The organism is Streptomyces rugosispiralis, assembly GCF_024505145.1.
GTDB classification, from domain to species: Bacteria; Actinomycetota; Actinomycetes; order Streptomycetales; family Streptomycetaceae; genus Streptomyces; species Streptomyces rugosispiralis.
The window spans coordinates 55772-110521 of the sequence record NZ_JANIAA010000035.1; the positions used below are offsets into that span (position 1 = coordinate 55772).

General features: G+C 72.5%; 52 protein-coding genes, 1 other RNA gene and 2 pseudogenes (1 of these 55 running past the window's edge). 21 read left to right on the plus strand and 34 right to left on the minus strand.

Annotation, left to right across the window (positions count from 1 at the left end; genetic code table 11):
- Positions 1-536: the start of a cytochrome P450 gene (locus tag NP777_RS35505; protein ID WP_256654303.1), read on the minus strand. The gene continues 982 nt to the left of window position 1, outside the view; 536 of the gene's 1518 nt are visible here — the first part of the coding sequence; its start codon is at positions 534-536; its stop codon lies beyond the left edge, outside the window.
- Positions 537-641: 105 nt separating this feature from the next.
- Positions 642-1694, minus strand: a complete 1053-nt coding sequence (locus NP777_RS35510; protein WP_256654304.1) for an MBL fold metallo-hydrolase — start codon at positions 1692-1694, stop codon at positions 642-644.
- A gap of 180 nt (positions 1695-1874) precedes the next feature.
- Here NP777_RS35510 and NP777_RS35515 point away from each other — a divergent pair, with 180 nt between their 5' ends.
- A complete protein-coding gene (locus NP777_RS35515; RefSeq protein ID WP_256654305.1) occupies positions 1875-3341 on the plus strand; it encodes an aldehyde dehydrogenase in 1467 nt (488 codons plus the stop codon).
- Complete coding sequence (locus tag NP777_RS35520) at positions 3338-3574, plus strand: ferredoxin (RefSeq protein ID WP_256654306.1); 237 nt, start codon at positions 3338-3340, stop codon at positions 3572-3574. The genes NP777_RS35515 and NP777_RS35520 overlap by 4 nt, the downstream gene beginning before the upstream one ends.
- Positions 3575-3659: 85 nt before the next feature.
- On the opposite strand, the gene NP777_RS35525 is transcribed toward NP777_RS35520, so the two are convergent.
- Together NP777_RS35525 and NP777_RS35530 are read right to left on the minus strand one after the other, a co-directional pair.
- Positions 3660-4280: a response regulator transcription factor gene (locus tag NP777_RS35525; protein WP_256654307.1), complete on the minus strand. Its 621-nt coding sequence runs from the start codon at positions 4278-4280 to the stop codon at positions 3660-3662.
- Between the two features lie 203 nt (positions 4281-4483).
- Positions 4484-5098: a TetR family transcriptional regulator gene (locus tag NP777_RS35530; RefSeq protein WP_256654308.1), complete on the minus strand. Its 615-nt coding sequence runs from the start codon at positions 5096-5098 to the stop codon at positions 4484-4486.
- 391 nt (positions 5099-5489) lie between these two features.
- Between NP777_RS35530 and NP777_RS35535 the strand changes: the two genes are divergently transcribed.
- The 3 genes from NP777_RS35535 to NP777_RS35545 all read left to right on the plus strand — a co-directional run bounded on the left by NP777_RS35535 (position 5490) and on the right by NP777_RS35545 (position 8736).
- Positions 5490-6830 carry a glycosyltransferase family 4 protein gene (locus NP777_RS35535; RefSeq protein ID WP_256654309.1) on the plus strand — a complete coding sequence of 447 codons (1341 nt, stop codon included), beginning with the start codon at positions 5490-5492 and terminating at the stop codon, positions 6828-6830.
- 74 nt (positions 6831-6904) lie between these two features.
- On the plus strand, positions 6905-7639 hold the full coding sequence (locus tag NP777_RS35540) for a class I SAM-dependent methyltransferase (protein ID WP_256654310.1): 735 nt from the start codon (positions 6905-6907) through the stop codon (positions 7637-7639).
- On the plus strand, positions 7636-8736 hold the full coding sequence (locus tag NP777_RS35545; RefSeq protein WP_256654311.1) for a prenyltransferase: 1101 nt from the start codon (positions 7636-7638) through the stop codon (positions 8734-8736). Before NP777_RS35540 ends, NP777_RS35545 begins: the two co-directional genes overlap by 4 nt.
- 234 nt (positions 8737-8970) lie before the next feature.
- Here NP777_RS35545 and NP777_RS35550 read toward each other — a convergent pair whose 3' ends face one another.
- The 5 genes from NP777_RS35550 to NP777_RS35570 all read right to left on the minus strand — a co-directional run bounded on the left by NP777_RS35550 (position 8971) and on the right by NP777_RS35570 (position 13210).
- The gene (locus NP777_RS35550) at positions 8971-9264 is read right to left on the minus strand and encodes a hypothetical protein (RefSeq protein ID WP_043237004.1); all 294 of its coding nucleotides are present in this window, start codon (positions 9262-9264) and stop codon (positions 8971-8973) included.
- Between the two features lie 111 nt (positions 9265-9375).
- Entirely contained in the window at positions 9376-10386 is a 1011-nt protein-coding gene (locus NP777_RS35555; protein WP_256654312.1) for an LLM class F420-dependent oxidoreductase, read from the minus strand.
- Positions 10387-10570: 184 nt separating this feature from the next.
- On the minus strand, positions 10571-11401 hold the full coding sequence (locus tag NP777_RS35560) for a DUF5336 domain-containing protein (RefSeq protein WP_256654313.1): 831 nt from the start codon (positions 11399-11401) through the stop codon (positions 10571-10573).
- Positions 11402-11563: 162 nt separating this feature from the next.
- Positions 11564-12490: an N-acetylmuramoyl-L-alanine amidase gene (locus NP777_RS35565; RefSeq protein WP_256654314.1), complete on the minus strand. Its 927-nt coding sequence runs from the start codon at positions 12488-12490 to the stop codon at positions 11564-11566.
- Positions 12491-12616: 126 nt separating this feature from the next.
- Positions 12617-13210, minus strand: coding sequence for a class I SAM-dependent methyltransferase (locus NP777_RS35570; protein WP_256654347.1), 594 nt, complete (start codon positions 13208-13210; stop codon positions 12617-12619).
- Positions 13211-13520: 310 nt separating this feature from the next.
- Here NP777_RS35570 and NP777_RS35575 point away from each other — a divergent pair, with 310 nt between their 5' ends.
- Positions 13521-14972, plus strand: a complete 1452-nt coding sequence (locus NP777_RS35575) for an MFS transporter (RefSeq protein WP_256654315.1) — start codon at positions 13521-13523, stop codon at positions 14970-14972.
- Between the two features lie 15 nt (positions 14973-14987).
- Here the strand turns inward: NP777_RS35575 and NP777_RS48245 are convergent.
- Positions 14988-15152, minus strand: a pseudogene (locus NP777_RS48245) (LuxR C-terminal-related transcriptional regulator); the annotation flags it as partial.
- A gap of 346 nt (positions 15153-15498) precedes the next feature.
- Between NP777_RS48245 and NP777_RS35580 the strand changes: the two are divergent.
- The 3 genes from NP777_RS35580 (at position 15499) to NP777_RS35590 (ending at position 18484) form a co-directional block, all read left to right on the plus strand.
- On the plus strand, positions 15499-16353 hold the full coding sequence (locus tag NP777_RS35580) for a MaoC/PaaZ C-terminal domain-containing protein (protein WP_256654316.1): 855 nt from the start codon (positions 15499-15501) through the stop codon (positions 16351-16353).
- A 107-nt stretch (positions 16354-16460) separates the two neighbouring features.
- Entirely contained in the window at positions 16461-17546 is a 1086-nt protein-coding gene (locus NP777_RS35585; protein ID WP_256654317.1) for a Zn-dependent alcohol dehydrogenase, read from the plus strand.
- Complete coding sequence (locus tag NP777_RS35590) at positions 17543-18484, plus strand: 3-oxoacyl-ACP reductase (RefSeq protein WP_256654348.1); 942 nt, start codon at positions 17543-17545, stop codon at positions 18482-18484. The genes NP777_RS35585 and NP777_RS35590 overlap by 4 nt, the downstream gene beginning before the upstream one ends.
- A gap of 148 nt (positions 18485-18632) precedes the next feature.
- Here the strand turns inward: NP777_RS35590 and NP777_RS35595 are convergent, their stop codons facing one another.
- Positions 18633-18794, minus strand: a complete 162-nt coding sequence (locus NP777_RS35595) for a hypothetical protein (RefSeq protein ID WP_210947434.1) — start codon at positions 18792-18794, stop codon at positions 18633-18635.
- Positions 18795-18927: 133 nt separating this feature from the next.
- Positions 18928-21012, minus strand: coding sequence for a hypothetical protein (locus NP777_RS48650; RefSeq protein ID WP_391858640.1), 2085 nt, complete (start codon positions 21010-21012; stop codon positions 18928-18930).
- 227 nt (positions 21013-21239) lie between these two features.
- On the opposite strand from NP777_RS48650, the gene NP777_RS35605 reads away from it, so the two are divergent.
- The 4 genes from NP777_RS35605 (at position 21240) to NP777_RS35620 (ending at position 25293) form a co-directional block, all read left to right on the plus strand.
- Positions 21240-22274, plus strand: a complete 1035-nt coding sequence (locus tag NP777_RS35605) for an ABC transporter substrate-binding protein (protein WP_256654318.1) — start codon at positions 21240-21242, stop codon at positions 22272-22274.
- A 174-nt stretch (positions 22275-22448) separates the two neighbouring features.
- Positions 22449-23297, plus strand: coding sequence for a Nif3-like dinuclear metal center hexameric protein (locus NP777_RS35610; RefSeq protein ID WP_256654319.1), 849 nt, complete (start codon positions 22449-22451; stop codon positions 23295-23297).
- A 42-nt stretch (positions 23298-23339) separates the two neighbouring features.
- Entirely contained in the window at positions 23340-24083 is a 744-nt protein-coding gene (locus NP777_RS48250; RefSeq protein WP_308405315.1) for a zinc ribbon domain-containing protein, read from the plus strand.
- Between the two features lie 4 nt (positions 24084-24087).
- Positions 24088-25293: a bifunctional RNase H/acid phosphatase gene (locus NP777_RS35620; protein ID WP_256654321.1), complete on the plus strand. Its 1206-nt coding sequence runs from the start codon at positions 24088-24090 to the stop codon at positions 25291-25293.
- A 54-nt stretch (positions 25294-25347) separates the two neighbouring features.
- Here the strand turns inward: NP777_RS35620 and eda are convergent, their stop codons facing one another.
- The 3 genes from eda to NP777_RS35635 all read right to left on the minus strand — a co-directional run bounded on the left by eda (position 25348) and on the right by NP777_RS35635 (position 28864).
- Positions 25348-26013, minus strand: a complete 666-nt coding sequence (gene eda, locus NP777_RS35625; protein ID WP_256654322.1) for a bifunctional 4-hydroxy-2-oxoglutarate aldolase/2-dehydro-3-deoxy-phosphogluconate aldolase — start codon at positions 26011-26013, stop codon at positions 25348-25350.
- Positions 26014-26184: 171 nt separating this feature from the next.
- A complete protein-coding gene (gene yaaA, locus NP777_RS35630; RefSeq protein ID WP_256654323.1) occupies positions 26185-26988 on the minus strand; it encodes a peroxide stress protein YaaA in 804 nt (267 codons plus the stop codon).
- Positions 26989-27208: 220 nt separating this feature from the next.
- A complete protein-coding gene (locus NP777_RS35635; RefSeq protein WP_256654324.1) occupies positions 27209-28864 on the minus strand; it encodes a glycoside hydrolase family 13 protein in 1656 nt (551 codons plus the stop codon).
- A gap of 537 nt (positions 28865-29401) precedes the next feature.
- Here NP777_RS35635 and NP777_RS35640 point away from each other — a divergent pair.
- The 4 genes from NP777_RS35640 to NP777_RS48655 all read left to right on the plus strand — a co-directional run bounded on the left by NP777_RS35640 (position 29402) and on the right by NP777_RS48655 (position 31034).
- Entirely contained in the window at positions 29402-29977 is a 576-nt protein-coding gene (locus tag NP777_RS35640) for a Uma2 family endonuclease (RefSeq protein WP_256654325.1), read from the plus strand.
- A gap of 39 nt (positions 29978-30016) precedes the next feature.
- An RNA gene (gene rnpB / locus NP777_RS35645) (RNase P RNA component class A) lies at positions 30017-30422 on the plus strand.
- 114 nt (positions 30423-30536) lie between these two features.
- On the plus strand, positions 30537-30761 hold the full coding sequence (locus tag NP777_RS35650) for a hypothetical protein (protein ID WP_256654326.1): 225 nt from the start codon (positions 30537-30539) through the stop codon (positions 30759-30761).
- Between the two features lie 195 nt (positions 30762-30956).
- Positions 30957-31034: a 50S ribosomal protein bL37 gene (locus NP777_RS48655; protein ID WP_372486533.1), complete on the plus strand. Its 78-nt coding sequence runs from the start codon at positions 30957-30959 to the stop codon at positions 31032-31034.
- Positions 31035-31121: 87 nt separating this feature from the next.
- On the opposite strand, the gene NP777_RS35655 is transcribed toward NP777_RS48655, so the two are convergent.
- From NP777_RS35655 to NP777_RS35665, 3 genes are all read right to left on the minus strand, one after another.
- Positions 31122-31523 (minus strand): VOC family protein, encoded by a 402-nt coding sequence (locus NP777_RS35655; RefSeq protein WP_256654327.1) that lies wholly within the window; start codon positions 31521-31523, stop codon positions 31122-31124.
- A 37-nt stretch (positions 31524-31560) separates the two neighbouring features.
- Positions 31561-32646, minus strand: coding sequence for a tartrate dehydrogenase (locus NP777_RS35660; protein WP_256654328.1), 1086 nt, complete (start codon positions 32644-32646; stop codon positions 31561-31563).
- 70 nt (positions 32647-32716) lie between these two features.
- On the minus strand, positions 32717-33628 hold the full coding sequence (locus tag NP777_RS35665; RefSeq protein WP_256654329.1) for a LysR family transcriptional regulator: 912 nt from the start codon (positions 33626-33628) through the stop codon (positions 32717-32719).
- 115 nt (positions 33629-33743) lie between these two features.
- Here NP777_RS35665 and NP777_RS35670 point away from each other — a divergent pair, with 115 nt between their 5' ends.
- The gene (locus NP777_RS35670) at positions 33744-34646 is read left to right on the plus strand and encodes an alpha/beta fold hydrolase (RefSeq protein WP_256654330.1); all 903 of its coding nucleotides are present in this window, start codon (positions 33744-33746) and stop codon (positions 34644-34646) included.
- Between the two features lie 30 nt (positions 34647-34676).
- Here the strand turns inward: NP777_RS35670 and NP777_RS35675 are convergent, their stop codons facing one another.
- Positions 34677-36068 carry an MFS transporter gene (locus tag NP777_RS35675; protein ID WP_256654331.1) on the minus strand — a complete coding sequence of 464 codons (1392 nt, stop codon included), beginning with the start codon at positions 36066-36068 and terminating at the stop codon, positions 34677-34679.
- A gap of 135 nt (positions 36069-36203) precedes the next feature.
- On the opposite strand from NP777_RS35675, the gene NP777_RS35680 reads away from it, so the two are divergent.
- Positions 36204-37430, plus strand: coding sequence for a CaiB/BaiF CoA transferase family protein (locus NP777_RS35680; RefSeq protein WP_256654332.1), 1227 nt, complete (start codon positions 36204-36206; stop codon positions 37428-37430).
- Complete coding sequence (locus NP777_RS35685; RefSeq protein WP_256654333.1) at positions 37427-38341, plus strand: citryl-CoA lyase; 915 nt, start codon at positions 37427-37429, stop codon at positions 38339-38341. Before NP777_RS35680 ends, NP777_RS35685 begins: the two co-directional genes overlap by 4 nt.
- A gap of 111 nt (positions 38342-38452) precedes the next feature.
- Here NP777_RS35685 and NP777_RS35690 read toward each other — a convergent pair whose 3' ends face one another.
- The 13 genes and pseudogenes from NP777_RS35690 to NP777_RS35750 form a co-directional block, all read right to left on the minus strand.
- On the minus strand, positions 38453-39223 hold the full coding sequence (locus NP777_RS35690) for an IclR family transcriptional regulator (RefSeq protein WP_256654334.1): 771 nt from the start codon (positions 39221-39223) through the stop codon (positions 38453-38455).
- A gap of 81 nt (positions 39224-39304) precedes the next feature.
- The gene (locus tag NP777_RS35695) at positions 39305-39736 is read right to left on the minus strand and encodes a DUF2267 domain-containing protein (protein ID WP_256654335.1); all 432 of its coding nucleotides are present in this window, start codon (positions 39734-39736) and stop codon (positions 39305-39307) included.
- A gap of 21 nt (positions 39737-39757) precedes the next feature.
- Positions 39758-40048: a hypothetical protein gene (locus NP777_RS35700; RefSeq protein ID WP_256654351.1), complete on the minus strand. Its 291-nt coding sequence runs from the start codon at positions 40046-40048 to the stop codon at positions 39758-39760.
- A 58-nt stretch (positions 40049-40106) separates the two neighbouring features.
- On the minus strand, positions 40107-40370 hold the full coding sequence (locus NP777_RS35705) for a UBP-type zinc finger domain-containing protein (RefSeq protein WP_164433908.1): 264 nt from the start codon (positions 40368-40370) through the stop codon (positions 40107-40109).
- A gap of 185 nt (positions 40371-40555) precedes the next feature.
- Positions 40556-43198, minus strand: a complete 2643-nt coding sequence (clpB, locus tag NP777_RS35710) for an ATP-dependent chaperone ClpB (protein WP_256654336.1) — start codon at positions 43196-43198, stop codon at positions 40556-40558.
- A complete protein-coding gene (locus tag NP777_RS35715; RefSeq protein WP_256654337.1) occupies positions 43189-43557 on the minus strand; it encodes a chaperone modulator CbpM in 369 nt (122 codons plus the stop codon). The genes clpB and NP777_RS35715 overlap by 10 nt, the downstream gene beginning before the upstream one ends.
- Positions 43554-44528, minus strand: a complete 975-nt coding sequence (locus NP777_RS35720; protein WP_256654349.1) for a DnaJ C-terminal domain-containing protein — start codon at positions 44526-44528, stop codon at positions 43554-43556. The genes NP777_RS35715 and NP777_RS35720 overlap by 4 nt, the downstream gene beginning before the upstream one ends.
- Positions 44529-44535: 7 nt before the next feature.
- On the minus strand, positions 44536-45189 hold the full coding sequence (locus NP777_RS35725; protein ID WP_256654338.1) for a nucleotide exchange factor GrpE: 654 nt from the start codon (positions 45187-45189) through the stop codon (positions 44536-44538).
- 32 nt (positions 45190-45221) lie between these two features.
- Complete coding sequence (gene dnaK, locus NP777_RS35730; RefSeq protein WP_256654339.1) at positions 45222-47150, minus strand: molecular chaperone DnaK; 1929 nt, start codon at positions 47148-47150, stop codon at positions 45222-45224.
- 224 nt (positions 47151-47374) lie between these two features.
- Positions 47375-47653: pseudogene (locus NP777_RS35735) on the minus strand (ATP-binding protein); the annotation flags it as partial.
- A complete protein-coding gene (locus NP777_RS47845; RefSeq protein ID WP_305890452.1) occupies positions 47629-47946 on the minus strand; it encodes a PAS domain S-box protein in 318 nt (105 codons plus the stop codon). The pseudogene NP777_RS35735 and the gene NP777_RS47845, both read right to left, overlap by 25 nt.
- Before the next feature lie 72 nt (positions 47947-48018).
- Positions 48019-49221 carry a PP2C family protein-serine/threonine phosphatase gene (locus NP777_RS35745; RefSeq protein WP_256654340.1) on the minus strand — a complete coding sequence of 401 codons (1203 nt, stop codon included), beginning with the start codon at positions 49219-49221 and terminating at the stop codon, positions 48019-48021.
- Positions 49222-49272: 51 nt separating this feature from the next.
- The gene (locus tag NP777_RS35750; protein ID WP_256654341.1) at positions 49273-50397 is read right to left on the minus strand and encodes a DMT family transporter; all 1125 of its coding nucleotides are present in this window, start codon (positions 50395-50397) and stop codon (positions 49273-49275) included.
- Between the two features lie 207 nt (positions 50398-50604).
- Between NP777_RS35750 and NP777_RS35755 the strand changes: the two genes are divergently transcribed.
- Positions 50605-51225 (plus strand): TetR/AcrR family transcriptional regulator, encoded by a 621-nt coding sequence (locus NP777_RS35755; RefSeq protein WP_037965831.1) that lies wholly within the window; start codon positions 50605-50607, stop codon positions 51223-51225.
- 25 nt (positions 51226-51250) lie between these two features.
- Here NP777_RS35755 and NP777_RS35760 read toward each other — a convergent pair whose 3' ends face one another.
- Both NP777_RS35760 and NP777_RS35770 read right to left on the minus strand, forming a co-directional pair.
- Positions 51251-52090 (minus strand): glycosyltransferase family 2 protein, encoded by an 840-nt coding sequence (locus NP777_RS35760; protein WP_256654350.1) that lies wholly within the window; start codon positions 52088-52090, stop codon positions 51251-51253.
- Between the two features lie 1284 nt (positions 52091-53374).
- Positions 53375-54616 carry a helix-turn-helix domain-containing protein gene (locus NP777_RS35770; protein ID WP_256654343.1) on the minus strand — a complete coding sequence of 414 codons (1242 nt, stop codon included), beginning with the start codon at positions 54614-54616 and terminating at the stop codon, positions 53375-53377.
- Between the last annotated feature and the right edge of the window lie 134 nt (positions 54617-54750).

The following is a 54750-nucleotide window of genomic DNA, read 5'->3' on the forward strand; positions in this document are numbered from 1 at the left end:
GCGGAGTACTCCTTGAGCAGATCGGCCTCGCCCCTGGGGCCGAAGAGGTCGATCAGGAAGTCGGCGCTCCGCTCCACGTAGCGGCGCAGCGCGTGGATGTCCAGGCGGTCGAGGGTGTCGGAGATCGCCGAGCGCAGCCGGTGGTGCTCCTCGCCGTCACTGCACAGCGCGTTCGGCCGGTACATCATCATCGGCACCACGGGGTTGTCCATGGGGATGGTGCCGTCGGCGAGCGCCTGCCAGTGGCGCGCGTCCTTGGAGAACGTCTCGGGGGCGCGCAGGATGTCCAGGGCGGTCTGATAGCTGGTGACGAGCGAGACGGGGACGCCGGGCGCCAGTTCGACGGGCGCGATCCGCCCGTGTTCCCGCAGGCGGGCGTAGGTGGCGGCCGGGTCGGCGGCGAACTCGGGGCCGTGCAGCGACTCGAGCCCCGGCCCGGCCGGGGCCTGGCCGGAGTGCGCGGGGCAGCCCGGGGGTGGCGTCGGATCGGCAGTCGGACCGGGGGTCGGCGCGGAATCGCGGATGGGGCTCGTCACGCATGCTCCTGCTGGTACGGCTGTTACGGGGTGTGTGCGGGCGTGTGCGCCAGGCGCCGGGTAAGGCTAGCTTCCGGTCCGTCGGACCGGCACCCCATACGTCAATCAAATCGCTTGGTACGTCACAGGATCGCTGCCCGGCACCGCTTCCGCCCTGCCCAGCTTCACCAGGCGGCGCAGATGCGCCTCCGCCTCCGAGACCGCGATATTGCGGGAGCCGAAGGGGATCTGCTCCCACGGGCGGTTCCACTCCATCGCCTCGGCCAGCCGCCACGGGGTGAGCGGGGTGGTGAGCAGCGCCAGCAGCCCGGCCAGCCGCTCCTCGTGGTGGTCCAGCAGCGCCCGCACCCGCGCCGGGGCGTCGGTGAAGGCGTACTGATGGGCGGGGAGCACCTCGGCGGGGGCGAGGGCGGCGACGCGTTCGAGGGAGTCGAGGTAGTCGCCGAGCGGGTCGGTGACGGTCAGGTCGTCGGGGTCCTCGTAGAGCCCGATATGCGGGGTGATCTCGGGCAGCAGATGGTCGCCGGAGAACAGGCGGCCATGGCCGGTCAGACCCTCCCCGGCCGCCGGATGGGCCTCTTCGAGGTGGAGACAGACATGGCCGGGGGTGTGGCCGGGGGTCCAGATGGCGCGCAGCCGGCGGCCCGCCAGATCGAGGAGTTCACCGGGGACGATCTCGCGGTCGGGGAGGGCGGCCCGCTGCCCCGGGAGACGTGTGCGGCCGGACGCGCGGGTGGCGCGCAGCGGCGCCAGATGTTCCTCGGGCGCCCCGGCCGCGGCGAGCTTCTCCTCCAGATAGTCCAGCCAGCGGGAGGGCTCGGCCTCCCTGGTGCGCCGGACGACCTGGGTGTCGGCGGCGTGCATGGCGATCCACGCCCCGGACGCATCCCGCACCTGGCCGGACAGCCCGTGGTGGTCGGGGTGGTGATGGGTGACGAGGACGCCGTGGACATCGGAGACGGAGACGCCGCAGGCGGCGAGCCCGGCGGTGAGGGTGTCCCAGGCCGTGGGGTCGTCCCAGCCGGTGTCGATCAGGACCGGGCCGCGGTCGGTGTCGAGGAGGTGGACCAGGGTGTGCCCGAGCGGGTTGTCGGGGATCGGCACCGGAATGCTCCACACTCCGCCGCCATGGTCGGTCACGCGCGTCACCTGCGCCATCGGCTCCCCCTCTCCTCGACACAAGCATTGCCCACTATAGCTAGAACTGGTATCAGTTCTGATGCCGCGTCAGATATTCGGTGCGGCAGGCGGCCCACGGCCCCCGGGCGGGCCGACCGTACCCACCCGTACCCCCTCAGTCGGATGTATCCCTCAGTCATCGGCCGGAAGGCATCAGCGATGGACGACCTCATCGAGCACGGGCAGCTCTTCATCGGCGGCGCGCTGGCCGATCCGGCGGGCGGGGACACCATCGAGGTCGTCTCGCCGCACACCGAGCAGGTCATCGGCCGGGTGCCGCATGCCGCCCGCGCCGATGTGGACCGGGCGGTCGCGGCGGCGCGGACGGCGTTCGACGAGGGCCCCTGGGCCCGGACCGGCCTGGACGAGCGGATCGCGGTGGTCACCCGGATCAAGGACGCCATCGCCGTACGCCATGAGGAGATCGCCCGGGTCATCAGCGCGCAGAACGGCTCCCCGTACTCCTGGAGCGTGCTCGCCCAGGCGCTCGGCGCGATGATGGTGTGGGACTCGGCCATCACCGTGGCCCGCGACTTCGTCTACGAGGAGCGGCGGGCCGGGGCGCTCGGCCCGCTGCTGGTGCGGCGGGAGCCGGTCGGGGTGGTCGCGGCCGTGGTGCCGTGGAACGTACCGCAGTTCGTGGCGGCCGCGAAGCTGGCGCCCGCGCTGCTCGCGGGGTGCTCGGTGATCCTCAAACCGTCGCCCGAGACGCCGCTGGACTCCTACATCCTGGCGGAGATCGCGACCGAGGCGGGGCTGCCCGAGGGGGTGCTGTCGATCCTCCCGGCCGACCGTGAGGTCAGCGAGTACCTGGTCGGCCACCCGGGCGTGGACAAGGTGTCGTTCACCGGCTCGGTCGCGGCCGGCAAGCGGGTGATGGAGGTGGCCTCGCGCCGGCTGACCCGGGTCACGCTGGAGCTGGGCGGCAAGTCGGCCGCGGTGATCCTGCCGGACGCGGACCTGGCGGCGGCCGTCGCCGGGATCGTGCCCAACGCCTGGATGAACAACGGACAGGCGTGTGTGGCCCAGACCCGGATCCTCGCGCCGCGCGCCCTCTACGACGAGATCGCCGAGCGATTCGCGGCCGCCGCCTCCGCCCTGGTCGTCGGCGACCCGCTGGACCCGGCCACTCAGGTCGGGCCGCTGGTGGCGCGGCGGCAGCAGCGGCGGTCGCTGGACTACATCGCGCTGGGGCAGCGGGAGGGCGCCAAGGTGCTGACCGGCGGCGGCCGTCCGGAGGCCCAGCAGACCGGCTGGTACGTGGAGCCCACGCTCTTCGGAGACGTCGGCAACGATATGCGGATCGCCCGTGAGGAGATCTTCGGCCCGGTGATCTGTCTGCTGCCGTACGGGGACGAGGAGGAGGCGGCCCGGATCGCCAATGACTCCGACTACGGGCTGTCCGGCTCCGTCTGGACGGCGGACGTCGGGCACGGCATCGACTTCGCGCGGCGCGTCCGCACCGGCACCTACTCGGTCAACACCTTCAGCCTCGACATGCTCGGGCCGTTCGGCGGCTACAAGAACTCCGGTCTGGGCAGGGAGTTCGGCCCGGAGGGGTTCTCCGCGTACCTGGAGCACAAGATGATCCACCTGCCCCAGGGCTGGGACGGGGAGCCGAGTTGACGGGCGACCGCTGGCGGATCGAGGTGGACCGCGGCGTCTGCATCGGCTCGGGCATGTGCGTGAGCACCGCCCCCGGCGGCTTCCGGCTCGACGGGGCGCGGCAGTCGCATCCGGTCGAGACGGAGGCCGATGCTTCCGAGGCGGTGCTCGCGGCGGCCGAGGGCTGTCCGGTCGAGGCGATCGCCATCCGGCTGTCGGAAACCGGTGAGCAGGTCTTTCCTCCCGACGATTAGCTCTCCTGGCCGCCGCCCCCGGCCCGTCGCCCGCCTCCCGTCGCCCGCGGCCCGCCGCCGGGTCAGCGGCCCTCGTACCGCGATCTCAGACCCAGCCCTCGCACTGCGATATCCGTATGGCGTCCACGCGGTTGCGCGCCCCGGTCTTCCGGGTGATCGCGGCCAGGTAGTTGCGGATCGTCCCGGTGGACAGATGCAGCGTGCGGGCGATCTCCGGTATGGAGGCGCCGTCGGCGGCCAGCGACAGCACGCCCAACTCGCGTTCGGTCAGCGGGATCTTGGCGGCCTGGAGGAAGCCGTAGCCGAGCGCGTCGTCCACGTACCGCTCCTTCTTCGCCACCCGCCGTATGGCCTCGATCAGCCGTTGCGGCGGGGCGTCCTTGTCGACGTAGCCGAGCGCGCGGGCCTCGTGCGCTCGGCGCAGTGGGCCCGGCCGCTCAGAGTTGACCAGCACCAGGAGTCCACAGTCCCCGCCCTCCCCAGACGCGGATGCCACGAACTTCCCCCACTCGCCCTTCCGTGCCGCCTTGTCGGCCACCGGGCTGTCCGTGTCCACCACGCACACCTGCGGCTGTAGGGAACGGGCTCTGCTACGCGCGTCGCGCCAGGAGCACGCGGCAGCCTCGATGTCTGGTTCGGCCCCTATCACGGATGCCAGGGCCGATCGCAGCAATCCTGACTCGTGTACCAGAAGTAACCGGATCACGAACTTCTCCACCCCCCACGATGCGGTTTTCTCGTCGCGCGCCGTTGTCGCTCTGTCGCGCGCCGTTCATGAATACCGGGATTGGGCAGGGCGTGAACGCGGAATTTGAGCCAATGGGGGGCGTGAGGGCGCATAAACCACGTCCAGGAGCTTGAAGGGGCGCAGGAATTGGCGTGCGCGCCCCTGTTGTGCCGTCCCTCCGGCTATCGGGCCGGGGTGGCGGCGGTGAGGTCGATCAGACGGCAGACGGTCTCGATGTCGATCTTCACCTGGGCGATCGAGGCACGCCCCGAGAGCCAGGTGATCAGCGCCGAATGCCAGGTGTGCTCGATGACGCGGACCGCCGAGAGCTGCTCGGCGGTCGGGGCCTCGTCCAGGCCCATCGCGTCGAGGATGATCGCGGTGGTGAGCCGGGAGACCGTGTCCACCTCCGGGCTGACCGAGCGGTCGGCGAAGGTGAGGGCGCGCACCATCGCGTCGGCCAGATGGGGTTCGCGCTGGAGCGCACGGAAGGCGCGCATCAGCGTCTGCGCGACCCGGGCGGCCGGTTCCTCCTCGGTCGGCGGCCGCTTGCGCAGCGTCTCGTGCATGTGCTGGAGCTGATCCTGCATCGTGGCGACCAGCAGATGGACCTTGGAGGGGAAGTAGCGGTAGAGGGTGCCGAGCGCCACTCCGGAGTTCTCCGCGACCTCGCGCATCTGGACCGCGTCGAAGCCGCCCCGGCTGGCCAGCCGGGCGCTGGCGTGCAGGATGCGCCGGCGGCGTGCCTCCTGCCGCTCGGTCAGCTGCAGGGCGGCCGGCTTGACTTCTGCGGTCATTTGTCCCACTTCGAATGTGTTGCGTCTGCGGGTCGGCGACAAGCGGACATCGTGCATGATGGCAGGACCGTCCCGGGCCTGCGAGTCACTGGAACTCGTTCTAGGCTAGCGCGGGTCCTCCCCGATCCACCCGTGTCCGCGCAGTCGGGGCAGGTTGCTGCCGAGCGGCGCCCGCCCGCGCGTCGGCGAGGCCGCACCCGGTGCACACCCCGGTCGTCAACTTCTCCTGACATCCCGGCTACCGAGTGGTAGGGATCACCCGCCCCGGCCCTGGAGAGGTCACCCGGGGCAGGTATCTTCGTGACTTCTCAGGGGATGCGTTAGTGAAACTTGTTCTAGATAAACGGAAGCGGATACGCTCCCGCTGAACTGCACCAAGGAGGGGGCGCGAGTGACCGCAGAGGCCGCGCAGGAGGCCGGGGTCGACCCGGATCGAGCAGCACCCCCCACCGCCACCGAGGAACGGCCGCTGCGCATCGCGCTGCTCAGCTACAAGGGGAATCCATTCTGCGGGGGCCAGGGCGTCTACGTACGCCATCTCTCCCGCGAACTCGCCCGGCTCGGCCACACCGTCGAGGTCATCGGCGCCCAGCCGTATCCGGTGCTCGACGCCGAGGCGGGCGTCGCCCTCACCGAGCTGCCCAGCCTGGACCTCTACCGCCAGCCCGACCCGTTCCGCACCCCCCGGCGGGAGGAGTACCGGGACTGGATCGACGCCCTGGAGGTCTCCACCATGTGGACCGGCGGCTTCCCCGAGCCGCTCACCTTCAGCCTGCGCGCCCGCCGCCATCTCGCCGCGCGCCCCGGCCAGTTCGACGTCGTCCACGACAACCAGACCCTGGGGTACGGGCTGCTGGGTCTGGAGAAGCTCGGCTTCCCGCTGGTGACCACCATCCACCACCCGATCACCGTCGACCGCCGGCTGGAGCTGGACGCCGCCGACGGCTGGAAGCGCCGGCTCTCCGTGCGCCGCTGGTACGGCTTCACCCGGATGCAGAAGCGGGTGGCCCGGCGGCTGCCCTCGGTGCTCACCGTCTCCGGCTCCTCCCGCCGGGAGATCGGCGAGGACCTCGGGGTGCGGCCGGACCGGATCCACGTGGTGCACATCGGCGCGGACACCGGCCTGTTCTCGCCCGACCCCGCCGTCCCGGAGACCCCCGGCCGCATCGTCACCACCTCCAGCGCGGATGTGCCGCTCAAGGGCCTGGTGTATCTGATCGAGGCGCTCGCCAAGGTCCGCACCGAGAACCCCGAGGCGCATCTGGTCGTCGTCGGCAAGCGGCCGCAGGAGGGGCCGGTGGCGACCACCATGGCGCGCCACGGGCTCGAGGACGCCGTCGAGTTCGTCAAGGGCATCAGCGACGCCGAACTGGTGGACCTGGTGCGCGGCGCCCAGATCGCCTGTGTGCCCTCGCTGTACGAGGGGTTCTCGCTGCCCGCCGCCGAGGCCATGGCCACCGGCACCCCGCTGGTCGCCACGACCGGCGGTGCGATACCCGAGGTCGCCGGGGCCGACGGCGAGACCTGTCTGGCCGTACCGCCCGGCGACGCCGACGCGCTCGCCGCGGCCCTCACCCGGCTGCTGGGCGACGCCGACCTCAGACGGCGGCTGGGCGCGGCCGGCCGCGAACGGGTGCTGCGGCGCTTCACCTGGGAGCAGGCCGCCCGCGGCACCGTCGAGCAGTACCGCCAGGCCATCGGCGCCTCCGCGCGGGCCGCCGCCCGCCGTTGAGTCCCCGCCTCTCCCACCCCCAACGCCCCCGACCTCTCCCGCCTCACGAATCCGCCGGACGAAAGCAGACCCCCGTGCTGACCGTCGATTTCTCCCGCTTCCCGCTCGCCCCCGGCGATCGCGTCCTCGACCTCGGCTGTGGCGCCGGACGGCACGCCTTCGAGTGCTACCGGCGCGGCGCCCAGGTCGTGGCGCTCGACCGCAACGGCGAGGAGATACGCGAGGTGGCCAACTGGTTCGCCGCCATGAAGGAGGCCGGTGAGGCCCCGGCGGGCGCCACGGCCACCGCCATGGAGGGCGACGCCCTCGCCCTGCCCTTCCCCGACGACAGCTTCGACGTGGTCATCATCTCCGAGGTGATGGAGCACATACCCGACGACAAGGGTGTGCTCGCCGAGATGGTGCGGGTGCTCAAGGCCGGCGGCCGGATCGCCGTCACCGTGCCCCGCTACGGTCCGGAGAAGGTCTGCTGGGCGCTGTCGGACGCCTACCACGAGGTCGAGGGCGGCCACATCCGCATCTACCGCGCCGACGAGCTGCTGGAGAAGATGCGCGAGGCCGGACTGCGGCCGTACGGAACCCACCACGCCCACGCCCTGCACAGCCCCTACTGGTGGCTCAAGTGCGCCTTCGGGGTGGACAACGACAAGGCGCTGCCGGTGCGCGCGTACCACCAGCTGCTGGTGTGGGACATCATGAAGAAGCCGCTGGCCACGCGGGTCGCCGAGCGCGCCCTGAACCCCGTCATCGGCAAGAGCTTCGTGGCGTACGCGACCAAGCCCCACGCCCCGCGTGAGGAGCGGGCGTGACGGCGCTCGGACCGCGCCCCGGCCCCCGCACCGAACGGCTCGCGCTGCCCGGGGTGCTCAGCCCCGAGCAGGTGCTGCGCACGGTCGAGGGCATCGCCGCCGTCCAGCGCGCGGACGGCGCCATACCGTGGTTCCGCGGCCACCACCTCGACCCCTGGGACCACATCGAGTCCGCGATGGCGCTGGACGTGGCGGGCGAGCACGAGCGCGCCACGGCCGCCTACCGCTGGCTGGCCCGGCACCAGAACCCCGATGGCTCCTGGTACGCGGCCTACCCCGACACCCCGGACGGCGTCGCCGCCACCGACCCCGCCGACTGCGGCCGGGAGTCCAACTTCTGCGCCTACGTGGCGGTCGGCGCCTGGCACCACTACCTCTCCACGGGCGACGACGCCTTCCTCGACCAGATCTGGCCCACGGTCTTCGCCGCCGTCGAGTTCGTGCTCGGGCTGCAGCAGAGCGGCGGCCAGATCGGCTGGCGGCACCGCGCCGACGGCACCGTGGACCCCGACGCCCTGCTGACCGGCTCCTCCTCCGTCTACCAGGCGCTGCGCTGCGCGCTGGCCATCGCGGAGCACCGGGAGGAACCCCAGCCCGACTGGGAGCTGTCGGCCGGGCTGCTCGGCCATGCCATACGCCACCACCCCGAGCGGTTCCTGGACAAGCACCGCTACTCGATGGACTGGTACTACCCGGTGCTCGGCGGCGCGGTCACCGGCGCCGCCGCCAAGGAGCGCATCGAGGAGGGCTGGGACCGCTTCGTGGTCCCCGGGCTCGGGGTGCGCTGTATCTCGCCCAACCCCTGGGTCACCGGCGGCGAGAGCTGCGAACTGGCGCTCGCGCTCTGGGTGATGGGGGAGTCCGACCGCGCGGTGGACATCCTGCGGTGGATCCAGCCGACGCTGCGCGCCGAGGACGGCATGTACTGGACCGGCTACGTCTTCGAGGACGACGCGGTCTGGCCGGAGGAGCGCACGACCTGGACGGCCGGGTCGCTGCTGCTCGCCGTGGCGGCGCTGGGTGGCGACGAGGCGACCACGGCCGTCTTCGGCGGCGAGCGGCTGCCGCGTGGGTTGGACTCGAACTGCTGCGGCTAGGGTGAGTCCGACGTGACGCCTGCGGCGGGCTGTTCCCCTCCGTGCCCCGAAGGGGCGCGGGGCTGTGTCGATGTGCGGCTCCGCCGCGTGGGCACGACCGGCCACGACGGCGTCGCGGACGATCGGCGGCAGTGGCAGGGGCTCGGTCCCGGGGTCTGGGGCGGAGCCCCAGTTTCGGGGAGGGGCGGGTAGGGGAAAGACGCGCCGCAGGCGTCACGAACCGTCGGACGCCCGCTAGCCGCGGCGGAGCCGGCCGGCGATGGCGTGGCCGATGAAGAGGTACACCACGGCCGGGAGGCCGTAGTTGAGGACGGTCCGGAGCCAGTCCGTGTCCATCGTGAAGAGATCATGGGACCAGCTCGCGAGCCAGCTCGCCGCGTCGTGGACCACGGTTACGAGGTCGTTGGCGCGGTTCGCGTCGAGAAGGGCGAACAGGATCCAGAGGCCGAGGATGACGGCCATGACGTCCGCGACGACCGCCACGACGGTCGCCGCCTGGTTGCTTCCGTGGCGATAACTTCGTGACATGCCTCACGTGTTGCCCCGCGAAGCGAAGCCAAACTCGGCGCGGCCGCACACCCGTACGAGGCCGACGGTAAGCCCGTACGACACGGTCAGCCGGCCCGCGTACGACGCGCTTCAGCCCGCCAGCTCCGCCAGCACCCGCAGCGTCTCGAGGTCCGGCGCCAGCGCCAGCAGATCCGTGATCGGGCCCTTGCGCCACAACTCCAGCCGCTCCGCGATCCGTTCCCGCGGCCCGACCAGCGAGATCTCATCGGCGAAGGCGTCCGGCACCGCCTCGATCGCCTCCGCGCGCCGTCCCCCCAGGAACAGCTCCCGCACCCGGCGCGCCTCGGCCTCGTAGCCGAAGCGGGCCATCAGATCGGCGTGGAAGTTCCGGGCCGCGTGGCCCATTCCGCCGATGTAGAAGCCGAGCATCGCCTTGACCGGCTTCAGCCCCTCCGCCACATCGGCGCACACCCGCACCTGTGTCATCGGCGCCACCATGAAGCCGTCCCGGGCGTCGGACAGCGTCGCCTGGTACAGCTCCGTCCGCGACGGCGACCAGTACAGCGGCAGCCAGCCGTCGGCGATGCGCACGGTCTGCGCGATGTTCTTGGGCCCCTCAGCGCCGAGCAGCACCGGGAGGCCGGCGCGCAGCGGATGGACGATGGGCTTGAGGGGTTTGCCGAGGCCGGTGGCGTCCGGCCCGGCGTAGGGGTGCGGGTGGTAGCGCCCGTCCAGCCGCACCGGCGCCTCGCGGTTCAGCACCTGCCGGATGACCTCGACATACTCCCGGGTCGCCGTCAGCGGGCTCTTGGGGAACGGGCGTCCGTACCAGCCCTCGACCACCTGCGGCCCGGACAGCCCCAGCCCCAGCATCATCCGGCCGCCGGAGAGATGGTCCAGGGTGAGCGCCTGCATCGCGGTGGCGGTGGGGGTGCGGGCGGCCATCTGCGCCACCGCCGTGCCGAGCGCGATCCGGGTGGTGTGCGCGGCGAGCCAGGTGAGCGGGGTGAAGGCGTCCGAGCCCCAGGACTCGGCGGTCCACACCGAGTGGTAGCCCAGCCGCTCCGCCTCCTGGGCGAGTTCCAGATGGCGGGGGTCGGGGCCGCGGCCCCAGTAGCCGAGCGCCAGACCGAGCCGCATGGAAGCCCCCTCGTTCCGCCGGACAGAGTGGAGAACGGCGGCTGACGGCACGTCAGCCGCACACCGGCCGGACTGTACGGGCCGGGGCCGCACATGGCAACGGCCCCCCGCCCGAGCGTTACGGGCGAGGGGCCGTGGACGCGTCATACGACACGCGGGCACGGGTCAGTCGCGCATGCGCGGGTCAGCCGCGCTGGATCCCCGTGGTGTCCTGCAGCACACCGCGGCGGCCGTCCTGCGTCTGGGCGACCAGCGCCTGACCGCGCTGCTCCACCGCGAGGTACCAGGTGCCGGGGGCCAGTTCGGCGATGGTGCTGGACGAGCCGTCCTCCGCGTACAGCGGACGGGCCACCGGCACCGCGAACCAGAACGGGGCGAAGTCCCCGCCACCCGCGGCCGACGGGGCGGGGGCCGGAGCCTGCTGGCCGCCGAAGGGCTGGCCGGGCTGCGGCTGGCCGGGCTGCGGGGCGCCGTACGGCGCGGGGGCGCCGGGCTGGGCACCGCCCGGACCCGGGTAGCCGTACCCCGGCTGCGGGCCCTGGGCACCGTACGGGGACGGGGCCGGGCCGGAGGCGTTCATCAGCGGGGCCTTCAGGGCCGGAACGCGCTGGGTGAGCAGCGCGACGGCCGCCATCGCCAGGGTGGCGACCAGGCCGAGGATCTGCCCGACGCCCTTGTCGACTCCATCCGGGCCACCGATGATCGTCCACAGCGAGCTCCAGGCCGCGAAGACCGCGAGCGCCGAACCCCACTGGTCGAGCGAGAGCCCGAAGAGGTTGCGGGGCGCGGGCTGGAAACGCGCGGAGACGATGAGCGCCGCCGCGATCAGGCCGGCCAGGAAGATCGACGGCAGTACGGGGAAGAAGTCGGACTTCCATCCGTTCTCACCGGCGTCCTTGCAGAAGCTGCTACCGCCGCAGTCGACGGTGTAGAAGTCGAGGAAGGAGGCGATGAACAGCAACACCGCTGCTCCGATCACCACGCCGTCGCCTCGAGTGAGCGAGCGGATGTTCAACGTGAGGTCCTTTGTCGGTTTCGTCTGTACGAGCGCTGCCGCCAGGCGCGATAGCGCGAAGGCGTCGGGGGTGGGCCCCATCGTACGGGTGAATCCGCCTGCGGAGACCGGGGGTGTCCCATCGGTATCCCGGTCGTGACCTCCCGTTCGGTTGTGGAAGCCCTACTCGTTCAAGAAGTCCGTAATGCCCTGCGCGATGCCGCGCGCCGCGCGCTCGCGCCACGCCGTGTCGGTCAGTTCGGCGGCGTCCTGGGAGTCGCGCATATTGCCGCACTCGATGAACACCTTGGGAACGGTGGAGAGGTTGAGCCCGCCCAGGTCGCCCCGGACGTCCAGCCCGCTGCCGTCGCCGATGTACCGCGCGGGCGCGCTGCCGGTGGCCTTGGCGAACTCGCCGCGCAGCCGCTCGCCGAGTTGGCGGGAGGGCGCGGTGATGCCGGAGGTGTCCGCGCCGCCGCCGCGTACGGACTTGGGCAGGATCACATGGAAGCCGCGCTCCCCGGCGGCCGCGCCGTCCGCGTGCACGGAGACCACGGCGTCGGCGTGGGCCCTGTTGCCGATCTCCGCGCGCTCGTCGACGCACGGCCCGTACGTCCGGTCGCCGTCCTGGGTGAACCGCACGGTGGCGCCGCGCGCTTCGAGCAGGGTGCGGGCGCGGCGCGCCACATCGAGGGTGAAGGACGCCTCGGGGTAGCCGGAGTTGGTGGCCGTGCCCGTGGTGTCGCACTCCTTCTTCTCGGTGCCGATGTCCACGAGCCGGGCGATCCGCGAGGGGTGGTCGCGGTTGTGCGGATTGTGGCCGGGGTCGATCACCACGACCTTGCCCTTCAGGGACTCCCCGGCCGCTCCGGGCTTTCCGGCCTCCCCGGATGGCGCGGGTGGTGCGGACGCGCCGGACGACGGGGGCGGCGGGGAGGAGGTCGAGGAGGTCGTGGGCCCGCTCGCCCCGCCCGCGCCGTCGTCCTTCGAATCGCCCTGGGAACTCCACAGCAGCCAGCCGACGAAACAGGCCGGTATCAGCACCACCAGGGCGATGGCGAGGGTGCCGCCGCGGCGACCGGGCTCTGGGAAAAAGCTGCCGTTGGACACGCGGGCGATGGTAGCGGCCCGCCCGATGCGCCACGGGCGCCGGGCGGGTGGCGGCCCCGCCGGGCCTGGCCGCCCGGCCCCGGGCGGCGACGGGACAAGTCGGGCGTCCCGGCCATGTGCTCGCGGTCAGGCGGGCGGGGCGCCCGCCGTGCGGCGCAGGACGCGGAGTGAGCGGGTGGCGGAGATCTCGGTGAACGCGCCGGAGGCGAGCGCGCGGCGGTAGATCCGGTACGGCGCCTGGCCGCCGTCGGCCGGATCGGGGAAGACGTCGTGGATCACCAGCAGCCCGCCCGGCGCGATATGCGGCGCCCAGCCCTCGTAGTCGGCGCTCGCGTGCTCGTCGGTGTGGCCGCCGTCGATGAACACCAGACCGACCGGCTTCCCCCACACCGCCGCGACCCGAGGGGACCGCCCGACCACGGCGATGACATGGTCCTCGAGGCCCGCCCGGTGGAGGGTGCGGCGGAAGGTGGGCAGCGTGTCCATCCGCCCCACCTCCGGGTCGACCACCTCCGGGTCGTGGTACTCCCAGCCCGGCTGCTGCTCCTCGGAGCCCCGGTGGTGATCCACGGTCACGGCCACCGTCCCGGCCGCGCGGGCGGCGTCGGCCAGCAGGATCGTGGAGCGCCCGCAGTACGTGCCGACCTCCACCAGCGGCAGCCCCGGCGCCGCAGCCCGCACGGCCGCGGCGTACAGGGCGAGCCCCTCGTCCAGCGGCATGAAGCCCTTCGCCGCCTCGAAGGCGTCGAGCACGGTGCGGTCGGGGACCACGGAGGCGGCGGCAGCAGACTGAGTCACCCGCTCATCCTGCCGCACCGCCACCGGCCCGCCGTGCCCGGGGCCACGGCCCCTCGACGGGCGCCCACCGGGGCGGTACCAGGGCCTGCCCGGCCCTGATCCATCGGACCGGCCCTAGGGTCCTTCTGGCGGAGAGCGGAGATCCGTCAGAAGGACCCTAGGTCCGACGCCCTCCCCAAATGCGCGGAAACGCTGATGCGCAGGGCGGCTTCCGGATGCGAGCATCGCCGTCATGTCCACCCCAGCGCCCCTCCCCCCGGAAACCGCGGCCACCGTCCGGGGCCCGCGCGCCTCGCCCCCGGTCTGGGCGGTCCTGCTGGCCGCCTGCTCCGGGCAGTTCCTGGTGGTGCTCGACGTCTCGGTGGTGAACGTCGCGCTGCCGTCGATGCGTACGGACCTGGGGCTCGGCGGGACCGCGCTGCAGTGGGTGGTGAACGCCTACGCGCTCACCTTCGCCGGATTCCTGCTGCTCGGCGGGCGCGCGGCCGACCTCTTCGGGCGGAAACGGGTCTTCCTCGCCGGGCTCGGGCTGTTCACCGCGGCCAGCCTCGCCGGTGGCGTCGCCCAGGAGCCCTGGCAGCTGATCGCCTCCCGCGCGCTGCAGGGCATCGGCGCGGCCGTGCTCTCCCCGGCCACCCTCACCATCCTCACCACCACCTTCCCGACCGGCGCGGCCCGCACCCGGGCCATCGGCACCTGGACGGCGGTCGGCGCCGGCGGGGGCGCGGCGGGCGGGCTGGTCGGCGGTGTGCTCACCGAGTACCTGTCCTGGCGCTGGGTGCTGCTGGTCAATGTGCCGGTCGGGGCCGTGGTGCTGGCGGCAGCGGCGGTGTTTCTGACCGAGGGCCGCTCCGGAGTGGTACGGCGGCTCGACATACCGGGCGCGGTGCTGGTCACGGCGGGCGTCGCGGCGCTCGCGTACGGCATCGTGCAGACCGAACCGCACGGCTGGACCGCCGCCGCCTCGCTGCTGCCGCTGCTCGCGGGCGTCGCCCTGCTCGCGGTGTTCGTGGCCGTCGAGGCGCGTACGCGGGAGCCGCTGATGCCGCTGCGGCTGTTCCGCATCCGGGCGGTGTCGGCGGCGAACGCGGTGATGGTGGTGTGCGGCGGCGGCATGTTCGCCATGTGGTACCTCATGTCGCTCTATCTGCAGAACGTGTTGCACTTCAGCCCGGTGAAGGCCGGGCTCGCCTTCCTCCCGCACAGCCTGTCGATCGTCCTCGGCTCGAAGCTCGCGCCCCGGCTGATGGCCCGGGTGGACGGCAAGCTGCTGGCGATCGCGGGCGGTTCGCTGGCCGTCGTCGGCTACGCGTGGCAGAGCCGGATGGGTGCCGACGGCACCTATGTGGGGACGGTCCTGGGCCCCGCGATCATCATGTCGCTCGGGAGCGGGCTGATGATGACCCCGCTCGCCGCCTCCGCCACCTCGGGAGCCACCCCCTCCGAGGCGGGGCTGGTGTCGGGGCTGGTCAACACCTCGCGGCAGATCGGCGGCGCGCTCGGGCTGACCGTGCTGGCCACGGTCGCGGCCGAGCGGATCGCGGCGCACGGCGGGGCCGGCCCGGAGGCGCTCGCGGCCGGGTACGGCCGTGCCTTCGTCGTGGCCACCGGGATCATCGCGACGGCGGTGGTGCTGATGGCCTTGCTGCTGCCGCGTACGCCCGCGGTCACCCGCGGCTCCTAGCGGCCGACTTGCCCGGCCGTTCCGGCGGGTGGCGCGGACGGCCTCCATGCGGTTGCGAGTCGGGGTCTCGCCGATGGCCGAGGAGGGATAGTCGCGCACGGTGGCGGGGGAGAGGCGCGCCTAGGCCGCGATGTCCGCGACCGTCGCCCCGTCCGCCGCCGCCGAGAGCACCTCGCGCTTCGCCCGATGCGCTCGGCGGTGGCATACATCCGGCTGACCTTACGGATCCCCGTATGAGCTGGGCAGACGCGGATGTCGGGGGATGGCCATGACATGTGTCCCAGGGCCTTCGGCGCCCCGGCCGCCGCCACCTGACGGACCGTCAGTACGGGCTGTCCGCACCCTTCCCCCTTCGGGGCGATTGGGCTATACAGGGTGCCATCGGCTAGAACGCGTTCTACATGTCCACGCGGACGACGCGACCCTGCCGACCAGCGACGACCCCGGCGCGGCCGACGGTGCGGACGGGCGGGCCGGGGTCTTCGGACCGTGGCCCAGCGAGCGGACCAAGGAGTGGTGTCGCCCCATGCCCATCGATGTCGCGAAGGCCGTCTCGGCCGAACCCCGGAGCACGGCTCTCATCTGGGGGCAGAAGGACATCCAGCTCTATCACCTGGGCATCGGCGCCGGAATCCCCGCCACCGACCCCCAGGAGCTCCGCTACACCCTGGAGAGCAAGCTCCATGTGCTCCCCAGCTTCGCGACCGTCGCGGGCGGCGGGATGGCGGTCGCCGGGGGCATGGCCGCACCCGGTATCGACGTCGACCTCGCCGCCGTCCTGCACGGCGGCCAGACCGTCGAACTGCACCGGCCCATCCCGCTCGGCGGGGACGCCACCCAGACCTCGAAGGTCGCCGCCGTCTACGACAAGGGCAAGGCGGCGGTCATCGTGCTGCGCTCCGACGTGGCCGACGCGGACGGCCCGCTGTGGACCTGCGACACCCGGATCTTCGTCCGGGGCGAGGGCGGCTTCGGCGGTGAGCGCGGCCCCTCCGACCGCCTGGAGCCCCCGGCCCGTGAGCCGGACCGCACCGTGGAGCGGGCCATCCGCGAGGACCAGGCGCTGCTCTACCGGCTCTCCGGGGACTGGAACCCGCTCCACGCCGACCCCGAGTTCGCCAAGGTGGCGGGGTTCGAGAAGCCCATCCTGCACGGGCTGTGCTCGTACGGGATGGTGCTCAAGGCGGTCGTGGACACGGCGCTGGACGGGGAGGTGGCCCGGGTGCGCTCGTACACCACCCGCTTCGCCGGGGTGGCCTACCCGGGCGAGACCCTGCGCGTCCGGATGTGGCGGGACGAGGGGCGCGTCCAGGTGACGGCGACCGCCGTCGAGCGGGACGACGCACCGGTCCTCACCGACACCGTCGTCGAACACACCTGAGACCACCTGGGCACGCAGACCTGCGACCACGCGGGCCACGCACGCCCGAGACCACGCGGGCCACGCACGCCTGAGATCACGCACGCTCGACATCATGAGGAGCCGCTGTGCGCGCAGCCGTACTTCACGAGACGGGACAGGACAAGCTCGAGGTCCTCGACGACATCGAGGCGGTGGGCTTCGGCCCCGGCAAGGTCCGGCTGCGGCTGAGGGCCACCGGGCTGTGCCACTCCGACCTCTCCGCGATGGCCGGGGTGCTGCCGCAGCCCGCGCCGTTCGTCCCCGGCCACGAGGGCGCGGGCGAGATCCTCGACGTGGGCGACGGGGTGACCGGGCTGAGCGCCGGTGACCGGGTGCTGGTGTGCTGGCTGCCCGCGTGCGGCGGCTGTCCCTCCTGTCAGCGCGGTCAGACCGAGCTGTGCCTGACCGGGTTCATGAACGCCGGAACCCCCAACTTCCGCCGCCCCGGCGGCAGTCCGGAGGACGTCTTCGGGATGTCCGGGACCGGGACCTTCGCCGAGGAGATCGTGCTGGCCGCGCCCTGTGCCGTGCCGATCCCCGACGACGTCCCGTACGACATCGCGGCGCTCATCGGCTGCGGGGTGACCACCGGGCTCGGCGCCGTCTTCAACACCGCCCGGGTGGAGGCCGGTTCGTCGGTCGCGGTCATCGGCTGCGGCGGGGTGGGGATCAGCGTCATCCAGGGGGCGAGGGCGTCGGGCGCGGCGCGGATCGTCGCCGTCGACCCCGTGGAGTCGCGGTGCGAGGCCGCGCTGCGCTTCGGCGCCACCGAGGCGGTGGCCCCGGACTGCCTCGACGCCGCCAAGAACAGCGTCACGGCGGGCGAGGGCTTCGACTACGTCTTCGAGGTCGTGGGCCGCTCCGCCACCGCACGCCGGGCGTACGAGATCACCCGGCGCGGGGGCACGCTGTGCGTCGTCGGCGCCGGGGCGCTGGACGACTTCCTGCAGCTCAACATGTTCGAGCTGTTCTTCGACGAGAAGCGGATCCTGCCCTCGCTGTACGGCGGCGGCGATGTGCTCCGCTCCTACCGGCGCACCATCGACCTGTGGCGGGCGGGCCGGATCGACCTCGAAGGGCTGATCACCCACCGGGTGCGGCTCGGCGAGATCAACGACGCGATCGGCCAGATGCGGACCGGGGAGGCGCTGCGCACATGCATCGAGATGTGACCGGCCCGCTGATCGGGAAGACCGCGATCGTGACGGGCGCCGGGCGCGGCCTCGGCCGCGCCGAGGCCCTGGAGCTGGCGCGGCTGGGCGCCAGTGTCGTCGTCAACGACTACGGACAGGGCGGACGCGACGGCAGCGGCGAGGCGTCGGCGGGCCCCGCCGAGCAGGTCGCCGAGGAGATCCGCGCGGCCGGCGGCCGGGCCACGGCCCACGCGGGCGATGTGGCCGACTTCGCGCGGGCGGGCGAGCTGGTCCGGCTCGCGATCGACACCTACGGCGCGCTGGACATCCTGGTCAACAACGCGGGCATCCTGCGCGACCGGATGGTCTTCTCGATGGGCGAGGACGAGTGGGACTCGGTGATCCGGGTCCATCTCAAGGGCCACTTCAACACCATCCGCTTCGCCGCCGCGCACTGGCGCGAGCGGTCCAAGGCGGCGGACGGCGGCCCGGTGCACGGCCGGATCGTCAACACCTCCTCCGAGGCGTTCCTCGCCGGTTCGCCGGGCCAGCCGAACTACGCGGCGGCGAAGGGCGGCATCGTCGGGCTGACCACCTCCACGGCGGCGGCCCTCGCCAAGTACGGGGTGACGGCCAACGCCATCTGCCCGCGCGCCCGCACCCGGATGACCGAGGACGTCTTCGCCGACTTCGCGCTCCCGGAGGACGGCCGCCTCGACGCCCTCGCCCCGGAACACGTGGCCCCGCTGGTCGGCTATCTCGCCTCACCGGCCGCGGCGAAGGTGAACGGCCAGGTGTTCGTGGTGCACGGCGGCATGCTGGCGATCCTGGAGCGGCCCAAGGTCGCGGCGAAGGTGGACGCGAAGGGGGATGCCTTCGGCTTCGAGGAGCTGGACGCGGCGCTGACGCCGTACTTCGCGGAGCGGGGCGGGGAGGGCTTCGCGGCGGTGGAGGTGCTGGGGCTCAAGCGGGGGTGAGGCGCCGCCGGCCGGGGCCCGGCGCCCGGGGCACCCCGCGATCGCCGGACGGGCCGGACTTCCGGCGGAAATCCAGCCCGTCCCGCGATCGGGGACGACCCTCGAGGTGCCTACGGGCCTGATGAGGTTCTTGGGCTCCCTTCGGGGCTCAGGAACCGTTCTCGTTCGGGCGACGGTGACGGCCGTGGGCCGGTGCCTGGGTCTCCTCGGACGCGGCCTGCCCCCGGTGCTTGCCCTGAGCGCCATCGGCCTGTGCCGCGGCGGCGTCCCGCGGGCGCGCCTGGGTCGTGTCGATGTGGGTTTCGGACATGGTGGGTACGTCACCCCGTCAGATCGCTTTGTACTGTGCGAAAGGGGCTGACCACGATGTCGCACGACGTTCCATGCGCATCACCCGAGGCGTCCCGCGTGTGAACGCAGGGATGCGCAGCCCCTGCCCGAGTCTAACCAAGTGGGTGATCCCGGACCCAGCGGGGTGGCCGGGGCCCCGGTGGCCGGGCGAGCGGCGCCTGCTGCAGCGGTACGGGCCGCAGGGCGGGGGTCAGACCGGTCCCGGGAGCGGGCTCCGGCTCGGGCCCCATCTCCTGCTCGACCCCGGCCCACGACCCGGTCCCACCCCACGGCTCCACCCCGGACCCGCACTCGGGCTCCGGCACCCGCTCGTGCACGGGCAGCGGGGTCGGCTCGTGTACCGGCAGCGGCGTCGGCTGGTGTACGGACATCGGCGTCGGCTCGTGTACGGGCAGCGGCGTCGGCTGGTGTACGGCCATCGGGGTCGGCTCGTGTACGGGCAGCGGCGTCCGCTCCCGCAGCGGCATCGGCTCGGGTGCCCGGGACGGCGACGGCGTCGGCGCGGGCGCCGGTCCGGACGCTCGCACGGGGGCGGCCGTGCCGGGCCCGCCGACCCGGGTCCACGGTGTGATCCTGGTCGCGGCCCCGGCCCCGGCCCCGGCCGCGGGCGTCGCCGCCCGCGGCGCCTGAACGCCCCGCGCCTCGGCCGGGGCCGCCTCGGCCGGGGCCGAGCCGGACGCCCGCGCCACCGGCGCGCTCCGCCGGGCCCCGGTCGTGTCGTCCCGTCGCCACAGCGCCTCCGGCGTCAGGGCCGTGGCCGGGCCGGACACCTCCGCCACCTGGCCGGATGGCTCGGACACCGGCGCCACCGGCGCGCTCCGCCGCGCTCCGGTCGCCTCGTCCGACCCCCACGCCGCCGCTGCGTCACCCGACCCCCACGCCGCCGCCGCGTCACCCGGTCTCCACGACCCCGTCGTGTCGTCCCGCCGCCACGACCCCGTCGTGTCGTCGGGTCTCCAGCGAGCCTCCGCCGACCCGAACGACCCCACCCCCGGCGGCTCCGCCGCGCTCGCGGTGCTGTGCGCGGTGCTGTGCGCGGCGTTGCTCGTGGCGCCGCTCGCCCATGAGCCGCCCGAAAGCCTCGACGCCGACCCGGCGGCCCCTGCGGTCCCCGCCGCCCCCGCCGCCCCGGTCGGGCGCACCCTCGCCAGCCCGCAGGGCACCTGCGGGGTGGCGTACGGCAGTCGCAGTTCGCCGTCCCTCGTCCACAGGCCCGCGCCCGGGAGCCAGCCCTCCGGGGCCGGGAACTCGCGCAGGCGCCGCTCCGCCGGGCGCCATACGCCCACCCACGGCCGCCCGGCCCCGGCCGCGATCCCGGACCCGGAACCGCCTCGTCCGTCGATGCGGAAGGCCACCGCGCACACCTCGGGCGTCAGCACCTGCCCCGGCTGCACCGCGAACGGCGTGGCCTCCGACCACCCCGCGGGCCGCAGGCAGTCCGGGAACCGCACCGGCCGGGTGCTGCCCAGCACGCCCCAGCCCAGCCGCTCCTCGCCGGGCGCGTCGGACCGTACGAGCAGCAGACCGCTGTCGGGGTCGGCGAGCAGCAGCCGGTCGTCGCTGCGCTCGGTGATCTGGAGCAGCGGGCTGGTCTCGCCGCCGCGCCGCAGATCGACCACGACGGTCTTGGTCCGGCCGTCGAGTTCGCGGTCGAGGGCCAGCAGCCGGGCCGTACGGTCCAGCCAACTGCCGCCCGTACAGCGGCCGGGCACCTCGGCCAGGTGCTGGGGGGCGAGGACGCCGCCGCCGAACAGCAGCCAGACGGAGGTGGACCGCGGCCCGCGCCCCAGCGCGAACGCGCACAGGCCGCCGGGCGCGGGCGGCAGCAGCGAGACCTCGGCGCGGTCGATCCCGCCGAGCGGGCGCTCGCCGGTGCCGGGGCCGGTCGGGTAGAGCAGCGAGAAGGCGTGGTGGCCGGCCACCCGGCGGTGGATGAGCACCTGCCCGTCGGCCAGCGGCAGCAACTCGCTGTCCGGCTCCTCGGGCTGGGCGGCGGGCAGCGGCACGGCGTAGGGCTCCGGGCCGTCCAGCGTCCAGCGCTCGGGGTACCAGCAGCCCGCCTCCCCGCCGAGCGCGAGCCGCGCGCCGTACGAGCGGTCCGAGGCGATGGTGAAACCCCCTCGTGGCCGGTCGCCGACGCCCCCGGTGAGAGCGGTGTCGAAGGCACAGGCAGTCATCGGTCGGTCACCTCCGGCCACTGAACGTAGTTTTCGCACTCGCTGCCGAAGGCCGTAATGGGTGCGCTCCACCCGTAAGTGTGGCCCTTGCCCGATTCGCCTGAGAGGTCGGGGGTGAATGTGCTGTAAGCGACGCGAGGATGGTTTGTGATTAAAGTAAGGCATACCTAAGTGCGATCGGCGCGCTCGTGCGAACGGGCGCGCCCGGCTATCCCTGGAGCTCCGTCATGTCCCTGCGCGCCCGCGGCAGCGCCGCCCTCGCCCTCGCCCTGGCCGGGGCGCTCTCCCTCACCGCCTGTGGATCGTCGGAGGACGGCGCGGGCGACGGCAAGCGCAACGGCGGGGGCGGGAAGTCCGTCGCCCAGGGCGGCAAGGACTTCGGCAAGGCGGCCGAGGAGACCGCGAAGCTGGGCACGAAGGCGGGGCCCGGCGTGTTCCCCCGCACCATCACCCACGCGATGGGGAAGACGGAGCTCAAGAGCAAGCCGAAGCGGGTCGTGGTGCTCGACGTCGGCGAACTCGACAACGTGGTCTCGCTGGGGCTGAAGCCGGTCGGCTACGCCCCCTCCGAGGGCGACCAGGCGATACCCGACTACCTCAAGAAGGACGCCGGGAACCCGAAGAACGTCGGCACCATCAACAACCTCAACCTCGAGGCCATCAACGCCCTCCACCCCGATCTGATCCTCGGCAGCAAGCTGCGCGCCGAGTCGCTCTACGACGAGCTGAAGCAGATCGCCCCGACCGTCTTCACCATCCGCCCCGGCTTCACCTGGAAGGAGAACTACCGCCTCAACGCCGCGGCCCTGGACCGCACCGCCGAGGCCGAGCGCGCCCTCGACGCGTACGAGAAGAAGGCCGAGAAGCTCGGTGCGGACATCGGCGCCGACAAGCCGACGATCACCATGCTCCGCTTCATGCCGCAGGCCACCCGGCTCTACGCCAAGGCGTCCTTCATCGGCACCATCCTCCAGGACGTCGGTCTGCCGCGCCCGAAGAACCAGCGGATCGACGACCTCGCCGCGGAGATCGGCCCGGAGCGGATCAACGAGGCCGACGCCGACTGGATCTTCACGGGTGTCTACGGCGACCCCAAGGCCACCAAGCGCGACCAGGCGCAGTCCAATCCGCTGTGGAAGAAGCTGAAGGCGGTCAAGGCGGGCCGGGCCCGATCCGTCGACGAGGAGACCTGGTACCTGGGCCTCGGCGTCACCGCCGCCGACCGGGTCCTGGACGACCTGCGCGGCTACCTCGTCCGCTGATGAGCGTCTCCGCTGAACCTCTCCGCTGAACGTCTCCGCTGAACGTCTCCGCCCGGGAACTTGGAGTGCCGCCCGGGAGCGAACTCCCTCCCGGGCGGAGCCCTGGCGACGGTCGTCGCGCTGAGTGAAGGCCGGGGCAGGGCTCAGCCGTGATCCGGGAGGTAGCCTTGCCCCGTGCCCGCACTCAACGACGTCCTCGCCGCGCTCGACGCCCTCTGGCCGCCCGAGCGGGCGGAGCAGTGGGACGCCGTCGGCACGGTGTGCGGTGACCCCGACGCCGAGGTCACCCGCGTGCTGTTCGCCGTCGACCCGGTCCAGGAAGTGGCCGACGAGGCGGTGGACCTCGGCGCCGATCTGCTGATCACCCACCATCCGCTCTATCTGCGGGGAACCACCACGGTCGCCGCCTCCACCTTCAAGGGCCGGGTGGTGCACACGTTGATCAAGCACGACATCGCCCTGCATGTCGCGCACACCAACGCCGACACCGCCGACCCCGGCGTCTCCGACGCCCTCGCCGGCGCGCTCGACCTGCGGATCGTCGCCCCGCTGGTGCCCGACGCCACCGACCCCGAGGGCCGCCGCGGGCTGGGCCGGATCTGCGAGCTCGACCGCCCCGAGACGCTGCGGCAGTTCGCCCAGCGCGCCGCCGCCCGGCTGCCCGCCACCGCGCAGGGGATCCGCGCCGCGGGCGACCCGGACCGTCACGTCCGCCGGGTGGCCGTCAGCGGCGGCTCCGGCGACAGCCTCTTCGACGCGGTGCGCGCGGCCGGGGTCGACGCGTTCCTCACCGCCGATCTCCGTCACCACCCGTCCTCGGAGGCGCGGGAGCGCAGCGATCTCGCCCTGCTGGACGCCGCGCACTGGGCCACCGAATGGCCCTGGACCGAACAGGCCGCGGCCCAGCTGGACGAGATTTCCGACCGGCACGGCTGGGGTCTGCGGACGCATGTCTCCCGTATCGTGACCGACCCCTGGACGGCCCACGCCGCGGCCCCGGCCGTCCCTCGCCCGACGCCCTGACCTCGTTTCCCGTCCCCAACTCGACTCCCCTGGAGCCCCACGCTGAATGCCGCGCCCGCCGATCAGATCCGCCTCCTCGACGTCCAGGCGCTCGACGTCCGGCTGTCGCAGCTCGCGCACAAGCGCAAGACGCTGCCCGAGCACGCCGAGATCGAGACGCTGAACGCCGATCACACCCAGCTGCGCGATCTGCTCATCGCCGCGCAGACCGAGGAGAGCGACACCGCCCGCGAGCAGACCAAGGCGGAGCAGGACGTGGACCAGGTGCGCCAGCGCGCCGCCCGCGACCAGAAGCGCCTGGACTCCGGTGCCGTCACCTCGCCGAAGGACCTGGAGAACCTCCAGCACGAGATCGCCTCCCTCGCCAAGCGCCAGGGCGACCTGGAGGACGTCGTCCTGGAGGTCATGGAGCGCCGGGAGTCCGTCCAGGAGCGGGCCGCCGAGCTGACCGAGCGGGTGGAGTCCCTCCAGGCCAAGATCGGTGACGCCACCTCGCGCCGGGACGCGGCGGCCGAGGGGATCGACGCCGAGATCGCGACCGTCACCAAGGAGCGCGAGGTGATCGCCGGGACCATCCCCGCCGATCTGCTGAAGCTCTACGACAAGCTGCGCGGGCAGCAGGGCGGCGTCGGCGCGGCCCGGCTCTACCAGCGGAGCTGCGACGGCTGCCGCCAGGAGCTCGCCATCACCGAGCTCAACGAGGTGCGCTCGGCGGCCCCCGACACGGTGCTGCGGTGCGAGAACTGCCGCCGGATCCTGGTCCGTACGCCCGAGTCGGGGCTGTAGGCCGATGGCGCGGCGCTTCATCGTCGAGGCGGACGGCGGGTCCCGGGGCAACCCCGGGCCGGCCGGTTACGGCGCCCTGGTGCGCGACGCCGAGACCGGTGAGACGCTCGCCGAGGTGGCCGAGTACCTCGGCACCGCGACCAACAACGTGGCCGAGTACAAGGGCCTGATCGCCGGGTTGCGGGCGGCGTACGCCCTGGACCCGGCGGCCGAGGTCCGGGTGCGGATGGACTCCAAGCTGGTCATCGAGCAGATGTCGGGCCGCTGGAAGATCAAGCACCCCGATATGCGGCCGCTCGCCGCCGAGGCCAAGGGGATCGTCCCGCCCGGCCAGGTGACGTACGAGTGGATCCCGCGCGAGCACAACAAGCACGCGGACCGGCTCGCCAACGAGGCGATGGACGCGGGCAAGCGGGGCGAGCGGTGGCAGCCGAAGGTGCCGCCCGGCGGCACGTTGGCGGCGGGGGCGCCGGAGGCCGCCGCACCCGCCGACGACACCGAGGCCGCCGCACCCGCCGACGACACCCTCGCCGAGCCCGCCGCCACGGGGGCGGCCCCGGCGGTGGGCTGGGGCCCGGCGGATCTGGGCACCCCCGCCACGTTCGTCCTGCTCCGGCACGGGGAGACCCCGCTCACCCCCGAGAAGCGCTTCTCCGGCAGCGGCGGCACCGACCCCGAACTCTCCGACGTGGGCCGCCACCAGGCCGAGCGGGTGGCGGCGGCGCTCGCCGCACGCGGCACCATCCAGGTCGTCGTCGCCTCACCGCTGCGGCGCTGCCGGGAGACCGCCGAGGTGGTGGCCCGGCGGCTGGGCCTGGACGTACGCGTCGAAGAGGGGCTGCGGGAGACGGACTTCGGCGCCTGGGAGGGCCTGACCTTCGCGGAGGTCAAGGAGCGCCACCCGGACGACCTGGACGCATGGCTGGCCTCCACGGAGGTGGCCCCCACCGGCGGCGGCGAGAGCTTCGCGGCGGTCACCCGCCGGGTCGCGCTCGCCCGCGACAAGCTGATCGCCCGTTACCCGGGCCGTACGGTGCTGCTGGTCACCCATGTGACCCCGATCAAAACCCTGGTCCGGCTGGCCCTGGGCGCCCCGCCGGAGTCCCTGTTCCGCATGGAACTCTCGGCGGCGTCGCTGACGGCGGTGGCGTACTACGGGGACGGGAACGCGTCGTTGAGGCTGCTGAACGAGACGGCGCATCTGCGGTAGCGGTCACGGTGCCGGTCGCGGCGGTTCTGTAGCGGTGCCGACCGGCGGCCGCCGTCACCGCCGCAGGGCCGCCGCCTCCCGGGCCAGGGACTCCACCCGGGCCCAGTCGCCCGCATCGAGCGCGTCCGGCGGCAGCATCCAAGTGCCGCCCACGCAGCCGACGTTGGGGAGGGACAGATACCCGAGGGCGTTCGAGGCGTTGACCCCGCCCGTCGGGCAGAAGCGGGCCCGGGGGAGCGGTGAGGCGAGCGCCTTCAGATACGCGGTGCCCCCGGCCGCCTCCGCCGGGAAGAACTTCATCTCCTCGACCCCGCGCTCCAGCAGTGCCACGACCTCCGAGGTGGTCGAGACGCCCGGCAGATACGGCAGCCCGGACGCGTCCAGCGCCCCCAGCAGCCGGTCCGTCCAGCCGGGCGTGACCAGGAAGCGCGACCCGGCGGCGACGGCCGTCTCCACCTGCTCCGGGGTCAGGACCGTACCGGCGCCGACGACCGCGTCCGGCACCTCGTCGGCGATCGCCCGGATCGCGTCCGCGGCGGCGGGCGTCCGGAAGGTCACCTCGATCGCGGGCAGCCCGCCCGCCACCAGCGCACGGGCCATCGGAACCGCGTCGGCCACGTCGTGGACGATGACCACGGGGATGACGGGGGCGAGGTCGAGCAGCGAGGAATCCGGGAAGTCCGGGGAACCGGAGGGCACGGTGCTAGTCACGGCGTCCATCCTGCCCGCGGCGCGGCGCACCGCGCAATGGTGGTTGCGCATGTCGCAATGAGCGGGGCGCGGGACGGGCGGGGCCGGGCCCGCGGCCCCGCCCAGCGGGCAGGGCGGGCAGCGGCCGGGCCCGCCACCAGCGGCCCGGAACGGGCGGGCGAGCGCGACGCACCGGGCCGCCTACACCTCCGTCACCACCACATCCAGCCCCCACGCCCGGCCCGCCCGCTCCGGCGGCGCGGCCTCTACCACGTACCCCAGCCCGCGCAGCGCCTCCACCAGTTCGCCGGGGCCGTCCGGTTCGGCGCCCGAGGTCAGCAGGTCCCGTACCATCCGGCCCTTCGTGGCCTTGTTGAAGTGGCTGACGACGGACCGCTTCTCGACCCCGTTCACGATCTTCGACTGCAGCACCCGCACCGTCGCCGTCCGCTCGGCGACCGCCCCCTTGGGCTTCCACGCCGCCGCGTACGCCGCCGAGCGCAGGTCCAGCACCAGCCCCTCCCCGGCGGCCTCCGGAAGCACCTCGGCCATCGGGGTCCGGGTCCGCCAGTACGTGCCGAGCGCGCCGAGTCCCGGGAGCTTCACCCCCATCGAGCAGCGGTAGGAGGGGATGCGGTCGTCGATCCGTACGGCGCCCCACAGACCGGAGAAGACCAGCAGCGACCGCTTGGCCCGGCGGCGGGCGGGGGCAGGCAGCGTGGCCAGGCCGAGCGCGTCGTACAGCACACCGGTGTAGATCTCTCCGGCGGGCCGCGCCGCGGCCTCCCGCAGCGCCGCGTTCTTGGCGATCTCGCCGCGCAGCCCCTCGCTGAGCCCCAGCGCCTCCGCGGCCTTCCCCTCGTCGCCCGAACAGAGCGACACCAACTCGTCCAGCACCTCCGCCCGCGCCTCCCCCAGGCCCGGCAGCGACAGCGATCCCAGGTCCAGCGGGGACCCGGAGCCTCCTGTGGCCTTTCCCTCGGACGGGGGCAGCAGCACGAGCACGGTCTCTCCTCGGAGGTCGAATGGCCGTCGGCGACGGGTCGCGGGGCGGGCCCGGAGAACCGGGCCCGCCCCGCCCCGCAGCCTACGGCCTCCGGCTGAGCGGCCTCGCTGGAGTCCGGTGCGGTTCGGGCGCGCCCCGAAAGGGCGCGGGGAACCGCGCGACCGGCCACGACGCGGCCGCAGGCGCACGACGGCACTTCGTGGCACTTCCCGTAAGGGGTCAGCGCAGCCAGACCGTCGTCCGCGCCGGCACCCGGCCCCCGTCGAGCGGCCCGCTGGCCAGCACCACCTCCAGCCCCTCCGGCAGCGGCACCGGAACCGCCGACAGATTGCTGAGGCTGTGCCAGCCGGTGGAGCGCCGGAAGTGCAGCACCCCCGCGCTCAGCTCCTCCACCGAGCCGACCCACTCCACGCCCTCGTCGCCGCCCAGCGCACGGCGCAGCCGCAGCGCCTCCCGGTACAGCTCCAGCGTGGAACCCGCCACCCCGTTCTGCGCCTCGGCCGACAGCTCGCCGAAGTACTCCGGCTGCGGCAGCCAGGAACCGCCCGCGCCGAAGCCGAACGACGGGCCGGACCGCGTCCACGGCAGCGGCACCCGGCAGCCGTCCCGGCCCTTGACCCGCCCGCCGCTGCGCTCCCACGTCGGGTCCTGGAGCGCCTCCCGGGGCAGATCGGCCACCTCCGGCAGGCCCAGCTCCTCGCCCTGGTAGAGATACGACGACCCCGGCAGCGCGAGCATCAGCAGCGTCGCGGCACGGGCCCGGCGCAGCCCCAGCTCCACGTCGGCCTCCGGCTCCCGGCCGTCGGCGAGCAGCCACGCCTCCCGCCCCGCCCGGCTCAGCTCGTCGGGCAGCGCCAGCCGGGTGGCGTGCCGGATCACATCGTGGTTGGAGAGCACCCAGGTGGCCGAGGCACCGGCCGTACGGGCGTCGTGCAGCGCGCCGTCGATGGCGGTGTGCAGCGCGGGCGCGGACAGCGGGGTGTAGAGGAAGTCGAAGTTGAACGCCTGGCCCAGCTCGTCGGGGCCGGCGTACGGCGTGCGGCGGGAGTTGCGGACCCATGCCTCGGCCACGGCGATCCGCGGCGGGTCGTACTCGTTCATCACCTTGCGCCAGTCGCGGAAGATGCCGTGCACCTCATCGCGGTCCCACAGCGGGTGGCTGCCGTCCTCGGGCAGTTCGTCCGGGTCGTAGCCCCGTACGTCGCCTATGTCGCGCAGCGGTTCGGCCAGGTCCTTGGCCAGGCCGTGGGCCACGTCGACACGGAAGCCCGCCACCCCCCGGTCGGACCAGAAGCGCAGCGTGGTGAGGAAGTCGGCGCGCACCTCGGGGTGGTCCCAGTTCAGATCCGGCTGCTCGGGCGCGAACAGGTGCAGATACCACTGCCCGTCGGGCAGCCGGGTCCACGCCGGGCCGCCGAAGCAGGAGATCCAGTCGGTGGGCGGGAGCGAGCCGTCCGGCCCGCGCCCGTCGCGGAACACGTACCGGTCGCGGGCGGCGGAGCCGGGCGCCGAGCGCAGCGCCTCCTGGAACCACGCGTGGTCGCTGGAGGTGTGGTTGGGCACGATGTCGACCATGACCTTCAGCCCGAGCCGGTCCGCCTCGGCGACCATCCGGTCGAAGTCGTCCAGGGTGCCGAGGCGCGGGTCGACATCGCGGTAGTCGGCCACGTCGTAGCCGCCGTCGGCGAGCGCGGACGGATAGAACGGGCTCAGCCAGACGCAGTCCACGCCGAGGTCGGCGAGGTACGGCAGCCGGGAGGTGACACCGGGCAGATCGCCGATGCCGTCCGCGTTGGAGTCGGCGAAGCTGCGGGGGTAGATCTGGTAGAAGACGGCCTGCCGCCACCAGTTGGGGTCCGAGGGCTGAAGGGTCACGGGGTCCTCGCGGTGATGGGTTGTGTCAGAACGGGACCGCCGTCGTGGACGGCGGGTCCGCGAGCCAGGATGGGCTTCGGTGTCAACGCCTCGGTGTCGATGCCGCGCGTATGGTCCGCCGAGCATGCCACGGCGGACTCGGGACGGGGTAGGGCGCCGTTGGGCCGAGTCGCCGTGCGTCGGCGGCTCCCCGGCGCGTCATTCCGCCGAGGAGCACCGCCCCGCCGGCGAGCAGCGCCCGGGGCTCGTCCGGGTGAAAACCTGACCGTCCGGATCCCGTCGTACTCGCCGGTGAGCGGGCCGCCGAGCACAGGGGGTCGTACGACGCGGGCGGCGTGCGGGCCGAGTATCCACAGCACCGTGTACGCGCCGAGCGCCGGCATCATGGCGTGCGCCACCGGCCCGGTCGACGCGCGCACTGCCCGGCGCGGGGGCTTCTGTGACACGATCGAGTGAGGAAGGCCCTTTCCGCCGGGTATCGACCCCCTCGATACCTAGGCCGGCGGCGAGACAGGGAAGAGGGTGGCATTGAGCGCCATGGCACACGAACCGCTCACGCAGGACCACGACCACGTCCTGTTGGAGGGTTTCTTGGCCCTGGATACGCCGGAAGGCTTCCGGGCCGAGCTGATCGAGGGGGAAATCGTTGTGACACCGCCGCCGGACGGGGACCACGAGGATCACATCAACGTGATCCTCAAGCAGGTGATCAGGAAGTCCGCCGCGGACATGGACTTCTCCGGGAACAAGGGCCTCACCGTCCCGCGCGGCGGTCTCTGCGTGCGGAACCATGTGATCCCCGACGGTACCTTCGCCCCAACCGAGTTGGAGCTCTTCCGCGGCGCCGAACCCTGGATGCCCTGCGAGGGCGTGTCCATGGTCGCCGAGGTCACCTCGACCAAGCCGGACCGGGACCGCAAGGCCAAGCGCCACTGCTATGCGCGCGGTGGTATCCCCCTCTACCTTCTCGTCGACCGGGACAACAGCGATGTGACGCTCTTCAGCGACCCGGAGAACGGCGACTACCGTCAGCACGTCACGGTCCCCTTCGGTAAGCAGCCCGACCTGCCCGCTCCCTTCTCCTTCGCACTGGAGACGACCCGCTTCGTCTGAGCCGCCCCGCCCGCCGGGTATCATGGTCAACACGGCGGACGAGCCGGCCGGGCGGTCGCGTCGGGGTCCTCAAGGGCCCCGCCGAGGAACGTCCGGGCTCCACACGGCAAGGTGGTGGGTAACGCCCACCCGGGGTGACCCGCGGGACAGTGCCACAGAAAACAGACCGCCGGACGCCGCGAGGCGACCGGTAAGGGTGAAACGGTGGTGTAAGAGACCACCAGCGTCCGAGGTGACTCGGACGGCTCGGTAAACCCCACCTGGAGCAAGGTCAAGAGGAGCCGCCGCACGGCGGCTCTGCGCGGACGACCGAGGGCTGCCCGCCCGAGTCCGCGGGTAGACCGCACGAGACCGGCGGCAACGCCGGTCCTAGATGGATGGCCGCCTCCCCGAGGGCCGCGAGGCCCCCGGGAGACAGAACCCGGCGTACAGGCCGACTCGTCCGCCGCCCGGTCTCTGCCGAACTCACGGCCGGGACGCCGAAGCCAAGATGGCCGCCCCGGGCGGGAGTCGGCGGCCGCGGGTTCGTCCTGGCCGCACGGTTTCCTAGACTCACGGCATGAACAACTACACGTGCGCCCAGTGCGGCACCGTCGGTCTGGCAGAAGGTTTCATCGAGGATGCGGGCGAGCATTCGCGCGGGTACGCGCGCTGGATCGAAGGCGCGATGGAGCGGGGAATTTTCGGGGGCGCCAAGCGGATTGGCCGGACCCGGCGGCAGATAGTGGCCTACCGCTGCCCCGAGTGCGGGCGCCTCGAGTTGTTCGCCCGCGACGAGGGGTAGCCGGTTTCGGCGGACGCCCGGTGCGCCGACGTATGCCACCGCTCCATCCTCGACCTGGCCTGATGCGCGGCGTGAGGTGTTTCACGGAGGGGCGTGATGTGCCGAGGGGCTGGGTAAGCGCGCCGCGATCATCGCTTGAGATGCCGAGGCAATCGGTACACATAGGGCGAAACGCATTGCTGGAAAGGAGGCGACATGTCGTCGAAGCGACGTCGTAAGAAGAAGGCCCGTCGCAAGAACGGAGCCAACCACGGCCGCCGCCCCCAGTCCTGACCTGGGGCTTCTGCCGAGTGACAGCGACGGGCTCCCCGAGCGCGTGGCGCCACCGCGCCCCGGGCACGGGGAGCCCCGTCAGTCGGTCTACGAGGGGTTCGAGGCGTCCGGGCGGCCTCCGGCGCGCTCCCACTGGGCCTCGTCCCACTCGACGTATTCGATCTGGGCGCCACCGGGCAGCCTGGCGGTCAGGTTTCTGCCGGTGGGGACCTTCTGCGGGCCGCGTACGAGCTGGGCTCCGGCCCCGGTGAGACGCACCTGGCATTCGTCCAGGTCGTCCACGATCAGCGTGGCCGAGGTCGCCCGGTAGGGCTCCAGCGTCCCCTCGTCCCCCGCCACCACCAGAACCCGGCCCACGGTGGCCAGCTCCAGACCGTTCGGCATGGTGAAGCGGGTGGTGATCGGTTCACCGGTGACGGCGGTGAGCGGTGTCAGGGCCGCGTCCAGGTCGGTGGCGTAGACGCGCGCGTAGGTGCGGAGGATGCGCATGTTCAGCAGCAAGGTGTGATCGGCCGCGGTTATTCCGTCAGGGGCGGCGGGAGAGCAGTTCGAGCAGCGCGTCGGTGAATTCCTCGGTGGTGGCCGTGCCGCCCAGGTCGGGGGTGCGGACGGGGGTTTTCGCCAGGACGGTCGCGATGGCGTCGGTGACGTGGGTGGCCGCCTCGGGGTGGCCGAGGTGGTCGAGCATCATCGCGGCGGACCAGATCGCGCCGAGCGGATTGGCGATCCCGCGCCCGGCGATGTCGGGGGCGGAGCCGTGGACGGGCTCGAACATGGACGGGAAGTCGCGCTCGGGGTTGAGGTTGGCCGCGGGGGCGATGCCGATGCTGCCCGCGACCGCGGCGGCGAGGTCGCTGAGGATGTCCCCGAAGAGGTTCGAGGCCACCACGACGTCGAAGCGCCGCGGGTCGAGGACGAACTTGGCGGCGAGGGCGTCGATGTGCTCCTGGTCCCAGACCACCTCCGGGTGTGCGGCGGCGCGTTCGGCCACCAGCTCGTCCCAGAAGGGCATGGTGTGGACGATGCCGTTGGACTTGGTGGCCGAGGTGAGCCGGCCGCCGCGCCGCTCGGCGAGGGAGAAGGCGTAGTCCAGGACGCGGGTGACGCCCTTGCGGGTGAACACCGCTTCCTGGACCGCCATTTCCTCCGGCAGCCCGCGCCCGAGACGGCCGCCGATCTCGCCGTACTCGCCCTCGACGTTCTCCCGGACGACGACGAGGTCGACATCGCCGGGGCCCGCGTCGCGCAGCGGGCTGGGCACGCCCTCGAAGACGCGGATGGGGCGCAGATTGACGTACTGCTGGAAGCCCCGGCGGATGGGGATCAGCAGCCCCCACAGCGACACATGGTCCGGGACGCCGGGGTAGCCGACCGCGCCGAGCAGGATCGCGTCATGGCCGCGCAGCCGGTCGAGACCGTCGTCGGGCATCATCGCGCCGAGGTCGGCATAGCGCTCGCAGGACCAGTCGAACGTCTCGTAGCTGAAGCCGAGACCGTGCCGGGCGGCGACGGCGTCCAGGACGCGGCGGGCGGCCGGGATGACCTCGTTGCCGATGCCGTCGCCGGGGATCAGGGCGATGCGGTGGGTGGTGGCCGTGCGGCGGTTCGTCATGGAGGGGATTGCAGCAGGGGAGCGACTTCCGCGTCCAAGACGCAGTTCGCATGGGTCTTATAGGCCCGCCCTATGAGGTTCCTTGGGATTCCACGGCTGAGGTTCCTTGGGATCCCATGGCGGTGCCGACGAACGCCTCCGCCGCCGGTGTCAGCGGCGCCCGCCTGCTGACCAGGGCGATATGCAGACTGGTGCTCGGCTCCAGGTCCAGCACCAGGGCCCCCGCCCGCTCGGCGAGGCCGCGCCAGGCGTCGGCCACCACGGCCAGGCCGACGCCCCGCAGCACCAGCGGCAGGATCGACACCCGGTGCTCGGTCTCGACCACGACGGTCAGCTCGACGCCCCCGGCCACCAGATCGTCGACGTAACGGCGCATCCCCGTCCCCTTCTGGCCCACGATCAGCCGGTGTCCGGACAGCTCCTCATGGCGCACCGGCACCCCTGGGCGGAACGGCCCGTCCGGGGGTGTCAGCAGCACGAAGCGCTGCTCGGACAGCGGATAGGTGCGCACATCGCCCCGCGGTAGGGGGTCGGGGGAGGCCAGCAGCCCCAGCTCGCACACGCCGGTACGCACCATCTCCGTCACATCGCGCGGGGTGAACGCGGCCTGTACGCGTACGGACACCGCGGGGTGGGCGCGGGCGAAGCGGTCGATCAGCCCCGTCAGCGGCTCGACGGCCTGGGAGGGCGAGACCGCGATGTCCACGTGGCCGCCGCGCAGCCCGTGCACCGACTCCACGCTGGCCCGCGCGAGCTGGAGGCTGCGCACCGCCTCCCGCGCCGGTCCGATCAGCGCCGTGCCCGCGTCGGTGAGGACCGCCCGGCGGCCGATGCGGTGGAAGAGGTCGCTGCCCAGGTCGCGCTCGAGGGCGCGGATGGCCTGGGAGAGGGACGGCTGGGACAGATACAGCGCGGAGGCGGCCCGGTTGAACCCGCCGTGGTCCACCACGGCCAGGAAGTACTCCAGTTGCCGCACATCCACCGCGCCGCCTCCTCCCGCCACTTTCGCCGCCCGTACACGTCCATAGGCGTTGCTTATAAGCATTGTCGCCAAGGGGTCTTGGACGCGCACCGCGGGTGGCTGCTGGGATCGGACCATGAGCGAGCAGCTGCTGGGCGACTTCGACCGCCGTACCGTCCACGTCGAGGGGGTGGGAATCAACGTACGCACCGCCGGGGACGGGCCGCCGGTCCTGCTCCTGCACGGCTATCCGCAGACCCATATGATCTGGCACCACATCGCCCCGGCGCTGGCCGCCACCCACCGGGTGGTCCTGACCGATCTGCGCGGCTACGGCGACAGCGACAAGCCCGTGTCCGACGCCGAGCACACCCCGTACTCCAAGCGGGCCATGGCACGCGACCAGCTGCTGGTGATGCGGGAGCTGGGTTTCGACCGGTTCGCCGTGGTCGGCCACGACCGGGGCGGGCGGGTCGCCCACCGGATGGCCCTCGACCATCCGAGCGCGGTCGCCGCGCTCGCGGTCCTGGACATCGTGCCCACGCGGTACGTGTTCCAGCACGCCGACAAGGACTTCGGCCTCGGCTACTTCCACTGGTTCTTCCTGGCGGCGGGCCACGGCATCCCGGAGCACCTGATCGGCCAGGACCCCGCGTTCTGGATCCGCACCCGGATGGGGGCCCGCCACCGGGGCGGAACCCCGTTCGACGAGGCGGCCCAGGTCGAGTACATCCGCTGCTTCTCGGACCCCGCGGCCATCCACGCCAGCTGCGAGGACTACCGCGCCGCCGCCTCGATCGACCTGGTCCACGACGACGCGGACGCCGCCGCGGGCCGTCGCGTCACCGCACCGCTGCTGGCCCTGTGGGGCGCGCACGGTTTCGTCGGCCGCCACTACGACGTGCCGGAGGTCTGGCGCGGCTACGCGGACGATGTGCGCGGGCAGGCCCTGCCGTGCGACCACTACCTCCCCGAGGAGGCGCCGGACGAGACGCTGCGCCGGCTGCGGGCGTTCCTCGGGGAGCAGGGGAGTGGCTGACCGGGCACCAGGGGGCGCCTGACCTCAAGGTCACGGCGCCGCCTGGAGGTTCTGCTCCGGCGCGGCCGTCTCCTCGGCCGGGTCGGCGGCCCCGCGCGTCTCCCGCGCCAGTGCCACCGTGACCACGGTGAGCGCGCTCATCAGGGCGATGAAGACCACCACGCCCGTGACGCTGTGGTCGAACCAGAGCAGCAGGGCGGACGCGAGCATGGGCGCGAGGCCGCCGGTGAGCACGGTGCCGATGTTGTTGGCGATGCCGACCGCGCTGAACCGGACCGTGGTGTCGAAGAGTTCGGCGAAGAACGCGGGCTGGGAGCCGAGCACGGCGGACTGGCCGATGCCCAGGGTGAGGAAGAGCGCGAGCCAGATGGCCCAGGTGTGGCCGCCGTCGATCACCGTGAAGAACGGCCATGCGGCGGCCAGCAGCACCAGGGCCCCGCCGATCGAGACCGGGCGCCGCCCGACGCGGTCGGAGAGCGCGCCGAAGGCCGGCACCGTCACCAGTTTCACGGCCGCGACCAGCGAGATGCCGCTGAGGAGCGCGGCGGTGGGCAGCCCGCGGTCCTCGGCGTAGGTGACCGAGAAGGTGCCGAAGACGTAGTAGCCCGCGTTCTCGGCGGCGCCCGCGCCGATCACGATCAGCATCTCCTTGGGGTAGCGGCGCCAGGCGGCCACGCAGCGGCTCTCGGCGATCCGCTGCCGCAGCGGACGGCTGGGCTTCGCGACGGTGGAGCCCGGCTGCCGGGCCTCCCGCACCTGCTGGAACTCGGCGGTCTCCGGCAGCGAGCGGCGCACCCAGAGGCCGAAGAAGGTCAGCCCCGCGCTGAGCAGGAAGGGAATCCGCCAGCCCCAGCTGAGCAAGGCGTCCTCGGACAGCAGCCCGGTGGTGAGCGCGAAGGCGCCGGTGGACAGGAGGGTGCCGGTGCCGGTGCCGATCGCGGGCAGTGAGGTGAGCAGTCCGCGCCACTTCGGCGGTGCGTTCTCGAAGAGGATGATCAGCGCTCCGGTCTTCTCGCCGCCCGCGGCGAAGCCCTGGACGAAGCGCAGCAGCGTCAGCAGGACCGGCGCGGCGACGCCGATCTGCGCATGCGTCGGCAGCAGTCCGATGGCCGTGGTGGCGAGCCCCATCATCAGCAGGGTGGTGACCAGGACGCCCTTACGGCCCTGGGTGTCGCCCCGCTCCCCGAAGTAGGCGCCGCCCAGGGGCCGGGCGAGGAAACCGATGGCGAAGGTGCCGTAGGCGAGGACCGCGCCGACCAGTGGGTCGCTGTCCGGGAAGTAGATCTTGTTGAAGACGAGGGCGGCCGCGGTTCCGTAGAGGGCGAAGTCGTACCACTCCACCGTGGTGCCGAAGACGGCGGCGAGGGCGACCTTGGGCTGGAAGACCGGCCTTCTGGTGGCGGAACTGCCGGTGTGCGTCATTGGGAGACTCCCTTGTCACCGTGGATCGAGTACCACTGTGCGGTTCGCTTGTGCCGCTTGGTGGTTCGGTGATGTTATGGAGGCACACACCCCGTGGCAAGGGGTCACACCCCGATTCGCGCTGGAGGTCCTCCGTTGAGCACGCCCGCCCCCGCCGCCCCGCCACCCCTGCTCGACGGCATCCGGGTGCTGGATCTGACCAACGTCCTCGCCGGGCCGTTCGCCGGATATCAGCTGGCCCTGCACGGCGCCGACGTCCTGAAGGTCGAGATGCCGGGAGCCGGGGACCTGGCCCGCCAACTGGGCGCCGACCGGCAGCTGAGCGAGGATCTGCTGGGCGCGTCGTTCCTGGCCCAGAACGCCGGGAAGCGCTCGCTGACCCTGAACCTCAAGGAGGCGGAGGGGCGCGCGGCCCTGCTGCGCGCGGTGCGGGAGTCCGACGTCCTGCTCGAGAACTTCCGCCCCGGGGTGATGGACCGGCTGGGCGTCGGCCGCGAGGTCCTGATGCGGGAGAACCCGCGGCTGATCTACTGCGCGGTCTCCGGCTTCGGCCAGACCGGACCGCTGCGCGCCCGGCCCGCCTACGACCAGATCGTGCAGGGCCTCTCCGGGATGATGAGCGTGACCGGCACCCCCGAGGTCAGCCCGCTGCGGGCCGGTTTCCCGGTCGCCGACACCCTGGGCGGCATGGCCGCCGCCTTCGCCGTGGCGGCGGCCCTGGTGCGCCGGGAACGCACCGGACACGGCGCGTATCTGGACGTCTCGATGCTGGAGGCCGCGCTCACCGCGATGGGGTGGGTGACCTCCAACTACCTGATCACCGGCCGCCCGCCGCGGCCCATGGGCAACGAGAACTTCACCGCCGCGCCGTCGGGGACGTTCCGCACGGCGGACGGATACCTCAACATCGCGGCCAACCGCCAGCGGCAGTTCGCCACCCTGTGCCGGCTCATCGGCCGCCCGGAACTGCTGGACGACGAGCGGTTCGCGCATCCCGCGGACCGCAAGGCCCACCGCGAGGAGCTGCGCGCCGAGATCGAGAAGGGGCTCGCCGAGCGGACCGCGGGGGAGTGGGAGGAGATCCTCGCCGATGCCGGGGTACCGGCCGCGCGAGTGCTGTCCGTACCCGACGCGCTGGGCCTTGAGCAGCTCGCGGAGCGGGACTTCGTCCGCACGCTGCCGTTCCCGGACGGGCGGACGCGCGAACTGCGCGTGCTGGGCAGCCCGTTCCGGGTCGACGGCGAACCGGCGGCCGCGACCTCCCCACCACCGCTGCTGGGCCAGCACACCGACCAGGTCCTGGCCGAACTCGGCTACACCCCGAAGGAGATCGACGCGATGAAGGAGCGAGGCGCGATATGACCCACCGGTCCGCAGAGGTGCCGGAGTCCGCAGAGGCGCCGGAATCCGCAGAGGCGCCGGAATCCGCAGAGGTCCCGGAAGACGTCACCGACTGGTGGGCCACCGGCATCAGCCGCATCCGCCCCGGCGAGATCCTGCTGCGCGGCTACCCGGTCGAGCAGCTGATCGGCCAGGTGTCCTTCGCCGAGACCATCTGGCTGCTGCTGCGCGGCGAGTTGCCCACCCCGGCCCAGGGCCGACTGCTGGAGGCCGCGCTCGTCGCCGCCGTCGACCACGGGCCCCAGGCCCCGTCGATCGCCGCCGCCCGGATGGCGGCCACCTGCGGACTGGGGCTGAACAACGCGGTGGCCACCGGGGTGAACCTGCTGGGGGACGTCCACGGCGGGGCCGGTCAGCAGTGCATGGAGGTGCTGGCCGAGCTGGAGGCGGCCGTGGCCGAGGGGGCGGACCTCGACGACGCCGCGAAGAACCTGGTGGCGGAGTACCGGGCCACGGGCTCCCGCATCCCCGGATTCGGCCACCGCTTCCACCCCTACGACCCGCGCCGCACCCCGCTGCTCGACCTGGTGGGCGCGGCGGTGGCGGACGGCGAGGCGCCGGGCTGGGCGCTGCGCGCCGGGACGGCCCTGGAGCGGGCGCTGGCGGAGGGCCGCAGCCGACCCGTGCCGATGAACATCGACGGCGCCACCGCCATCGTCTACAGCGAACTCGGCTTTCCGCCCGAGCTCGGGCGCGGGCTGTTCGTGCTCTCCCGCAGCGTCGGCATCCTCTCCCACGCCTGGGAGGAGAAGTCCGGTGGCGCCAGGATCAAGGGCCCGCTGCCCCGGCGGCTGCTGCCCTCGTACGAGGGCCCGGCGCCCCGGGACCTCAACCGGCCGGAGAGCGGCGGGCACAGCACCGGGAGCGCCTGAACGCCGGCAGCGTCAGCGACGCCGGCAGCGTCAGCGACATCAGCGACATCAGCGACGCCGGCGACGTCAGCGACGTCAGCGACGCCGGCAACATCAGCGACGCCGGCGACGTCAGCCGCTCCCGCCGAGGAACCGCAGCTCCGACAGCCGCTTCGCCGCCTCGGCCAGCGCCGGGCGGAACGACTCCACGCGCTCCTCGGTGAAGCGGCTGGTGGGGCCGCCGAGGCCCACCGCGGCGACGACCTGCCCGGCCGCGTCCGTGACGGGGGCGGCCACGGCGGACACCCCGTCCTCGCGCTCACCGTGGCTGACCGCCCAGCCCCGCTCCGCGGCGAGGCGCGCCCGTTCGGCGAGGACGGAGGTGAAGCCGGGGCCGCGCCCGGCCGCCGCGGCCACCCGGCTCAGCGTCCGGGACGAGCCGCCGATGAGCAGGACGTGCCCGGAGGCACCGGCCCACAGCGGCATCTCCTCGCCGATGCGCACCACATGGCGCAGCTGCTGGGTGCCCTCGTGCTGGGCCACGCACACCCGGGAGCCCCCCTGGCGGATGTAGATCCGGGAGGATTCGCCACCCGACCGGACCGAGAGGACCCGCAGACACTCCACCGCCTCCGGGGGCAGCCGCCAGGCGTCCTGGGCGAGCGCCGCCCAGCGCAGCAGACCCGCGCCGGGGGTGAGCCGGCCGTCCCCCCGGCTCCACAGCAGCCCGCGCTGTTCGAGGGTGGCCACCAGCCGGACCACGGTGGACTTGGCCAGCCCGGTGGCGTCGGTCAACTCCCGTACGCTGCGGGAGCGGTGGGTCTCGTCGAACAGGGCGAGCAGATCCAGTGCGCGCAGAACACTCCGTACGCCCTCGCCGCCCTCTCCGGCCACCGTCCCCATCGCCGTCCTCCTCGCCGCACACCGCATAAGCCGCCCATCGGTGCGACGGTACCACCAGGCGGTCCGAGGCCCCGGAGTCGGCTACGCCGGTATGACGGTGACCAGGTCGGCGGGCATCCGGCCTCGGAGGTCATCCCACTCGCCCGCGCTGATATGGCGCTGCAGGGCCTCCAGAACGGTGTGGACCAGTTGTTCGGTGCCGCCCTGGACCGAGTACGGGAAGTCGTGCCGGATCCGCTGGAAGAACTCCTCGCTGTGCATCTTCACGGGCGTCTCCGCGGGTCTCCACCCCTCGTAGTAGACGCCGCGCACCAGCATCGGGAGCTGTGCGCCGAACTGGACGGCCTCGTCCACCGTCAGCCGGTCCCGCAGCTGGTGCAGCACCGCGCGCAGGGCGGCGTAGGACTGTTTACGGCGCTCCTTGGGCCAGCCGTACGCGTCCTCGATCTCCTTGAGGAGCCGGTTGGTCTTGTCCACGGTCGTGTCGAACGCGGGAAAGCCTGTCGCAACCATCGTGTTCGTCCTTTCGATGCCTCAGCGGCCTCCTGGGGCGCTGGAGTGGCGGCTGGGTGTCGGATCGCCGCTCGGGCGGGTGAGGCCGTCGGCGGTGTGGCCGAGGTGGTCATGGATGTGGTGGACGGCCATCGCCCCCTCGCCGGCCGCCGAGGTCACCCGCTTGACCGAACAGCGGTGCCCCCGGCCCTCCCAGACACCCGCCGCCGACAGGGTGCCGTGGTGCTCGGTGATCGCGACGGTGCCGCTGAGGACGACGAGGAAGTCCGTGCCCCGGCCGCCCTCGCGGATGATCGCCTCACCGGGCGCCACCGACCGGCGGGTGCCGCTCCCTCCGGTGCGGCGTCCGGGGAACGGTCCTCGCCCGGCATCAGGCCATGGCCTCGTGGGCGTAACACCACCGCCAGGTCTCGCCCGGTTCCATGGGCTCGACGATGGGGTGTTCCTCGGCGTACGCGTGGGCACGGGCGTGCTTGAGCGGCGAGGAGTCGCAGCACCCCACGTGTCCGCAGGTCAGGCAGAGCCGCAGATGGACCCAGGGGGACCCCAGGCGCAGGCACTCCTCGCACCCCTCGGGGCTGCGGGGGGTGACCTGGCGCACCATCGACAGGTGCGGATCGGGCTCGATGGCCATGGCGTTCACCCTTCCTCGTTTCCAGGATGAGCAGGGACGGGACGGCCCGCACCTCGAACCGCGGCGCGGTCCGGAGGGTGCGGCCGACGACGGGACGGCGCGGTCCGGAGGGCGCGGTCGATGGCGGGGCGGGACGGTCCGGTGCGGCCGATGGCGGGACGGGACGGTCCGGTGCGGCATCGCGCTCACGCGGCCTTCCCGAGTGCGGCGATCTCCGGGTGCCGTTCGTAGCTGACCACCAACTCGCCGTGCCGGCCGTCCACCTTGACGGTGGCGCCCTCCTCGACGTCGCCGCGCAGCAGGGCGCGCCCGATGAGGGTCTCCACCTCATGGGAGATGTAGCGGCGCAGCGGGCGGGCCCCGTACACCGGGTCATAGCCCTCGTGGGCGATCACCTCACGCCCGGCCGGGGTCAGCTCGACGGCGATCAGGCGCTCGGCCAGCCGCTTGCGCAACTCGTCGAACTGCAGCTCCACGATCCGCTCGATCTGCGGCTCGCCGAGCGGCTTGAACAGCACGATGTCATCGACCCGGTTGAGGAACTCGGGGCGGAAGTGGCCGCGCAGCTCGCTCATCACCAGGCCCCGGGCGTCCGGCTTGAGCTCGCCCGCGGAGGTGACGCCGTCGAGCAGGTGCAGCGAGCCGATGTTGGAGGTCATGATGATCACGGTGTTGCGGAAGTCCACCAGCCGCCCCTGGGCGTCGGTGATCCGGCCGTCGTCCAGGACCTGCAGCAGGGTGTTGAAGACATCGGTGTGCGCCTTCTCGATCTCGTCGAAGAGCACCACCGAGTACGGCTTGCGCCGCACCGCCTCGGTGAGCTGGCCGCCCTCCTCGTAGCCGACGTACCCCGGCGGGGCGCCGACCAGCCGGCTGACCGTGTGCCGCTCCTGGTACTCGCTCATGTCCAGGCGGATCATGTTCTCCTCGGTGTCGAAGAGCGCGGCGGCCAGCGTCTTGGCCAGCTCGGTCTTCCCGACGCCGGTGGGCCCGAGGAAGATGAACGAGCCGATCGGGCGGCGCGGGTCCCGGATGCCCGAGCGGGCCCGGATGATGGCGTCGGAGACCAGCTTGACCGCCTCGTCCTGGCCGATGACCCGCTCCTGGAGGATCTCGTCCAGCCGCAGCAGCTTCTCCCGCTCGCCCTCCTGGAGGCGGGAGACCGGGATCCCGGTCCAGGCGGAGACGATGTCGGCGATCTCCTCCTCGGTGACCACCTCGCGCAGCAGCCGGTGCGCGCCCTGCTTGGCGGCCAGTTGCTCCTCCTCGGCTGCCAGCTTGCGCTCCAGCTCCCGGAGCCTGCCGTAGCGCAGTTCGGCGGCGCGGTCGAGGTCGTAGGCGCGTTCGGCCTCCTCGGCCTCGCGGCGCATCTCCTCCAGCTCCCGGCGCAGGTCCTGTACCCGGCGGATGGACTGCCGCTCGGCCTCCCACTGGGCGTGCTTGGCGTCGGCCTCGGCGCGCAGATCGGCCAGCTCCCGGCGCAGCTCCTCCAGCCGCTGGCCGCTGGCCGGGTCGGTCTCCTTGGCGAGCGCGGCCTCCTCGATCTCCAGCCGGGTGACCCGGCGGGTGATCCCGTCCAGTTCGGCGGGCATGGAGTCGATCTCGGTACGCAGCCGGGCACATGCCTCGTCCACCAGGTCGATGGCCTTGTCCGGCAGGAACCGGTCGCTGATGTAGCGGTGGCTGAGGGTGGCGGCGGAGACCAGCGCGGTGTCCTGGATCTTGACGCCGTGGAAGACCTCGAGACGCTCGCGCAGGCCGCGCAGGATGGAGATGGTGTCCTCCACGGACGGCTCGTCCACCAGCACCATCTGGAAGCGGCGCTCCAGCGCGGCGTCCTTCTCGATGTGCTTGCGGTACTCGTCCAGGGTGGTCGCGCCGATCATGTGCAGTTCGCCGCGGGCCAGCATCGGCTTGAGCATGTTCCCGGCGTCCATGGCGCCCTCGGCCGCCCCCGCCCCGACCACGGTGTGCAGCTCGTCGACGAACAGCAGGATCCGCCCCTGGGCGGAGGTGACCTCGGTGAGCACGGCCTTGAGCCGCTCCTCGAACTCCCCGCGGTACTTCGCTCCGGCCACCAGCGAGCCCATGTCCAGGGCGAAGATGGTCTTGTCGCGCAGCCCCTCGGGGACGTCACCGCGGACGATGCGCTGGGCCAGTCCCTCCACGATGGCCGTCTTGCCGACGCCGGGGTCGCCGATGAGCACGGGGTTGTTCTTCGTCTTGCGGCTGAGGATCTGCGTCACCCGGCGGATCTCGGCGTCCCGGCCGATCACCGGGTCCAGCTTGCCCGAGCGGGCCTCCAGGACCAGGTCCCGGCCGTACTTCTCCAGCGCCTCGTACGCCATCTCGGGGTTGGCGGAGGTGACCCGCTGGCCGCCGCGCACCTGGGTGAGGGCGCCCAGGAACGCCTCCTTGGTGACGCCGTGCTCCTTGAGTACCCGCCCCGCCGCGGTGGCGGACCCCTCCTCGGTGAGCGCGAGCACCAGATGCTCCACCGAGACGTACTCGTCCTTCAGGCGTTTCGCCTCCCGCTCGGCGGTGTCCAGCAGCAGGGCCAGCCGCTGGGTGGCGAAGATCTGCCCCGGTGTGGCCCCGGGGCCGGTGACCCTGGGCTTGCGGGCCAGCTGCGCCTCCAGCATGGTGCGCACCGCCTCGGGGTCGGCGCCCAGCCGGCTGATCAGCCGGGGCGTCAGCCCGTCGGGCTGTTCGAGGAGGGCCAGCAGCAGATGCTCGCCGTCGATCTCGGTGTGGCCGTAACCCTGGGCCCTGGACTGGGCGTCATGGAGGGCTTCCTGGGACTTCTGGGTGAGGCGGTTCATGTCCATGGCGGTTCTTCACTCCTCGCGCCGCGGCGGCGCAGTGCGGCTTCGAGCCGGTTGATGCGGTCGAGCAGGTCGAGCACCAGACCGATGGAGGCGTAGTTGAGGCAGAGCCCGGTGTGCAGCCGTTCGACGCGGGCCAGCGCCGCCGGGGCGTCGAGGGCGAACACCAGCCGCCCGGCGGCGTCGCGCTCGGCGTCGATCAGGCCGAGGGCGACGAAGCGCCGGATCAGGTCGGGATGGAGTCCGGTGCGGCCGGCCACGGTCTCCAGGGAGAGCCTGCGCGCGGGCACCAGTTCGTAGTGGACGGATGCCACGGGCGGGTGGCGGGTGGCCGTGAAGGACCCGGGTACGTGAGTGCTCATCGCTCCCTCCGGGGGTCGAAGGAGGAGGTACGGCCCAGCTCCTCGAACAGCTCCCGTTCGCGGTCGCCGAGGCTGGGCGGCACCATGACGCGGATCTCGGCGTACAGATCGCCGTCGGGGCCGCGCGGGTCCGGCATGCCCTCGCCGCGCAGCCGCAGCCGGCGGCCGCCGGAGGAGCCGGGCGGGACGGTCACCTTGGCGGTGCCGCCGGGCGTGGGCACGGGGACGGTCGCGCCGAGCGCGGCCTCCCAGGGGGACACCGGCAGCGTCACATGGATATTCCGGCCGTCCAGCCGGAACCGCGGATGGGGCTGGATCCGCACCCGTAGGTACAGATCCCCGGCCGGTGCGTCACCGGTGCCCCGGCCGCCCTGCCCGGCCAGCCGGATGCGCTGCCCGTCGACGACGCCCGGCGGGACGTTCACCTCGAAGGCGCGCTGTCCCGTCGGCCCGGCCAGGGTGACGCCCCGGCGGCCGCCGTGGAAGGCGTCCTCGACGGTGAGCGGCAGCTCCGCCTCCTGGTCGGCCCCGGGGATGGTGACGCGGCCCGCGCCGCCCGCGCCCGGCCCCGCGCCGCCGCCGAAGAACGCGCCGAACAGGTCCTCGAAGTCCACCCCCTCGCCCTCGGCGTCCTCGCCGAAACCACGGGTGAACCGCACCCGGCCGCCGTCGCCGGCCGTCGTCCAGCCGCGGAAGCCACCGCCGCCGCCTGCGGCACCGGCCCCGACGCGCTCCTCCCAGTCCTCGGGGATCTTGCGGAAGTCCTCGCCGAACCGGTCGTAACGGGCCCGGGTCCTCGGGTCGGAGAGCACGCTGTAGGCGTCGTTCAGCTCCTTGAACCGCTCCTCGGCGTTCGGGTCCTTGTTCACATCGGGGTGGTGGCGGCGGGCCTGGGTGCGGAACGCCTGCTGGATCTCGTCCTGGCTCGCGCCCCGGGACACCCCCAGCACCTCGTAGTAGTCCCGTGCCATGGCCATCTCACTCCCGCTTCGCGACGGCCACGGCCACCGGCCGGAGCTGGCGGCCGGGCTCCCCGTAGCCGGGGCGCAGCACCTGGACCACGGTGCCCGGTTCGGCCTCGGGGTCCTCGACCACGCCGACCACCTCGTGCCGGGCCGGGTCGAACGGCACCCCCGTCTCGCCCTGCCGCTCGTAGCCGAGCCGGGCCAGGGCGGTCACGGCCTGGTCGTGGATGGCCTTGACACCCTCCACGATCGAGCCGGGGTCGGCCTCGGCGTGGGAGAGGGCCAGTTCGAGGTTGTCGACGACGGGCAGCAGCGCCATCGCCGTACGGGCCCGCTCGGCGGCCCGCTCCCGCTCCAGCTCCCTGGCGTGGCGCTTGCGCAGGTTCTCCAGGTCGGCCAGGGCGCGGCGCCAGCGGTCGTCGAGCTCGGCCAGCGCGGCGGCCTGCTCGGCGGCCCGCTCGTCGGCCCGTACGTCGGCCCGTACGTCGGTCTCACCGACGTCGGGGCCGCCGGCCGCGTCCGGGCCGAGGCCCTCGCCGCCCGCGCCGCGCGCCTCCGCGGCGCCCGGGGCGGGCAGGCCCTGCTCCTGCTCGGGCTCCGTCACGGCGCCCTCCGGCACCGGGTCGGGCTGCTGCGGTTGAGTGGGCTGCTGCGGTTGAGTGGACATGGCGGCCTCTCGGTGAGCCTCTGTCGGATGGGTCAGCCCTTGTCGAACTCGGCGTCGATCACGTCCTCGTCGCCCCCGCCACGCCCGGCCCCGGTGTCCTGGGCGCCGCCCGCCCCTGGCCCACCGGCCGGGCCGCCCGCGCCCGCACCGCCCGCGCCCGCACCGGCCGTCCCATGGGCGGCCAGGCCCGCGTAGACCTGCTGGAGCTCGGAGGCCAGCGGCCTGGTCCGGTCGGTCCCGGCCTCGTTCCTGACCGCCTGGCGGGCGTCGTTCACCAGCATCTCGGCGCGCGATCTCTCATGGGACGGCACCGCGTCGCCCAGTTCGGAGAGGCGCTTCTCGACCTGGTAGGCCCCGGTGTCCAGTTCGTTGCGCGCGTCCACGGCCTCGCGCAGCGCCTGGTCCTCGCCACGGTTGCGCTCGGCCTCCTGGACCATCCGCTCGACCTCGCCGCGTTCGAGGTTGCCGGTCTCGCTGATCTGGATGGACTGCTCCTTGCCGGTGTCCCGGTCGCGGGCGGTGACGTTGAGGATGCCATTGGCGTCGATATCGAAGGTCACCTCGACCTGCGGTTCGCCGCGCGGCGCCGGGCGGATGCCGGTCAGCTGGAAGCGGCCGAGCACCCGGTTGTCGGCGGCCCGCTCGCGCTCGCCCTGGAGGATCACGATGTCCACGGCCTGCTGGCCGTCCTCGGCCGTGGAGAAGGTCTCGGTGCGGCGCACCGGAATGGTGGTGTTCCGCTCGATGATCTTCGTCATCACACCGCCGCGGGTCTCGACGCCCAGCGACAGCGGGGTGACATCGAGCAGCAGGACGTCCTTGACCTCGCCCTTGAGCACCCCGGCCTGGATCGCGGCGCCCAGGGCCACCACCTCGTCCGGGTTGACGCTCATATTGGGCTCCTTGCCGCCGGTCAGCCGGCGGACCAGGGCCTGTACGGCGGGCATCCGGGTCGAGCCGCCGACCAGGATCACCTCGTCGATGTCGCTCTCGCCGACCTTGGCGTCGGCCATGGCCTGCTGCACCGGGCCCAGACAGCGCTCCACCAGATCGACGGTGATCTGCTCGAAGGTGGACCGCATCACGGTCTCGGTCAGATGTTTGGGACCGGAGGCGTCCGCGGTGATGAACGGCAGGTTGAGCTGGGTCTGGGTCACCGAGCTCAGCTCGGTCTTGGCCTTCTCCGCGGCCTCGAAGAGCCGCTGCAGCGCCTGCGGGTCCCGGCGCAGATCGATGCCGTTCTCCCGCTGGAAGGTGTCGGCGAGGTGGTCGACCAGCCGCCGGTCGAAGTCGTCGCCGCCCAGGTGGCTGTCGCCCGCGGTGGAGCGGACCTCCACCACCCCGTCCCCGACGTCGAGGATGGACACGTCGAAGGTGCCGCCGCCGAGGTCGAAGACGAGGACGGTCTCATGGCCCTTCTTGTCCAGGCCGTAGGCGAGGGCGGCCGCGGTCGGCTCGTTGATGATCCGCAGTACGGTCAGACCGGCGATCTCCCCGGCGTCCTTGGTGGCGCTGCGCTGGGCGTCGTTGAAGTACGCGGGCACCGTGATGACCGCCTCGGTCACCCGCTCGCCCAGCTGCTTCCCTGCGTCGTCGGCCAGTTTGCGCAGCACCTGGGCGCTGATCTCCTCCGGCGAGTACAGCTTCTCGCGCACCTTGAAGCGGGCGAGGCCGCTCTCGTCCGGGACGACGTCGTAGGCGACCGCCTTGGCCTCGGCGGGGACCTCGTCGTAGTGGCGGCCGATGAACCGCTTGGCCGAATAGATGGTGCCCTTGGGGTTGAGGATCGCCTGGCGCCGGGCCAGCTGCCCCACCAGCCGTTCACCGGTGTCGGTGAAGGCCACCACCGACGGTGTGGTGCGGCTTCCCTCGGAGTTCGGGACGACCGAGGACTCACCGCCTTCCCATGCGGCGATCACCGAGTTGGTGGTACCCAGGTCGATGCCGACTGCCTTGGCCATGGCAACTCCTTCCGGGGCGGCCGCGGGCCACATGCGTCGCCCGGTCGGCCGCGGAAGCGGATCGGTGAACGGGGCCTCTCCTTCAAGGGTGACAAATCGGACAGGAATCGGCCCTGTGTCCCGGGGTCGAATATCGATGGCCCGAATGCGCCCACGGGACGAGGCCCGTGGAGCCGGTCCCCTCAGCCTGTGGAGCCGGTCCCCTCAGCCCGTGGATACGCCCTTCAGCCCGTGGATACGCCCTGCTCGACCCAGATCGTCTTGCCGTCCGTGCTCTGCCGGGTGCCCCAGCGCGTCGCCATCTGGGCCACCAGCATCAGACCCCGGCCGCCCTCGTCGAAGACCCGGGCCCGCCGCATATGGGGTGCCGTGCTGCTGGTGGCGGAGACCTCGCAGATGAGGTCGCGGTCGCGGATCAGCCGTAGCCGGATGGGCGGGCGGCCGTAGCGGATCGCGTTGGTGACCAGTTCGCTGACGATCAGCTCGGTGGTGAAGAGCCACTCCACCGGGACCCGTGGGCCAGACACGGCCCGGCGCCCCCGTCGGTGTCCCCACCTGCGCCCCCGTCGGCGCCCCCACCGGTGTCCCCGGCGCTGTCCCGGGTGGTCGGCTCGGCGCGCAGCTCGGCCGCCGGCCGCCCCACGACCTCCTCGGCGCGGTAGCCCAGCAGCCGCCGCGCGCCCTCGCTCCACCCGGTCATCACGCCGTGGTCGTCGACCGTGGCGGTGGCCAGACCGAGGGCGCCGGGCGGGGGGTCCGGCCGGATTCGGGGGGCGGTGGGGTCGGGGGGCGTCATCGGACATCGTCTCGACGGTTCATGGATCTCGACGGTTCATGGAACTCGACGGGTTCATGGATCTCGACGGGTTCATGGGTGGGGCGGAAGCCACTCGATCATCAAAATCGTGGCGTCGTCGTTGAGGTCGCCGTGCCGGTGGGCGACGATCGTGTGGATGAGCAGCCGGAGCACCTCGGAGGCGTTCTGCCCGGCGGCCGTCGACCGGATGATGTGGTCGGCGAAGCGCTCCAGGCCGAACTGCTCGCCTTCCTCGTCGCGCGAGTCCACGACCCCGTCGGTGTAGAGCAGGACGCGGTCACCGGGCTCCAGCGTCGTCTCATAGATCCGGCGGGGCGCGTCCGACAGCCGCGCGGGCAGCCCCAGCGGCGGTTCGGGAGGCCGCTCCAGCTCCTTGCCCAGCAGCCGCTGGCGGCGGATGACCAGTGGCGTGGGGTGGCCGCAGTTGGACCAGCGCAGCGCCCCGCTGGGCATGTGCAGCTGGAGGAAGATGCCGGTGCAGAACTGGTCCGGAAGCCATTTGGCCAGCGCCTCGTCCACGGTGGTGACCAGGGCCGCCAGGTCGGCGCCGGTGCGCCGGGCGTTGCGGCTGCCCGCCATCGCCACCGAGGTGGTCAGCCCGGACGCCAGGTCGTGGCCCATCGCGTCGAGGATGGTGGCGTGCAGGACGTCCTCGGTGAACGAGTGGTCGAAGGCATCGCCTCCCAGCTCGTACGCGGGCTCCAGAACGGCCGTGGAGACCACCCGGCCGGTGCCGATGGAGCGGGGCGGGAGGAAGGCCCGCAGCATCTCGGTGGGCAACTCCATGGACCGGGTGCGGGTGCGCTGCGCGAAGGTGTCGAGGTAGGTCCGCTTGGACGTGGTGACCAGGGCGAGGAGCGAGGCCAGCATCCGGCAGCGCCAGAGCGTGAGCCCGTCCAGGGAGGCCATCCGCAGCCGCAGCACCCCCAGCCGCTCCGCGCCGTTCATCAGCGGCAGCCATACGGCCAGCCCGCCCGTGCCGTCCTCCTCGATGCGTACCGAGTCGGTGCGGTAGGCGAATCCGGCCAGGGAGTCGTCGAGCTCCAGGCGCGGCTCGCCCTCGTCGAGCGGCATCAGCAGCCGCTGCTGGAGGTCGATCAGGTAGACGACCGCGTGGCCCATGCCCATGGCCTCGGTGTAGTGGTCCAGGGCCACCGGGAGCTCTGCCGGTGATGCCTCGTGGGTGGCCCTGAGCAGTTCGTCCAGCAGCTGCTCAGCGGTCTCGGCCGAGGTCGACACGTTCGCGTCCACCATGCGGTCAACCTTACGGCGGCGGGCACGGCGACGCCCGGGGCATCACCGGGATCACGGGGGCGTGGGCACCGGCTCCCGGGGGACGGCGGCGGGCGTGCGCGGGGGTTCGCCGGGGGCCAGGGCCTCCGCCAGGGCCTCCCGCGCTACGGCCTGGCGTACGACGGTCTTCCGTACGGCGGCGGTCTCCGGCACGGCCACGGGGGCTTCGCGTACGGCGGTCTCGGGTACGGCGGGTTCGGGTACGGCGGGTTCGGGTACGGCGGTCTCGGGTACGGCGGTCTCTCGTACGACCACGGTGTCCCCGCGCACCCCCGCACCCACCCCCGACCGCGGAGCCCGGGAGAGCAGGACCACCCCGCGGGCGGCCGCCGCCGCGCCCGCGGCGGCCAGGGCCCAGCCGCCCGGACCGCCCCGGAACCGCTCGTCCAGCAGCACGATCCCGATGGCGGCCGCCGCCACCGGGTTGGCCAGGGTCAGGGTGGCCAGGGGCGCGCCGAGGCCGCTGCCGTAGGCGCTCTGGGACAGCAGCAGACCGCTCACCGCGAACGCCGCGACCAGCACGGCCACGACCGCGGTCCGCCAGGAGACCAGGGCCGCCCCGGGGGCGCGGGAGTCGGCGAGCGCGACCGTGAGGGTCTGGGTGAGCGCCGAGGCGACGCCGGAGGCGACCCCGGACGCGGTGGCGAACCGCAGCCCCCGGCCCGGCGTTCCGCGTCCCCCGCGCCCCGGCCGGACGCACAGCCCGATGAACGCCAGCACGACGCCCGCGAGCCCGACCGCCTCCGGCAGGCTCAGCGTCTCGCGCGGGGCCTCCCCGGCGGTGACCGGCAGCAGGGCGCCGAGGCCGAGCAGCGCCAGGACCACGCCCCGCCACTCGTCCCGGACCACCCGCCGCCCCGCGAGTCGCGCGCCCAGCGGGACGGCCGCCACCAGGGTCAGCGCGCCGAGCGGCTGGACCAGGGTGAGCGGTCCGTACCGCAGCGCGGCCACATGCAGCAGGGCACCGGTGGAGTTGAGGCCGACCGCTCCCCACCAGGCGCCGCGCAGCAGCAGCCGCGGCATGCGCTCCGGCCGGCGCCGGCCGCCCGCGGCCAGCCGCTCCTGGGCCACGGCCGCGGTCGCGTAGGCGACGGCCGAGGCGAGCGCGAGTGCGACGGCTATGACGGTCGGGTTCATCCCACCGTGCCTTCCTCTGGGCACTGTCTGCCTGCCGGCCAGCGGCGCTATCGGCACACAGACGTATCGATACGAGAGTGTACCGGTGCAGGGGCGTATCGGTACAAGCGCGTATCGGTACAAGCGCGTATCGGTACGCGGATGTGTCGGTACACTGCGTGGTCGGGGAGGGGAGCCGGAGTCCGGTGGACCGAGGAGGAGGACCCGATGGCGACGCAGAGCCCGGAGACGGACGCGCCGCAGCGCCGTTCCAAGATCACTCCCGAACGGGAGCAGGAGTTCTACCAGGCGGTCCTCGATCTGCTCCAGGAGGGCGGCTACGAGGCCCTCACCATCGAGGCGGTCGCCGCCCGCACCCGCGCCAGCCGCTCCACCCTCTACCGGCAGTGGTGCACCAAGCCCCAGCTCGTCGTCGCCGCGCTGCGCTCGTGCAAGCGCCCCTTCGCGCTGGAGGGCATCGACACCGGCTCCCTCGCGGGCGATCTGCGCGCCGTGGCGGAGGCCGTGGGCGAGGCGGGGGAGGTGTGCGGCGGTGACACCGCGCTGGTGTACGCCCTCGGGCACGCCGCGCTGCAGAACCCCGATCTGCTGCAGGCGCTGCGCGCCGCGCTGATCGAGCACGAGGTGAAGACGATCCAGGCGATGGTCCGCCGGGGCGTGGAGCGCGGCGAGGTGGCCGCGGACAACCCCGCCGTGGAGTTCGTCCCCACCCAGCTGATCGGCGCGATGCGAGTCCGCCATCTGCTCGAGGGGCGGGTCGCCGACCGCGCGTATCTGACGCGCTTCCTCGAGGCGTCGGTCTTCCCCGCGCTGGGGCTGGCGCCGTAAGGCCGTCGGCCGGGCTGCCCGGGCGTCAGATGATGGGTGGGCGGCCCAGCTTGGTCATGTGCCACACCGTGCGCCAGCGCATCGGACGGCGCCCCCCGCAGCCGGTGCGCAGCCCCTCCAGGAAGCCGCCCGCCCAGGCCCGCAGTCCGGTCAGGGAGCGGGTGCGGGCGAGCGTGAGCAGCGTCCAGGTGGCCAGATAGAGCGGCACCAGCGGCAGCGGCAGATGACGGCGGGCCAGCCAGACCCGGTTACGGGCGGTCATCCGGTAGTAGACGGCGTGCCGGGCGGGGGAGGTCCGGGGGTGCTGGAGCAGCAGTTCGGGGACGTAGACGACCTTCCAGCGCGCGTCGAGGGCCCGCCAGGCGAGGTCGGTCTCCTCATGGGTGAAGAAGAACTCGTCCGGCCAGCCGCCGATCTGCTCCAGCATCGCCATCGACAGGCCGTGGGCGCCGCCGAGGAAGGTGGTCACCTCGCCGCCGCGCATCGGGTCGGACGCGCGCAGCCGGGGCACGTGGCGGCGCTGGGTCTCGCCCGTCTCGTCGGCGATGCGGAAGCTCACGATGCCCAGGCGCGGGTCCTCGGCGTACAGATCGCGCACCCGGCGGAAGACATCGGCGTCCACCAGCAGCCCGTCGTCGTCGAGGTCGATCACCACGTCCACGTCGCCGAACTCGCGCAGCCGCCGCCAGGCGACGTTACGGCCGCCCGAGACCCCGAGGTTCTCGGCCAGCTCGACCGCGGTCACCTCGGCGGGCAACTCCGGGAGCGGGGAGCCGTTGCCGACGACCACGACGCGGGCCGGAGGCACGTCCTGTTTCGCGACCGACTCCAGCAGGGCGGCCACCTCTCTGGGCCGGTTGCCCATGGTCAGGATGGCGATACCCAGGCGTGGTTCGGGGGCGGCGGGCACGGTGGGACTCCAGAGTTCGGTTGCGATGCCCGCGATCGTAACCGTTCACTCAGAAGGGTACTTCCGTACGGCTGATGTTCATCAAGGACTGCCCTTGAACCAAGGGAACCCTAGGTTACCGCGCACGCCTGACCAGCGCCTATGACCAGGCACGACTGAGCCCCGCCCAGCGCAACGGGGGATGCGCATGGACGGGGCAGCCAGGTGTGTTACCGGGGCTGGTGACCCTTGGCTTGGATCTTCGCTCGCATCCTGGCCACAAGGTCAGCGTGTGCCCAGTCTTGCAACGCCTTGCCGCGTCCAGTCTTCTCTACGAGCTGCGCCCCCTTCACCCGCCCGGGACGCTTGCTCAGTCGGATCTCCTTCGCCACTGTCTTCCCCCTCTCAGATTTTCCCCGTGGCAGCGAGCGTGATGAGCGCGGAGCACGCCACGTAAACGGCCAGATGGAACGACGCGTCAGCCAGCCAGCGCACTGCCCGCCTCACCGCTGCGCCAACCGGTCACGTACGGCTTGAGCGCGGGGCACCCCTTCGGCGGTAAGCCGTTCGATTTCCCTGCGCAACCGCTGTTCTACGGCCAGATCACACCGGGCGCATTCACAAGGTGGCCACGCGTCCGACAAGAGGGGTTCCAGCTCGTCAGTGGCAGTGTCGTAGACCTTCGTCGGCTCGAAGGTCTGCCCGCTGTCCCGTGACACGCGAACGGTCATGCGACCACTTCCGGCCCTACTCATGCGGACGTCTCAGCGGCCGGTGTGGGGCTTACGGCACTCTCTTCTTTGTCCGGTACCGGCAGCCGCATTCCGCGTGACTCAGCGACCCTCAGAGCGTCGCTGAGGCATTCGGCCAGTCGGGTGCCGACATACCTCAGCTCTCCGTGCGATGCCTTCGTATCCTTAAGCACTTTAAGTGCGTACTCAAGGACGTCCGTCCCCATGCCGAGTTGTGCCGCTTCCATTTCGTCGGCGAGTTTGGATACGTATCCGCCGTCATCGGCCCCACTCAGCAAGCATGGCCTGCCGTCGTCCGTCGTCCAGGGGAGTAATCGGGGAACGTGCCCCGTCGAAATATCGGCAAGGTTCTGCCGTCGCCATCGGTCGCCTTCCGTCCTCTGCATGGTGCGGCCCCCTTTGCCGTCAGTCGGTAAAGGGGACCGTATGAGCCGACGGCCCATCAATCCATACGCAGAGCGGAGCAGTTCAAAAAAGCTGCGCGCCGAACTACCACGCTCCGCAGTAGCTAGCCAGTGATCCCAAGGTGAGTTGCCATGCTCCGCATCTCTTCCGTCAGCGTCCGCTTGCGGTTCTTGAGGATATCTTCCATCACGCGTCGTGCCATGGGCTGATGAGTGATCCACACGTCACCAGTTTCACGAAGGTTGACAAGCTCATCCATGGCGTCTTGGTGGGACCCCAGTAGGACGTGAGCGTGGGCAACGTCAAGCCGATGGCGACCCCAGTTGTTCGTGTTCAAGCGGCCGAAGTTTTTCACGGCCTTGGGGCTGAGTGGACCTTCGTCGGCCCGCCGCAGAACGCCACGCGCATCACCGGCAAGGGCTAGGTCCTCAACCGCCTTCGCCTCAGCGGTCACAGGGCCGAAGGCGCTCCAATGCGAAGGGAATTCGGCGTGTTCCCGTTCCAGCGCCCCCGCAGCAGTAGCCGCCATTCGTCGGGCCTGCTTTGCCTCATCCTGCCGGTTGTTTCTCCGGGCAGCAGCGGCAACCCTGAGCCACAGCTCACCCCACACAGCAAGCTGCGCGGGCGTCGCCTGGGACATGCGCGGTTCAATTTCCGCTGCCGTCTGTGCTGCAAGGTGTTCGCTCTCGTCAAACCGGTCTTGCCGGAGCAACAACCAGCACAGCCCTACAACTCCCGTTGCCGCCACCTGAGTTTGCCCTGTCTCGCGGGCAAGCCGGATGGCCTCAGCGAGTGCGTAATAGGCCATGTCGTATTGACGAACCTGCGTCAGGTACTTCCCCGTGAGTAACAGCGCATGAGCCCGCGCGATCATCGCGTGTTGCTGCTCTTCACCCTCAAGGGTGGACACGGCAGCCTCAGAGGAACGTAGCAAGTCGGGGAGCTTCTGCGCAACGGACGTGTACCGGTCGGCCTGGTAGAGCGCGTGGCCGTCCTGAACGCGCTGCCGGATGCCGGACGGCTCCTCAGCCTCACCAGGCTCCGACAAGGGCGCAGCGAGCCCAATAGGGGGCATGAGGGCGCGCCTCAGCTCAGCGAGGTAACGGCGGTTCGCTTTATCCTGCGGACCCAGTACGGACTTTGGCGACTCGGTGGCGAACAGTGCGGATGTGGAGGCTCCTAGCGCGCGTGCAAGAGCGTGCAGGGTCTCCATGGTGACGTGGCCACCTTGTTCAACTTTTCGAACGGTACTCAGCGAGAGATCAGCCGCTTCGGCCAGCCCCTCTTGGCTGAGCCCGGCCGTGCGGCGGAGTTTCCTGATGTTGTCGGCCAATCCTGCGGACATCGGCACTCACCTCACGCCTAGGGTAGCCCTCGCCGTAGCTGAGCAACGCTGAGTGGTCAACCCAGAAGATCATCTGGTCTGCCGTCAGGGTCCTCCCCAGGTAGCGGGTACGGGGCTACATGCCTTGCGATAAG

Coding starts and splice junctions, on each gene's coding strand:
- NP777_RS35510 (WP_256654304.1), bottom strand. CDS start 1,694: ATGGCGCAGGTGACGCGCGTGACCGACCATGGCGGCGGAGTGTGGAGC.
- NP777_RS35515 (WP_256654305.1), top strand. CDS start 1,875: ATGGACGACCTCATCGAGCACGGGCAGCTCTTCATCGGCGGCGCGCTG.
- NP777_RS35530 (WP_256654308.1), bottom strand. CDS start 5,098: ATGACCGCAGAAGTCAAGCCGGCCGCCCTGCAGCTGACCGAGCGGCAG.
- NP777_RS35550 (WP_043237004.1), bottom strand. CDS start 9,264: ATGTCACGAAGTTATCGCCACGGAAGCAACCAGGCGGCGACCGTCGTG.
- NP777_RS35555 (WP_256654312.1), bottom strand. CDS start 10,386: ATGCGGCTCGGTCTGGCGCTCGGCTACTGGGGCCGCGGCCCCGACCCC.
- NP777_RS35570 (WP_256654347.1), bottom strand. CDS start 13,210: ATGCCGCTGGACGAGGGGCTCGCCCTGTACGCCGCGGCCGTGCGGGCT.
- NP777_RS35575 (WP_256654315.1), top strand. CDS start 13,521: ATGTCCACCCCAGCGCCCCTCCCCCCGGAAACCGCGGCCACCGTCCGG.
- NP777_RS35580 (WP_256654316.1), top strand. CDS start 15,499: ATGCCCATCGATGTCGCGAAGGCCGTCTCGGCCGAACCCCGGAGCACG.
- NP777_RS35595 (WP_210947434.1), bottom strand. CDS start 18,794: ATGTCCGAAACCCACATCGACACGACCCAGGCGCGCCCGCGGGACGCC.
- NP777_RS48650 (WP_391858640.1), bottom strand. CDS start 21,012: ATGACTGCCTGTGCCTTCGACACCGCTCTCACCGGGGGCGTCGGCGAC.
- NP777_RS35605 (WP_256654318.1), top strand. CDS start 21,240: ATGTCCCTGCGCGCCCGCGGCAGCGCCGCCCTCGCCCTCGCCCTGGCC.
- NP777_RS35620 (WP_256654321.1), top strand. CDS start 24,088: ATGGCGCGGCGCTTCATCGTCGAGGCGGACGGCGGGTCCCGGGGCAAC.
- eda (WP_256654322.1), bottom strand. CDS start 26,013: ATGGACGCCGTGACTAGCACCGTGCCCTCCGGTTCCCCGGACTTCCCG.
- NP777_RS35640 (WP_256654325.1), top strand. CDS start 29,402: ATGGCACACGAACCGCTCACGCAGGACCACGACCACGTCCTGTTGGAG.
- NP777_RS35650 (WP_256654326.1), top strand. CDS start 30,537: ATGAACAACTACACGTGCGCCCAGTGCGGCACCGTCGGTCTGGCAGAA.
- NP777_RS48655 (WP_372486533.1), top strand. CDS start 30,957: ATGTCGTCGAAGCGACGTCGTAAGAAGAAGGCCCGTCGCAAGAACGGA.
- NP777_RS35655 (WP_256654327.1), bottom strand. CDS start 31,523: ATGCGCATCCTCCGCACCTACGCGCGCGTCTACGCCACCGACCTGGAC.
- NP777_RS35660 (WP_256654328.1), bottom strand. CDS start 32,646: ATGACGAACCGCCGCACGGCCACCACCCACCGCATCGCCCTGATCCCC.
- NP777_RS35670 (WP_256654330.1), top strand. CDS start 33,744: ATGAGCGAGCAGCTGCTGGGCGACTTCGACCGCCGTACCGTCCACGTC.
- NP777_RS35675 (WP_256654331.1), bottom strand. CDS start 36,068: ATGACGCACACCGGCAGTTCCGCCACCAGAAGGCCGGTCTTCCAGCCC.
- NP777_RS35685 (WP_256654333.1), top strand. CDS start 37,427: ATGACCCACCGGTCCGCAGAGGTGCCGGAGTCCGCAGAGGCGCCGGAA.
- NP777_RS35690 (WP_256654334.1), bottom strand. CDS start 39,223: ATGGGGACGGTGGCCGGAGAGGGCGGCGAGGGCGTACGGAGTGTTCTG.
- NP777_RS35695 (WP_256654335.1), bottom strand. CDS start 39,736: ATGGTTGCGACAGGCTTTCCCGCGTTCGACACGACCGTGGACAAGACC.
- NP777_RS35705 (WP_164433908.1), bottom strand. CDS start 40,370: ATGGCCATCGAGCCCGATCCGCACCTGTCGATGGTGCGCCAGGTCACC.
- clpB (WP_256654336.1), bottom strand. CDS start 43,198: ATGGACATGAACCGCCTCACCCAGAAGTCCCAGGAAGCCCTCCATGAC.
- NP777_RS35715 (WP_256654337.1), bottom strand. CDS start 43,557: ATGAGCACTCACGTACCCGGGTCCTTCACGGCCACCCGCCACCCGCCC.
- NP777_RS35720 (WP_256654349.1), bottom strand. CDS start 44,528: ATGGCACGGGACTACTACGAGGTGCTGGGGGTGTCCCGGGGCGCGAGC.
- NP777_RS35725 (WP_256654338.1), bottom strand. CDS start 45,189: ATGTCCACTCAACCGCAGCAGCCCACTCAACCGCAGCAGCCCGACCCG.
- dnaK (WP_256654339.1), bottom strand. CDS start 47,150: ATGGCCAAGGCAGTCGGCATCGACCTGGGTACCACCAACTCGGTGATC.
- NP777_RS47845 (WP_305890452.1), bottom strand. CDS start 47,946: ATGACGCCCCCCGACCCCACCGCCCCCCGAATCCGGCCGGACCCCCCG.
- NP777_RS35745 (WP_256654340.1), bottom strand. CDS start 49,221: ATGGTGGACGCGAACGTGTCGACCTCGGCCGAGACCGCTGAGCAGCTG.
- NP777_RS35750 (WP_256654341.1), bottom strand. CDS start 50,397: ATGAACCCGACCGTCATAGCCGTCGCACTCGCGCTCGCCTCGGCCGTC.
- NP777_RS35755 (WP_037965831.1), top strand. CDS start 50,605: ATGGCGACGCAGAGCCCGGAGACGGACGCGCCGCAGCGCCGTTCCAAG.
- NP777_RS35760 (WP_256654350.1), bottom strand. CDS start 52,090: ATGGGCAACCGGCCCAGAGAGGTGGCCGCCCTGCTGGAGTCGGTCGCG.
- NP777_RS35770 (WP_256654343.1), bottom strand. CDS start 54,616: ATGTCCGCAGGATTGGCCGACAACATCAGGAAACTCCGCCGCACGGCC.